Annotated in this window: 45 protein-coding genes, 1 tRNA gene and 1 riboswitch; of the genes, 27 read left to right on the top strand and 19 right to left on the bottom strand. The window is 69.2% G+C overall.

Translation table 11 applies throughout. From position 1 onward, the window contains the following. Nucleotides 1-49: 49 nt before the first annotated feature. From purB to ACWFRB_RS18100, 8 genes are all read right to left on the bottom strand, one after another. On the bottom strand, nt 50-1,471 hold the full coding sequence (purB, locus tag ACWFRB_RS18135) for an adenylosuccinate lyase (RefSeq protein WP_077043904.1): 1,422 nt from the start codon (nt 1,469-1,471) through the stop codon (nt 50-52). Nucleotides 1,472-1,532: 61 nt separating this feature from the next. After that, nucleotides 1,533-2,153, bottom strand: a complete 621-nt coding sequence (locus tag ACWFRB_RS18130; protein WP_452642497.1) for a TetR/AcrR family transcriptional regulator — start codon at nt 2,151-2,153, stop codon at nt 1,533-1,535. Nucleotides 2,154-2,229: 76 nt separating this feature from the next. Further along, a complete protein-coding gene (locus tag ACWFRB_RS18125) occupies nt 2,230-3,399 on the bottom strand; it encodes a pyridoxal phosphate-dependent aminotransferase (RefSeq protein WP_452642496.1) in 1,170 nt (389 codons plus the stop codon). A 128-nt stretch (nt 3,400-3,527) separates the two neighbouring features. Continuing rightward, nucleotides 3,528-5,111 carry a GMC oxidoreductase gene (locus ACWFRB_RS18120; protein WP_452642495.1) on the bottom strand — a complete coding sequence of 528 codons (1,584 nt, stop codon included), beginning with the start codon at nt 5,109-5,111 and terminating at the stop codon, nt 3,528-3,530. A 319-nt stretch (nt 5,112-5,430) separates the two neighbouring features. Then, nucleotides 5,431-7,020, bottom strand: a complete 1,590-nt coding sequence (locus ACWFRB_RS18115) for a GMC oxidoreductase (RefSeq protein ID WP_397514621.1) — start codon at nt 7,018-7,020, stop codon at nt 5,431-5,433. Between the two features lie 247 nt (nt 7,021-7,267). Continuing rightward, nucleotides 7,268-8,521, bottom strand: coding sequence for a phosphoribosylamine--glycine ligase (gene purD, locus ACWFRB_RS18110; RefSeq protein WP_452642494.1), 1,254 nt, complete (start codon nt 8,519-8,521; stop codon nt 7,268-7,270). A gap of 10 nt (nt 8,522-8,531) precedes the next feature. After that, nucleotides 8,532-10,586, bottom strand: a complete 2,055-nt coding sequence (locus ACWFRB_RS18105) for a glycosyltransferase family 39 protein (RefSeq protein ID WP_452642493.1) — start codon at nt 10,584-10,586, stop codon at nt 8,532-8,534. Beyond that, complete coding sequence (locus ACWFRB_RS18100) at nt 10,583-11,818, bottom strand: glycosyltransferase (protein WP_452642492.1); 1,236 nt, start codon at nt 11,816-11,818, stop codon at nt 10,583-10,585. Before ACWFRB_RS18100 ends, ACWFRB_RS18105 begins: the two co-directional genes overlap by 4 nt. Nucleotides 11,819-12,017: 199 nt before the next feature. On the opposite strand from ACWFRB_RS18100, the gene ACWFRB_RS18095 reads away from it, so the two are divergent. The 3 genes from ACWFRB_RS18095 to ACWFRB_RS18085 are packed head-to-tail and all read left to right on the top strand — an operon-like array spanning nt 12,018 to nt 13,954. Then, on the top strand, nt 12,018-12,854 hold the full coding sequence (locus ACWFRB_RS18095) for an alpha/beta fold hydrolase (RefSeq protein ID WP_452642491.1): 837 nt from the start codon (nt 12,018-12,020) through the stop codon (nt 12,852-12,854). A 43-nt stretch (nt 12,855-12,897) separates the two neighbouring features. Next, nucleotides 12,898-13,521: a dihydrofolate reductase family protein gene (locus ACWFRB_RS18090; RefSeq protein WP_452642489.1), complete on the top strand. Its 624-nt coding sequence runs from the start codon at nt 12,898-12,900 to the stop codon at nt 13,519-13,521. Nucleotides 13,522-13,528: 7 nt separating this feature from the next. After that, complete coding sequence (locus tag ACWFRB_RS18085; protein WP_397514615.1) at nt 13,529-13,954, top strand: HIT family protein; 426 nt, start codon at nt 13,529-13,531, stop codon at nt 13,952-13,954. A 104-nt stretch (nt 13,955-14,058) separates the two neighbouring features. Here the strand turns inward: ACWFRB_RS18085 and ACWFRB_RS18080 are convergent, their stop codons facing one another. Together ACWFRB_RS18080 and ACWFRB_RS18075 are read right to left on the bottom strand one after the other, a co-directional pair. Beyond that, a complete protein-coding gene (locus ACWFRB_RS18080; RefSeq protein WP_452642487.1) occupies nt 14,059-15,468 on the bottom strand; it encodes a sensor histidine kinase in 1,410 nt (469 codons plus the stop codon). An 8-nt stretch (nt 15,469-15,476) separates the two neighbouring features. Then, nucleotides 15,477-16,181 carry a response regulator transcription factor gene (locus ACWFRB_RS18075; protein WP_452642486.1) on the bottom strand — a complete coding sequence of 235 codons (705 nt, stop codon included), beginning with the start codon at nt 16,179-16,181 and terminating at the stop codon, nt 15,477-15,479. Nucleotides 16,182-16,587: 406 nt separating this feature from the next. Between ACWFRB_RS18075 and ACWFRB_RS18070 the strand changes: the two genes are divergently transcribed. From ACWFRB_RS18070 to ACWFRB_RS18025, 10 genes are all read left to right on the top strand, one after another. Beyond that, complete coding sequence (locus ACWFRB_RS18070; RefSeq protein ID WP_452642485.1) at nt 16,588-18,165, top strand: cytochrome P450; 1,578 nt, start codon at nt 16,588-16,590, stop codon at nt 18,163-18,165. A gap of 19 nt (nt 18,166-18,184) precedes the next feature. Next, the gene (locus tag ACWFRB_RS18065) at nt 18,185-19,177 is read left to right on the top strand and encodes a GAF domain-containing protein (protein WP_452642484.1); all 993 of its coding nucleotides are present in this window, start codon (nt 18,185-18,187) and stop codon (nt 19,175-19,177) included. Between the two features lie 66 nt (nt 19,178-19,243). After that, nucleotides 19,244-19,306, top strand: a riboswitch (guanidine-III (ykkC-III) riboswitch). Nucleotides 19,307-19,320: 14 nt separating this feature from the next. Next, nucleotides 19,321-19,635, top strand: a complete 315-nt coding sequence (locus tag ACWFRB_RS18060; protein ID WP_077043908.1) for a DMT family transporter — start codon at nt 19,321-19,323, stop codon at nt 19,633-19,635. 58 nt (nt 19,636-19,693) lie between these two features. Then, nucleotides 19,694-20,506: an ABC transporter gene (locus ACWFRB_RS18055; protein WP_392978424.1), complete on the top strand. Its 813-nt coding sequence runs from the start codon at nt 19,694-19,696 to the stop codon at nt 20,504-20,506. A gap of 59 nt (nt 20,507-20,565) precedes the next feature. Continuing rightward, nucleotides 20,566-21,798, top strand: a complete 1,233-nt coding sequence (locus ACWFRB_RS18050) for an APC family permease (protein WP_452642483.1) — start codon at nt 20,566-20,568, stop codon at nt 21,796-21,798. A 112-nt stretch (nt 21,799-21,910) separates the two neighbouring features. Next, complete coding sequence (gene lon / locus ACWFRB_RS18045; RefSeq protein WP_452642482.1) at nt 21,911-24,238, top strand: endopeptidase La; 2,328 nt, start codon at nt 21,911-21,913, stop codon at nt 24,236-24,238. 88 nt (nt 24,239-24,326) lie between these two features. Beyond that, nucleotides 24,327-24,698 carry an ArsR/SmtB family transcription factor gene (locus ACWFRB_RS18040; RefSeq protein WP_452642481.1) on the top strand — a complete coding sequence of 124 codons (372 nt, stop codon included), beginning with the start codon at nt 24,327-24,329 and terminating at the stop codon, nt 24,696-24,698. Continuing rightward, on the top strand, nt 24,695-25,777 hold the full coding sequence (arsB, locus tag ACWFRB_RS18035) for an ACR3 family arsenite efflux transporter (RefSeq protein ID WP_452642480.1): 1,083 nt from the start codon (nt 24,695-24,697) through the stop codon (nt 25,775-25,777). The genes ACWFRB_RS18040 and arsB overlap by 4 nt, the downstream gene beginning before the upstream one ends. Before the next feature lie 13 nt (nt 25,778-25,790). Further along, complete coding sequence (locus tag ACWFRB_RS18030; protein WP_452642479.1) at nt 25,791-26,198, top strand: arsenate reductase ArsC; 408 nt, start codon at nt 25,791-25,793, stop codon at nt 26,196-26,198. Nucleotides 26,199-26,283: 85 nt separating this feature from the next. Beyond that, nucleotides 26,284-26,646, top strand: coding sequence for a hypothetical protein (locus ACWFRB_RS18025; RefSeq protein ID WP_452642478.1), 363 nt, complete (start codon nt 26,284-26,286; stop codon nt 26,644-26,646). A gap of 207 nt (nt 26,647-26,853) precedes the next feature. Here the strand turns inward: ACWFRB_RS18025 and ACWFRB_RS18020 are convergent, their stop codons facing one another. Continuing rightward, nucleotides 26,854-27,288, bottom strand: a complete 435-nt coding sequence (locus ACWFRB_RS18020) for a DUF6632 domain-containing protein (protein WP_452642477.1) — start codon at nt 27,286-27,288, stop codon at nt 26,854-26,856. A gap of 303 nt (nt 27,289-27,591) precedes the next feature. Here ACWFRB_RS18020 and ACWFRB_RS18015 point away from each other — a divergent pair, with 303 nt between their 5' ends. Next, on the top strand, nt 27,592-29,019 hold the full coding sequence (locus ACWFRB_RS18015) for an amidase (RefSeq protein ID WP_452642476.1): 1,428 nt from the start codon (nt 27,592-27,594) through the stop codon (nt 29,017-29,019). Next, nucleotides 28,995-30,005 carry a pentapeptide repeat-containing protein gene (locus ACWFRB_RS18010; RefSeq protein ID WP_452642475.1) on the top strand — a complete coding sequence of 337 codons (1,011 nt, stop codon included), beginning with the start codon at nt 28,995-28,997 and terminating at the stop codon, nt 30,003-30,005. The genes ACWFRB_RS18015 and ACWFRB_RS18010 overlap by 25 nt, the downstream gene beginning before the upstream one ends. Here ACWFRB_RS18010 and ACWFRB_RS18005 read toward each other — a convergent pair. Then, nucleotides 29,914-31,161: a cation:proton antiporter gene (locus tag ACWFRB_RS18005; protein WP_452642474.1), complete on the bottom strand. Its 1,248-nt coding sequence runs from the start codon at nt 31,159-31,161 to the stop codon at nt 29,914-29,916. The genes ACWFRB_RS18010 and ACWFRB_RS18005 overlap by 92 nt on opposite strands. Nucleotides 31,162-31,554: 393 nt before the next feature. Between ACWFRB_RS18005 and ACWFRB_RS18000 the strand changes: the two genes are divergently transcribed. Then, on the top strand, nt 31,555-31,743 hold the full coding sequence (locus tag ACWFRB_RS18000; RefSeq protein WP_452642473.1) for a hypothetical protein: 189 nt from the start codon (nt 31,555-31,557) through the stop codon (nt 31,741-31,743). A 160-nt stretch (nt 31,744-31,903) separates the two neighbouring features. Here the strand turns inward: ACWFRB_RS18000 and ACWFRB_RS17995 are convergent. Together ACWFRB_RS17995 and ACWFRB_RS17990 are read right to left on the bottom strand one after the other, a co-directional pair. Further along, a tRNA-Thr gene (locus tag ACWFRB_RS17995) sits at nt 31,904-31,975 on the bottom strand. An 83-nt stretch (nt 31,976-32,058) separates the two neighbouring features. After that, entirely contained in the window at nt 32,059-33,255 is a 1,197-nt protein-coding gene (locus tag ACWFRB_RS17990) for a serine hydrolase domain-containing protein (protein WP_452642471.1), read from the bottom strand. A gap of 249 nt (nt 33,256-33,504) precedes the next feature. Between ACWFRB_RS17990 and ACWFRB_RS17985 the strand changes: the two genes are divergently transcribed. The 8 genes from ACWFRB_RS17985 to ACWFRB_RS17950 all read left to right on the top strand — a co-directional run bounded on the left by ACWFRB_RS17985 (nt 33,505) and on the right by ACWFRB_RS17950 (nt 41,753). Continuing rightward, on the top strand, nt 33,505-34,698 hold the full coding sequence (locus ACWFRB_RS17985; protein WP_452642470.1) for a sensor histidine kinase: 1,194 nt from the start codon (nt 33,505-33,507) through the stop codon (nt 34,696-34,698). Then, entirely contained in the window at nt 34,695-35,360 is a 666-nt protein-coding gene (locus ACWFRB_RS17980) for a response regulator (protein WP_452642469.1), read from the top strand. Before ACWFRB_RS17985 ends, ACWFRB_RS17980 begins: the two co-directional genes overlap by 4 nt. A 159-nt stretch (nt 35,361-35,519) precedes the next feature. Next, the gene (locus ACWFRB_RS17975) at nt 35,520-36,344 is read left to right on the top strand and encodes an FAD binding domain-containing protein (protein WP_452642468.1); all 825 of its coding nucleotides are present in this window, start codon (nt 35,520-35,522) and stop codon (nt 36,342-36,344) included. Further along, a complete protein-coding gene (locus tag ACWFRB_RS17970; protein ID WP_452642498.1) occupies nt 36,344-39,070 on the top strand; it encodes a molybdopterin-dependent oxidoreductase in 2,727 nt (908 codons plus the stop codon). The genes ACWFRB_RS17975 and ACWFRB_RS17970 overlap by 1 nt, the downstream gene beginning before the upstream one ends. Nucleotides 39,071-39,080: 10 nt before the next feature. After that, the gene (locus tag ACWFRB_RS17965) at nt 39,081-40,052 is read left to right on the top strand and encodes an antibiotic biosynthesis monooxygenase (RefSeq protein WP_452642467.1); all 972 of its coding nucleotides are present in this window, start codon (nt 39,081-39,083) and stop codon (nt 40,050-40,052) included. Nucleotides 40,053-40,095: 43 nt separating this feature from the next. Continuing rightward, nucleotides 40,096-40,689: a PepSY domain-containing protein gene (locus ACWFRB_RS17960; RefSeq protein WP_452642465.1), complete on the top strand. Its 594-nt coding sequence runs from the start codon at nt 40,096-40,098 to the stop codon at nt 40,687-40,689. Between the two features lie 17 nt (nt 40,690-40,706). Beyond that, nucleotides 40,707-41,267, top strand: a complete 561-nt coding sequence (locus ACWFRB_RS17955) for a dihydrofolate reductase family protein (protein WP_452642463.1) — start codon at nt 40,707-40,709, stop codon at nt 41,265-41,267. A gap of 81 nt (nt 41,268-41,348) precedes the next feature. After that, nucleotides 41,349-41,753, top strand: a complete 405-nt coding sequence (locus ACWFRB_RS17950; RefSeq protein ID WP_452642462.1) for a nuclear transport factor 2 family protein — start codon at nt 41,349-41,351, stop codon at nt 41,751-41,753. Nucleotides 41,754-41,771: 18 nt separating this feature from the next. On the opposite strand, the gene ACWFRB_RS17945 is transcribed toward ACWFRB_RS17950, so the two are convergent. The 4 genes from ACWFRB_RS17945 to ACWFRB_RS17930 all read right to left on the bottom strand — a co-directional run bounded on the left by ACWFRB_RS17945 (nt 41,772) and on the right by ACWFRB_RS17930 (nt 44,228). Further along, nucleotides 41,772-42,113, bottom strand: coding sequence for an SdpI family protein (locus tag ACWFRB_RS17945; protein ID WP_452642461.1), 342 nt, complete (start codon nt 42,111-42,113; stop codon nt 41,772-41,774). Nucleotides 42,114-42,178: 65 nt separating this feature from the next. Next, nucleotides 42,179-43,171, bottom strand: a complete 993-nt coding sequence (locus ACWFRB_RS17940) for an alpha/beta fold hydrolase (protein ID WP_452642459.1) — start codon at nt 43,169-43,171, stop codon at nt 42,179-42,181. A 12-nt stretch (nt 43,172-43,183) separates the two neighbouring features. Next, nucleotides 43,184-43,813 carry a YdeI/OmpD-associated family protein gene (locus ACWFRB_RS17935; RefSeq protein WP_452642458.1) on the bottom strand — a complete coding sequence of 210 codons (630 nt, stop codon included), beginning with the start codon at nt 43,811-43,813 and terminating at the stop codon, nt 43,184-43,186. 1 nt (nt 43,814) lies between these two features. Next, a complete protein-coding gene (locus ACWFRB_RS17930; RefSeq protein WP_452642457.1) occupies nt 43,815-44,228 on the bottom strand; it encodes a VOC family protein in 414 nt (137 codons plus the stop codon). Between the two features lie 94 nt (nt 44,229-44,322). Here ACWFRB_RS17930 and ACWFRB_RS17925 point away from each other — a divergent pair, with 94 nt between their 5' ends. Together ACWFRB_RS17925 and ACWFRB_RS17920 are read left to right on the top strand one after the other, a co-directional pair. Continuing rightward, entirely contained in the window at nt 44,323-45,273 is a 951-nt protein-coding gene (locus ACWFRB_RS17925; RefSeq protein ID WP_452642456.1) for a helix-turn-helix transcriptional regulator, read from the top strand. Between the two features lie 124 nt (nt 45,274-45,397). Further along, nucleotides 45,398-46,711: an alpha/beta fold hydrolase gene (locus tag ACWFRB_RS17920; protein WP_452642455.1), complete on the top strand. Its 1,314-nt coding sequence runs from the start codon at nt 45,398-45,400 to the stop codon at nt 46,709-46,711. A 28-nt stretch (nt 46,712-46,739) separates the two neighbouring features. Here the strand turns inward: ACWFRB_RS17920 and ACWFRB_RS17915 are convergent, their stop codons facing one another. Beyond that, nucleotides 46,740-47,174 (bottom strand): YjdF family protein, encoded by a 435-nt coding sequence (locus ACWFRB_RS17915; RefSeq protein WP_452642454.1) that lies wholly within the window; start codon nt 47,172-47,174, stop codon nt 46,740-46,742. 248 nt (nt 47,175-47,422) lie between these two features. Here ACWFRB_RS17915 and ACWFRB_RS17910 point away from each other — a divergent pair, with 248 nt between their 5' ends. Then, nucleotides 47,423-47,878, top strand: a complete 456-nt coding sequence (locus ACWFRB_RS17910) for an AraC family transcriptional regulator (protein WP_452642453.1) — start codon at nt 47,423-47,425, stop codon at nt 47,876-47,878. The last annotated feature ends 193 nt before the right edge of the window (nt 47,879-48,071 follow it).

Genomic DNA, 48,071 nt, shown 5'->3' with positions numbered 1-48,071 from the left:
GGTTGACGAGTGTCTGGACTCGTCAACCGCGCACAGGCGGCGGAGCCGCCTAGAGGATGGGCGACGGCGAGTACTTCGCCGCCTCGGGGTTCTGCTCCACCAGCAGGCCGACCCTGCGGACCACGGTGGCAACCTGGGACTCGGCCGCGCCGATGAAGGCGGACTTGTCGGCCAGCGCGGCGTCCAGCTGCGCGCGGTCGAGCGGGAAGCGGTCGTCGGCGGCGAGGCGGTCGAGCAGGTCGGGCTCGCGGCCGTCCTCGCGCATCGCCAGCGCGACGGCGACCGCGTGCTCCTTGATGACCTCGTGCGCGGTCTCGCGGCCGGTGCCCGCGCGCACGGCGGCCATCAGCATCCGGGTGGTGGCCAGGAACGGCAGGTACCGGGTGAGCTCCTTCTCGATCACCGCCGGATACGCGCCGAACTCGTCGAGCACGGTCAGGAAGGTCTCGATCTGTCCGTCGATCGCGAAGAACGCGTCCGGCAGCGCCACCCGGCGGACCACCGAGCAGAACACGTCGCCCTCGTTCCACTGCGCGCCCGCCAGCTCCGCGGCCATCGACGCGTAGCCGCGCAGCACGACCTGCAGGCCGTTGACGCGCTCGCAGGAACGGGTGTTCATCTTGTGCGGCATCGCGGACGAGCCGACCTGGCCGGGCTGGAAGCCCTCGGTGACCAGCTCGTGGCCCGCCATCAGGCGGATGGTGTGCGCGAACGACGACGGGCCTGCGCCCACCTGGACCAGCGCGGACAGCACGTCGTGGTCCAGCGAGCGCGGGTACACCTGGCCGACGCTGGTCAGCACGTGCGCGAAGCCGAGGTGCTCGGCGACCTTCGCCTCGAGGAAGTCCAGCTTCTCGGTGTCACCGCCGAGCAGGTCGAGCATGTCCTGGGCGGTACCCATCGGGCCCTTGATGCCGCGCAGCGGGTACCGGTCGATCAGCTCGCGCAGGCGGGTCAGCGCGACCAGCACCTCGTCCGCTGCGGAGGCGAAACGCTTGCCGAGGGTGGTGGCCTGCGCGGCGACGTTGTGGCTGCGGCCCGCCATCACCAACGACGAGTACTCGGCGGCCTTCTCCGCGAGCCGCGCGGCGACCGCGACGCCGTGCGCGTACACGTGCTCGAGCGAACGGAAGATCTGCAGCTGCTCGACGTTCTCGGTGAGGTCGCGGCTGGTCAGACCCTTGTGCACGTGCTCGTGCCCGGCGAGGGCGTTGAACTCCTCGATCCGCGCCTTGACGTCGTGCCTGGTCACCCGCTCCCGGTCCGCGATGGAGTCGAGGTCCACCTGCTCCAGCACCCGCTCGTAGTCGGCGAGCGCGTCCTCGGGCACGTCGATGCCGAGCGAGGCCTGTGCCCGCAGCACCGCCAGCCACAGCTGACGCTCCAGCACGATCTTGTGCTCGGGCGACCACAGCTCCCGAAGGTCGGGGCTGGCGTATCGGTTGGCAAGGACGTTGGGGATGCGGCTCACGAGCGCCCAGTTTACGGCCGCCGCCCGCGGGACCGGCAGCCGCGCCACCCGGGGGGTGCGGCTACGGCTCCGGCTCCTCCGGCGGGAGCGGCGGCGCCGCGACGTCGATGACCTCCGACAGCATCTCCCTGGCCAACTGCTCGGGGTCGGGATCGGACTCGCTCAACGCCCCGACGACGGCCCCGTCCACCACGCAGATCAGCCTGCGCAGTCCCTCCTGCCGGACCTGCCGCCCGGATCGGCGCAGCACCTCACCGAGGGCGTCGTCGAACTGGATCCGCAACCGCCGCTGCACCTCTTGCAGCTGGGGGTGTCGCGCGGAGGCGATGAAGCACTCGTACCTGGCGATGAGGTGTTCCCGCGCGGCGCCCTCGATCGGGCCGACCAGCAGCTCGATGATCAGTTCGACGACGGCCGCGGCGTCGCGGTCGGCCTGCGTGATCTCGTCGATCCGGGCGCGCATGGCGTCCATCTCCCGGCTGCCGCTCAGCTCCACCGCGTGTGCGATCAGATCGTCGAGCGACTCGAAGTAGTAGGTCGTCGACGCGAGCGGCAGGCCCGCGCGCTGGGCCACCGCCCGATGCCGGACCGCCTCGAACCCGCCCTCGAGCATCAGATCGGCCGCGGCCTCCACGAGCGCCATCCGGCGTCGTTCGCCCTTGGGAGTCGCCGCGGAAGACACCCGGCCCATCGTGCCAGCGGAAGCGCTGCGCCGAGTCGGTTTCGTCGGAGCGGGTGCGGGCGAGGCCGCCGTCCCGTCAGTGTCCGAGTGCAGCACTGCGTCCCAATCTCTCCAGAGCCTCTTCCACGTCGGCCGTCGCGCCCGCGAACGAGATCCGCACGGTCCGGTCGCCGCGGACCGTGTCGAAGTCGACGCCCGGCGCCAACGCCACCCCGGTCTCCCGCAGCAGTTCCGCGCACCAGGACGTCGAATCGTCTGTGAGGTGGCCGATGTCGGCGTAGGCGTAGAACGCGCCGTCGGCAGGGGCAAGGTCCGTGATGCCCAGTTTCGGCAGCGCGGCCAGCACCAGGTCGCGGTTCGCCGCGTACCGCCGCACGTGCCCGTCCAGTTCGGTCATGGACTCGTCGGTGAAGGCAGCGACCGCCGCGTACTGGGAGATCGCGGGTGGGCACACCGTCATGTTCGATGCGAGCCGCTGCAGTGCCCGCCGCAGCCCGGCAGGCACCAGCATCCAGCCCAGCCGCCAGCCGGTCATCGAGAAGTACTTGGAGACCGAGCCGATCACGACGGCCTCGCGCGAGGTCTCCCATGCCGACGCGGTCGCCGAGGTGCCGGAACCGAACTCGATCCCGTGGTAGATCTCGTCGGAGATCAGCAGGGTGCCGTGCTCCTCGCACCAGCGAGCGAGGGCGGCGAGTTCGGTGGGGTCGATGACGGTGCCGGTCGGGTTCGCCGGGCTGGCGACGACCAGACCGGCAGGCGGCTCGTCCAGCGCCTCGAGCATCGCGACGGTCGGCTGGAAGCGGGTGTCCGGTCCGCAGTCGAGTTCGATCACGCGACAGCCGAGCGCGGTGAGCGTGTTTCGGTATGCGGGGTAGCCGGGCCGCGCCACGACGACCGTGTCACCCGCGTCGAACGCCGCGAGGAAGATCAGGGTGAAGGCGCCGGAGGAACCGGTGGTCACCACGACGTCGTCCGGATCGACCGCGATCGAGGACTTCGCGCTGTGGTAGCCGGCGATCGCCTCCCGCAGCGGCAGGATTCCGAACGTCTCGGTGTAGCCGAGTAATTGGGTGTCGAGGGCCTCGCGCGCCGCACGCAGCACTGGGCCGGGCGCCTGGGTGGACGGCTGCCCCGCGGCCAGGGTCAGGACATCGCCGTGGGTTCGGGCCCGCTCGGTGGCGGCCTTCCAGACGTCCATCACATGGAAAGTGGGGACCTGGGATCGATCGGACTCTGCTCGCACCGGGTCGAGGCTAGCGCGCCCGGGCGAATTGCCCGACCGATACCGCGACGACAGCGGCCCCGAGGACCGGATCCTCGGGGCCGCTGCCGGCAGGGGGTACTGCTATTCGGTACCGATTGTGCGCATTGTCAGTGCATGTCGCTCGCGACGATCGTGGCGATGTTCCGCTCCGCGAGAGCGGTGATGGTGACGAACGGGTTGACGCCCAGGTTGCCGGGAACAAGCGAGCCGTCCATCACGTACAGGCCCGGGTGTCCGTGCAGCCGGCCGTAGTTGTCCGTGGCCTTGTTCAGGATGGCGCCGCCGAGGGGGTGGTAGGTCAGCCCGTCACCCCAGACCTTGTACCCACCGAACATGTCGGTGCGGTAGATCGTGCCCTCCTTCGAGTTGATCTTGTCGAAGATCCGCTTCGCCATGGTGATGCCGGGCTGGTTCTGCGAGGCCTGCCAGGACAGTCCGACCTTGCCGGTCGACGAGTTGTACTGGAACTGACCACGTTCCGGGTTCTTGGTGATCGCCAGGTACAGGCTGATGAACAGGTCGGCTCCGGCCGGGAACGGCGCGATCTCCGCGAACGCCGGTCCCCCGGCGTCGTCCCAGTTGTCGATGCCCATCGTCGGGATCGACGACTGCTTGCCACCCGTCGCGTCCCACAGGTGGTTGGCCCGGGCGACCATGACGTTGCCGTTGTTGCCCCAGCCCTGGCCGACCTCGCCGGACAGGTTCGGCAGGTGACCCTGCGCCTTCATCGCCACCAGCAGCTTGCTGGTGCCGACGCTGCCCGCCGCGAAGAACACCTTGTCCGCGGTGACCGTCTTGGTCGCGACGACACCGCCCTGCTCGTTGATCTGCTCCATCTCGACGGAGTAGCCGGCCCCGCTCGGCACGACCTTGGTGACGCGGTGCAGCGTGGTGATGGTGACCTTGCCGGTCGACGCCGCCTGCGCGAGGTAGGTCTTGGGCAACGACTTCTTGCCATAGTGGTTACCGAAGATGACCTCGCCGGCGAGGGCGGACTTGGGGGCCGAGCCCGCCGCCTCCTGCTTCATGTAATTCATGTCGTACACATTGGGGACGAAAACCGTCTTGAAGCCGGATCGTTCGGCGGTCTTGCGTCCGGTCCGCGCGAACTTGTACCACTCGGTCGACTCGAACCAGGCCGGGTCGATGTTGTTGACGCCCAGACCGGCGTTCGCCCTCGGGAAGAAGGTCCCGTACATCTCGTTGGAGTCGACCGAGGGCAGCAGTTCCTCGAAGTAGCCGCGCCGGGGCGTCACGGCCATGCCGCCGTTGACCAGCGAGCCGCCGCCGACGCCGCGACCCTGGTAGACGTTGATCCCGCCCATGTTCTCGCAGTCGAGGATTCCGACGTACTTCTCGATGGGCTTGTCGATCGAGACGCCCATGAAGTGCGAGACCGGTTGCGCCGTGCGATCCCTCAGCCAGAACCCACGCTTGTCCGGCGAGGTGGTGGAGGTGAAGACCCCCGAGGTGGCCGTGCCCCAGTCCCTGCCCATCTCGACGATATGAGTGTCGATGCCCGCCTGCGCCAGCCGCAGCGCGGTCACCGCGCCGCCGTAGCCGCTGCCGATGATCAGGGCGGGCACCCGGTCACCGGTGTTGAGTGCGCGACGCGGCGATGCCGCGGCGGTTGTCGCGCTCAGGGTCGGCGCGAGGGCGACGGCGCCCGCCGCCAGGCCCGTCGCCGCCATGAACCTTCTTCGGGAGAACTGCGATTTCGTGGTCGCCGTAAAGCTTCGCGACGCTTGATGTTCGGTCAACGGAACCTCTCTGATCACGAGCCAATAAAGTAGAACTCGTTATACAGCCGTAACAGCCTCGAGATCCGCAATACCGACCGGTAATAAATCGAAAACCCGCAGCTCATACCCGAATACCCGAAATGCCTGTGCTGCAGCAATATCACCAGTACTGTTCAACGTTCTCATACGCAGGAGGCGCCCCGCGCGGGCCGAGACCCACCGCGAGGCGCCCCCGAATTTGGAGAACACGTTCACCTACGGGTCGAACCTAATGCAGATCGTTGGCCACGATCGTGGCCATGTTCCGTTCCGCGAGGGCGGTGATGGTGACGAACGGATTGACGCCGACATTGCCCGGCACCAGCGACCCGTCCATCACGTACAGGCCCGGGTATTCCGGGAGCCGCCCGAAGTTGTCGGTCGCCTGGTTCAGGATGCAGCCACCGAGGGGGTGGTAGGTCAATCCGTCGCCCCACGTCTTGTACACGCCGAACAGGTCGGTGCGGTAGATCGTGCCCTCCTTGGAGTTGATCTTGTCGAACACCCGCTTGGCCATGTTGATGCCGGGCTGGTTCTGCGAGGCCTGCCACGACAGCCCCACCTTGCCGGTCGACGAATTGTACTGGAACTGGGCACGTTCCGGGTTCTTGGTGATCGCCAGGTAGAGGCTGACCCACAGCTCCGTGCCCGCCGGGAACGGCGCGATCTCCGCAAAGACCGGACCGGCCGGGTCGGCCCAGTTGTCGATGCCCATCGTCGGGATCGACGACTGCTTGGCGCCGGTCGGGTCCCAGCCCTGGTTGGCGCGGCCGACCATGACGTTGCCGTTGTTGCCCCAGCCCTGACCGACCGCGCCGGGAAGGTTCGGCAGGTGCCCCTGCGCCTTCATCGCGACCAGGAGCTTGCTGGTGCCGACGCTGCCCGCGGCGAAGAACACCTTGTCCGCGGTGACCGTCTTGGTCGCGACGGTGTTGCCCTGCTCGTCGATCTGCTTCATCTCGACCGAGTACCCGCCGCCGCTGGCCGCGGGCGCCACCTTGGTCACCTCGTGCAGCGTGGTGATGGTGAGCTTGCCGGTGGCCGATGCCTGCGCCAGGTAGGTCTTGTCCAGCGACTTCTTGCCTGCGTTGTTGCCGTAGATGACCTCGCCTGCCAGCGCGGACTTGGCGACCTGACCGGCGTCCTCCTTCTTCATGTAGTCGAAGTCGTAGACGTTGGGCACGAAGGTCGTCTGGAATCCGGAGCGCTGCGCGGTCTTCCTGCCGACCCGCGCGAACTGGTAGTAGTCGGTGGACTCGAACCAGGCCTGGTCGATGTTGTTCACGCCGAGACCGGCATTCGCCCTCGGGAAGAACGTCCCGTACATCTCGTTGGAATCGACCGAGGGCAGGATCTCCTCGAAGTAGCCGCGCTTGGGCGTCACGGCCATGCCGCCGTTGGCCAGCGAACCGCCGCCGACACCGCGACCCTGGTAGACGTTGATCCCGCCCATGTTCTCGCAGTCGAGCACGCCGACGTACTTCTCGATGTCCTTGTCCACCGAGCCACCCGAGAAGTGCGAAACCGGCTGCGCCGTACGGGTCCTCAACCAGTAGGCCCGCTTGTCCGGGGTGAGCATCGGGGAGAAGATCTTGCCGTCGGAGCCGGGCGTCGTCCAGGCCCTGCCCATCTCGATGATGTGGGTGTCGATACCCGCCTGCGTCAGCCGCAGCGCCGCCACCGCGCCGCCGTACCCGCTGCCGATGATCAGGGCGGGCACCCGGTCACCGGTGTTGAGGGCGCGGCGCGGCGATGCCGCCGCCGAGGTCCACGAGGAGGAGAGCGCCGCGGCCCCCACCGCGAAACCCGTTGCCGCCATGAACTTCCTGCGGGAGAGCTGGGGATTGAAAGTGGTCGCTGCCTTGCCTCGCGACGCCTGGTACTCGCTCAACGGAACCTCTCTGTCAGGGCCAACAAAACTGGAACCTGTTATACGAGAGAAGTCGCACGTTACCGTTCGGTAATCCTGCCGCCGCTCACAGTCCGGAATGGATCGCGGAAACGACGGTGCGAGAACACAATCGCCGGTACTGTTTTACGCATCGATGACCTGGACCAGCGACCAACTAGATGGAGATGCGGCCCTCGACGGCGGCGAGCCCGATGTCGCGGCGGAAGTGCCCACCGGCCAGCCGGACGTCGGCGAGCTTGGCGTAGGCGTCCTCGCGCGCGCTCGTGAGGTCGGTACCGACCCCGACAACGCTGAGCACCCGGCCACCGGAGGACACCACGGCGCCGTCCTCGCTCAGGCCGGTGCCCGCATGCAGCACACCGTCCGCATCGGAACCACTGATCACGTCTCCCGTGCGGGGGCGTCCTGGGTAGTTCTCGGCGGCCAGCACCACGGTCACCGCGGCGCCGTCGCGCCAGCGCAGCGGGGCCACCTCGGCGAGGGTGCCGGTCGCGGTGGCGTTCAGCAGCTCACCGAGCGGGGACTCCAGCAGCGCCAGGACCGCCTGGGTTTCCGGGTCGCCGAAGCGGCAGTTGAACTCGACCACGGCGGGGCCGTCCTTGCCGATCGCGAGTCCGGCGTACAGCAGCCCCGAGAAGCCGCTGCCGCGCTTGACCAGCTCCGCGGCCACCGGGACGACGACCTCGTCGACGATCTGGGTCACCGTCGCCTCGGGCAGCCACGGCAACGGGGTGTAGGCACCCATGCCGCCGGTGTTCGGTCCGGTGTCGCCGTCGCCGACGCGCTTGTGGTCCTGCGCGGGCAGCAGCGGGACCACGGTCTCACCGTCGACCAGGCAGAACAGCGACACCTCCGGTCCGTCGAGGTAGGACTCCAGCAGGACCGGATGCCCGGTCTCGAGCAGCTCGGCGGCGTGGTCGCGGGCGGCGCCGCGGTCGGTCGTGACGACGACGCCCTTGCCCGCGGCCAACCCGTCGTCCTTGACCACCCAGTGCGGGCCGAAGCGGTCAAGGGCCTCGTCCAGGTTGGCGGGGCTGTCGACGATCTCGCTGTGCGCGGTCCGCACGCCCGCCGCCGCCATCACGTCCTTCGCGAACGCCTTGGAACCCTCGATCCGCGCGGCGTCGGCGGACGGCCCGAAGCACGCGATCCCGGCCGCGCGGACGGCGTCGGCGACGCCGACAACCAGCGGCACCTCGGGGCCGATCACGACAAGGTCCGCGGCAACCTTCTGAGCCAGTGCCACCACGGCCTCCCCGGACGCGACGTCCACGGGGTGCTGATCGGCGATCTTGGCGATCCCGGCGTTGCCGGGTGCGGCGAACAGAGCCGTCACACCCGGGTCGCGCCCGAGGGCGAGAAGAAGGGCATGTTCACGGGCTCCGGAGCCGATAACGAGTACGCGCACGGACCTCAGACTACGGCCCGGCCTGTACCCGCGGCGCGGTCAGGTCGTACATAGTTGCGCCATCGACCGTGGTGGCGGCGAAGTTCTGTGCGACCCATTCGGATATCTGCGCACCGCCGCCGGAGCCGCCGGGGCCCATGCCGGCACCACCGATGAAGTAGTGGATCTTCCCCTCGGCCACGTACTGCTGGAACTGCGCCAGGCTCGGCGAGGGGTCGCTGCCGTTGAAGCCGCCGATCGGCATCACCGGATCGCCGGTGGCCAGCTGGTACCCGGAGGCGCTGTTGGACCCGACGGCGGCCGCGACCCAGGTGTAGCGGTCGGCGTCGGCCTCGAGCATCGCGATCGTCTCGGCGCTCGGCTCGCTGCCGCGCAGCAGCCCGCCTGGCGAGCCCGGTCCCCCTGCTCCTGCGCGGCCGGGCGGGCCTGCCATCCCGTCTGGCACGGCGACCCCACCGGGCAGCACGATGCCGGTCTGCGGCAACCCGCCGCGTCCGCCGGCGAACCCGCCGGGCCCGCGCCCCTCCTCCCGGATCGGGAATCCGCCAGGGCCACCCATTCCGCCCGTGTTCGGGCCTGCGGAGACGATCGATCCCACGTGAGGGGAGCCGACCGTGTCGAACGCGTACGCGGCAGGCCCGGCGAGCACCGCGAGCAGGGCGGCACCCGCCGACACCGCGGCCACCCTCCCGGTCGGTCGGGGCGCGAGCAGGGCGGCCGCAGACGCGACCCCGGCGACGAGCACCACCCAGCGCAGCCACGGCACGAACCCCTGGCTGCGCCCGAGCAGCTCCCACGACCAGACCGCGGTCACCGCGACCGTCAGCGCGAGGACGATCCGGACCCACAGCACGTCGCGTCGACGCCAGCCGAGCACCGCGCCCCCCGCGACCAGAGCCGCGATCTGCGGCGCCAGCGCGACCGTGTAGTAGGCGTGGAAGATGCCCGCCATGAAGCTGAACACCAGCCCGGTGACGAGCAGCCAGGTCCCGAAGAGGACCAGCGCGGCCCGCTGGGTGTCGAGCCGGGACGCCCTGCCGCGCAGCACGATCCCGAGCACTCCGAGGATCAGCGCCGCCGGGATCAGCCAGGCGATCTGACCGCCCTGGGCCGCGTCGAACATCCGGGTGATTCCCGTGCTCCCCCACATCCCGCCGCCCCCGCCGGGAGGGCCGCCCACCATCGCACCGGCCTCACCCCTGGCACCAGGGACGACACTGCCCCGCTCGTTGCCGCTGAGCCGGCCGAGCCCGTTGTACCCGAGGGTGAGTTCGAGGATCGAGTTGTCCTGCGAGCCGCCGATCCACGGCCGGGAGTCGGCGGGCCACAGCTCCACGGTCACCAGCCACCAGCCGGCGGCGGCGACCATCGCGGCCAGCGCCGCGACCAGTTGCAGCAGCCGCCTGCCTAGCTTCGGTGGGCCGAACAACAGGTAGGTCAGCGCCAGTGGCGGCACGACGAGCATCACCTGCAGCTGCTTGGTCAGGAAGCCGAGCCCGACGAAGGCGCCCGCCAGCACCAGCCACCGGGTCCGACCGTCCGACACGCCGCGCAGGAGCGACCACACGGAGGCCACCATGAGCAGCACCAGCAACGCGTCAGGGTTGTTGAACCGGAACATCAGCACCGCAACCGGCGTGAGCGCCAGCACGAGCCCGGCGAGCAACCCGGCCGCGGCGCCGAAGTACCGCCGCACCGTCGCCCACAGCAGAGCGACGGTGGCGACCCCCATCAGTGCCTGCGGCACCAGGATGCTCCACGAGCTGAGGCCGAACGCGCGCACCGACAGCGCCATCACCCACAACGAGGCAGGCGGCTTGTCGACGGTGATCGAGTTCGCGGCGTCCGACGAGCCGAAGAAGAAGGCCTTCCAGGACACCGAACCCGCCTGCACTGCCGCGGAGTAGAACGAGTTGGCCCAGCCGGAGGCGCCGAGTCCCCAGAGGTAGGCGACGGCGGTCCCGATCAGCAGCGCCGCCAGCAGCCACGGCTCCGGCAGGCGGCGCGGCGGCGCGGGATCGGGCGGCGCCATCACGTTGGTCGGCGCGTCGGTGGTGGTGGTCACGGCGTGACTCCTTCGTGGTGATTGCGGAACACCCAGCGCAGCGCGACGAACCGGGTGACGGTGGCGACGAGGTTCGCGGCGACGAGTACCGCGAGTTCGAGGTGTTTGGAGGCGTCGGGCAGCCAGCGGTGCAGGGCGAACAGGGATCCGCTGGTGAGCAGCAACCCGAGCGCGAACACCGCCAGGCCCTGGGCCTGGTGTTTGGCTGCGTCCGACCGGCCGCGCACCCCGAAGGTGAACGCCCGGTTGGCGGCGGTGTTGAGCACCGCGGTGACGAGCAGCGCGACGAGATTCGCCGCCTGGGCGCCGATCACGGGATGCAGAGCCAGGTAGAGCAGCGCGTAGGCGATGGTCGAGGCGACCCCGACGACCGCGAACCGGGCCAATTGCCCGACCATCCCGCGCGGCACCCCCGGTACCAACGGCTCGCGACCGAGCCCCTCCCTCAGCGCGGCGACCGGCAGGGCGCCGGTGGCCAGCGCCCTGCCCACCCGCACCACCCCCCTGAGGTCGGCGAGCGCGGTGGCGACGAGGTCGACGGAACTGTCGGGGTCGTCGACCCAGTCCACCGGCACCTCGTGGATCCGCAGACCCACCCGCTCGGCCAGCACCAGCAGTTCGGTGTCGAAGAACCAGCCGGTGTCCTGCACCAGCGGCAGCAGCCTGCGCGCCACGTCCGTCCTGATCGCCTTGAAACCGCATTGGGCGTCGGTGAACTTCGCCCGCAGGGCGCCGCGCAGGATGAGGTTGTAGCAGCGGGAGATCACCTCACGTTTGGGTCCGCGCACCACCCGTGACGAGCGGGAGAGCCTCGATCCGATCGCGAGGTCCGAGTGCCCGGACAGCAGCGGTGCGACCAGCGGCAGCAGCGCGTTGAGGTCGGTGGACAGGTCCACGTCCATGTACGCGACCACCTGCGCGTCCGATCCGCCCCACACCGCGCTCAGTGCCCGGCCGCGGCCCTTCTCGTCGAGGTGCACCACGCGGACCCCGTCGAACTCGGCGGCGAGCCGGGCCGCGACGGCGAGGGTCGAATCGGTGCTCGCGTTGTCCGCGACGGTGATTCGGCTCGGATACGGAACCGACGCGTCGAGGTGCGCGCGCAGCCGCCGCACGCAGCGCGCGAGGTCGCGTTCCTCGTTGTACACCGGGATCACCACGTCGAGCGCCACGGTCTGGGTGTCCGGTGGCGGTTCCTGTGCCGTCTCGCCCCGGACCAGTGAGTTCGTCATGCGGCCCACGATCGCGGCCGAACCTGTGGTGTCCCTGGACCGCGGCTGGCAACTTCCTGCGGACGCGGGAACCTCCATCCACGCCCAATGGTGTGACCTACATCATAATGCCGCGGCGATGAGTACCGCCGCCGACCGCCGTCTCTATTGCTGAACCCACCGCACGGTCACAACAGAGTTCGACGAAAGGACTCGGATCATGGAATCCATCACCACGCCCGCCGGAATCACGCTCGCCTTCGACCGCTACGTCGGTGGCGATGCCGGAACAGTCATTCTCGTCGGTGGCGCATTCAGCTACCGCACCTTCCCGAAAATGGTGGAGCTGGCCCAGAAGCTGGCCGATGAGTACCGGCTCACCGTCATCAATTACGACCGTCGAGGCCGGGGCGACAGCAGCGATTCGCCTGGCGTGTACGACGTCGAGAACGAGATCGACGACATCGCCGCACTGATCGAGGCGACCGGTGGGTCCGCCGCACTGTTCGGCTGGTCCTCGGGCGCGGGACTCGCGCTGCTGGCGGCCGCCTCGGGCCGGGTGGCAGGCATCACCAAGGTGATCGCCTTCGAGCCGCCGTTCATCGTGAACCACGAGAACTTCGTTCCCGCCGCGAATCTCGACGTGACGCTGCACAAGCTGATTGCCGAGGACCGCCGCGCCGAGGTCGTGAAGTTCTACATGACCCACGCGATGGGCATGCCCCGCCCCTTCGTCGCCGTCATGCGGTTCACGCCGTTCTGGAAGAGCCTGAAGGCGACGGCCCCTGCGACCGCCCATGACTGGGCCGTCATGAGCGGCTACATGCGCGGCGAACCGCTGCGCGCGGCGGACTGGTCCGACATCACCGTCCCGACCCTGGTCATCTCCGGCGGAAAGAGCGGGGACCTGCTGCGCACCGCCGCTCGCGCGATCACCGCGGTCCTGCCCAACGCCCGGCACGTGGAACTGGCCAAGCTGAGCCACAACCCGAACATTGCGCTCCTCACCCCGCCTGCCGGTGAATTCCTCACCGGCACAGCAAAATACGCCGTCTGATCCGCCCGCACCCGCACCCGACACCACCGCCAGGAGTACTCCCATGCGCAGAATCACCGCAGGCCTGTTCATTTCGCTCGACGGCGTCGTCGGCGAACCCCAGGACTGGCATTTCCCCTACTTCAACGACGAAATGGGCGCGGCGGTCGGCGCCCAGCTCGCATCGGCCGACACCCTGCTGCTCGGCCGCGAGACCTACGACAGTTTCGCCGGCGCCTGGCCGGGGCGGGAAGCCGCGGGCGGCGAGGACGCCGGCATGGCCACTGCCCTCGGCGATGCCCGCAAGATCGTCGTCTCCCGTCAGGATCTCGAATTCACCTGGCGCAATTCCGAACAGCTGAGGGGTGACCTGGTCGAAGCCGTCGCCGAGCTCAAGCAGCAGCCGGGTGCCACGGATATCGCCATGAGCGGTTCCCCGTCGATCGTCCAGCAGTTGTTGGCGGCAGGGCTGGTCGACGAACTGCATCTGCTCGTGCACCCGGTCGCACTGCGCAGCGGCAAGCGGCTGTTCGAGGAGGGCGTGCCGATCCCACTGCGACTCATCTCCGCCAAGACGTTCACCACCGGGGTGCTGCACCTGATCTACACCTCCGCCGAGGCCGCGGGCTCCGCAGGCTACGACGACGCCAAAGTGCATCTCGCCGCCGAAACGGCTCACCCGGCATAATCGCGGCATGGCATCCGTCTTCAGCATGATCATCGCCGGCGACCTCCCCGGCCGGTTCGTCTGGGAGGACGACGAGGTCGTCGCGTTCCTCACCATCAACCCGATCACCCAGGGCCACACGCTGGTGGTCCCGCGCGCCGAGATCGACCAGTGGCAGGACCTCGACGGCGAGGTGCTCGCCAAGTGCACGAAGGTCGCGCAGATCATCGGGCAGGCGGTGCGCAAGGGCTTCGACGCCCCGCGCGCCGGACTGCTGATCGCCGGGCTGGAGGTGCCGCATCTGCACCTGCACGTGTTCCCGGCGTTCAGCCTCGGCGACTTCAACATCTCGGGCGCCGACCCGAACCCCTCGCCGGAGTCCCTCGACGAGGCACAGGCCACCATCAAGGCGACGCTGCGCGAGCTCGGCCACGGGGCGAACGTCCCGGACTGACACCGTCGCGGGTTTCGCCGAGTGTGCACTTGCCGGGGCAAACGTCGAGTGAGTGCGCATACAGGTGCACACTCGGCGCACCCCGCAGCCGTCGGCAGGTGGGGCTAGTCGGGCCTCTCGATCCGGGGCAGCAGCACCCGGAACACCGCGCCGCCGCCCTCCGGCGACTCCACCGCGACCGTGCCGCCGTGCGCGGCGACCAGTGCCGACACGATGGACAGGCCCAGCCCGCTGCCGCCGGACTCCCGGGTACGCGAGCTGTCGGCGCGGTAGAACCGCTCGAAGACCCGCTCCCGTGCCTCCTCGTCGAGGCCGGGCCCGGTGTCGGCGACCTCCAGCACGGCATCCGGCCCATCGGTCCCGACCCGGACGGTGACCGAGGCGTCGGCCGGGGTGTGGCTGAGCGCGTTGCCCACCAGGTTTCCGAGCACCTGGCGAAGCCGTGCCTCGTCACCGAGCACCTCGGCCTGCCCGGGGCCGCCGAGCACCTCGAGCCCGATCTCGCGTTGCGGGGCAACTGCTCTGGCATCGTGGACCGCGTCCGACGCGACGGTGAGGAGGTCCACCGGCGCGCGTTCGAGCGGGCGCTGCGCGTCGAGCCGGGCCAGCATCAACAAATCCTCGACCAGCAGACCCATCCGCGCGGCCTCGCCCTCGATCCTCGACATCAGCAGCCCGGTGTCGGTCATCGCGCCCTGGCGGTACAGCTCGGCGAACCCGCGGATGGTGGTCAGCGGGGTGCGCAGCTCGTGGCTGGCGTCGGCGACGAAGCGTCGCATCTTCTGCTCGGACCGGCGGGCCGATTCCTCGGAGGCCTCGGTGGCCGCGAACGCGGTCTGGATCTGGGCGAGCATCCCGTTGAGCGCCGCCGACAACCTGCCGACCTCGGTCCTGCCGCCGTATTCGGGAACCCGGCTGTGCAGGTCCCCCGCCGCGATGGCCGCGGCCGTGTGCTCCACCTCGACCAGCGGACGCAGGCTGCGCCGCACCACGACGTAGGCCGCGGCTCCGAGGGCGATCAGCACCGCGGCGCCGATGCCGAGCTGCAGGATGACGAGCCGGTCGACGATCGCGTCGACGTCGGAGAGGCTGACGGCAACGGTGACGGTGCCGCCGGGGCCGGTAGTGGTCAGCGCGCGCCAGTGCTCGTCGGGGTCGCCGATCGAGCCGACGGTGATCGGGCCCGGCCCCGGGTCCGCGGGCAGATCCGGTGCGCCGGGACCGTCGTTGATCACCACCCGGGGCTCCCCTCCCGGTAGCTGTGCCCGGACATAGAACTGCGTCGGCGGGCGGGACGGACCCGGCTCGGCCGGGGGCGGGGGCAGCGGACGGTCCGCCCGCGGCCTGGCCCAGCCGTGCGCCGCGTCGTGCAGCATCGCATCGGTGCGGTCCATCAGCGTGTTCTCCAGCGCGTTGGTCACCGCGACGCCCGACGCCAGCAATCCGAGCGCGGACAGCACGAGCACCGCCGCCACCAGGGTGAACCGCAGCGGCATCCGGCGGATCCTGGGCATCGGCACGGCTACCTGGGCTCGCGCATGACGTAGCCGACCCCGCGCAGGGTGTGGATCAGCCGGGTCTCGCCCGTGTCCACCTTGCGCCGCAGGTACGACACGTACGACTCGACCACCCCGACCTCGCCGCCGAAGTCGTAGTGCCACACGTGGTCGAGGATCCGCGGCTTGCTCAGCACCACACCCGCGTTGACCATGAAGTACCGCAGGAGGGTGAACTCGGTCGGCGACAGCGACACCGGCTCGCCCGCCTTCCACACCTCGTGGGTGTCGTCGTCGAGCTCGAGATCCGCGAACCGGATTCGTGCGGACTCCGCGGACGGCCCGCCGCCGGCCGCCCGCCGCAGGATCACCCGCAGCCGGGCCACCACCTCCTCCAGGCTGAACGGCTTGGTGACGTAGTCGTCGGCGCCGAGGGTGAGCCCGGCGACCTTGTCCTCCACCGCGTCCCGCGCGGTGAGGAACAACACCGGCGCGTCGACGCCGTCGGCCCGCAGCCTGCGCAACAGCCCGAAGCCGTCCATGCCCGGCATCATCACGTCCAGGATCACCGCGTCCGGCCGGAAGCCGCGTGCCCGGTCGAGGGCCTCCGGCCCGGTGGCGGCGGTCTCGACCTCGAAGCCCTGGAACCGCAGACTCACCGACAGCAGCTCGACGATCGTCGGCTCGTCGTCGACGACCAACACCCTTGCCTCGGTTCTGGTGGCGCTCACTCCCCCATCATGTTCGCGATCGCTGCCAGGTGCCTGTCCATCGGCTGTGAACTTCCTGTGAGTCGGCTCGGATCCCGTGCGCTAGAGTTCTCCTGCGCTCCCCCGGGAGTTCCCCGGTTCCTGTCGACGTCGGAACCGGATGCAGCACTCACGGTGTGGCTCGCCTGATCATCAGGAGCCGCGCCGACCTCGACGGTCACAGCACCGGACGCGCGTCGTCCGGCGTCCCCTTCGTGCCGTCCTCCGACTCGATCCGGAAATCGGGTGCTCACGCATTCTCGAGGGGTCCGGATCGCGAGGCGCCCGCCGGGCGGTCCCACCTGGGATTCGCCCGGCGGACGACCCACCGATGAGCACCTGCCGACACCGCGGATCCGCGCACCCGGCTATGCGGCAGACTCTGGGTGTGACCGCCGACAAGTGCCCGCACACCCTCGCCGGGCCGCCCCCCGCGACCGATCCGAGGCCGGCCGCGCCGGTGGGACAGGCGGCCGTCATCCCGAGGCCCCGCCACCGGCTACCGGTGCTGGGCGATCTGCTGAGCGTCGATCCGGCCAAGCCGGTGCAGAAGGAAATGCGGATGGCCGCCGAACTGGGCCCGATCTTCGAGCGCAAGATCGTCGGCCAACGCCTCGTCGTCGTCTCGGGGGTCGACCTGGTGTCGGAGGTCAACGACGAATCGACCTGGGCGAAGTCCCTCGGCCAGCCGATCCGCAAACTCCGCAGCATCGCGGAGGACGGGCTGTTCACGGCGTTCAACAACGAGCCGAACTGGGCCAAGGCACACAACATCCTGTCCCCCGGCTTCAGCCAGGCCGCGCTGCGTGGCTATCACGGTTCGATGCTCCGCGCCCTCGACGGCCTCCGCTCGGCCTGGGACGGTGCCGCGGCCACGGGCGACCCCGTCGACGTCTCCCGGGACATGAACCGGCTCACCCTCGATGTGATCGGACTGGCCGGGTTCGGCTACGACTTCGGCTCGTTCACGAAATCGGCAGGAGCGGAGCCCGCGGAGCGACCAGAAGACACAGGAGCGGAGCCCGCGGCGCGACCAGAAGACACAGGAGCGGAGCCCGCGGCGCGACCAGAAGACACAGGAGCGGAGCCCGCGGCGCGACCAGTGTCACAGGACCCGTTCGTGACGGCCATGTCGCGGGCGCTCGCTCACATCAACCGCACCTCGAACGACCTGCCGTTCATCCGAAAGCTGTTCGGCCGGAAGGCCGCCGCGCAGCACAAGACCGACATCGCACTGATGCGCTCGGTCGTCGACGACGTGATCGCCGAGCGGAGCCGACGCCCCGGTGGTCATGACGACCTCCTCGACCTGATGCTGGGCACCGTCGACCCGGCCAGCGGGGAATCCCTCGACCCGGTGAACATTCGCAACCAGGTACTCACGTTTCTGGTCGCGGGCAATGAGACCACCGCGGGGACACTCGGATTCGCCCTTTACTACCTGGCGAAACACCCGGATATCGCGGCCGCCGCCCGCGCGGAGATCGACGCCGTGGCGCCGGGCGACGCCCCGCTGTCCTTCGATCAGATCGGGAAGCTGCGGTACCTGCGCAGGGTGGTGGACGAGACCCTTCGTCTGTGGCCCGCCGCGCCGGGCTACTTCCGTAAGGTCCGGACGGACACGATGCTCGGCAGCCGCTACCCGATGCCGCTGGGATCATGGGTGTTCGTGCTGCTGCCGCAGCTGCATCGAGACCCTGTCTGGGGCAACGACACCGAGAGCTTCGACCCGGACCGTTTCCTGCCGGACCAGGTCCGCAAGCGACCCCGCGACGCGTACCGGCCGTTCGGAACCGGCCCCCGGTCCTGCATCGGGCGACAGTTCGCCCTCCACGAAGCCGTGCTGACGCTGGCGGAACTGCTGCGCCGGTACGAGTTCACCGGCGATCCGACGTACACACTCGACATCCAGGAAGCGGTCACCCTCAAGCCACGCGGCTTCACACTCCGAGTCCGACCGCGATGACCGGGAGCGTCGACACACCGTGAACGAATGGCACCTGATCGAAACGTTGGCCGAGGACTCGCCGACCGTGGTCAGCACCGGCGGAACGGTGCGCGCGTGGACCTCGACCGGCCGGCTGTCGCCCCGCCCCGACGTCCGGGTCGAACCGCTGGTCGAGGCCGTGCGGTCCGGCCGCCGCCGCGAGGTCCTGGAGGCGCAGAGCCTGAGGGGCGAACGCAAGCGGTACCGCCTCGAGGCCTTCCCCGTCCTCGGTCCATCCGGCGACACCCACGGGGTCCAGCTGTGGATCGGGGACGCCGACGTCGAGCCGTCGACGCCACGGATCGCCTCCGGGATCTCCTGGTTGCTCGAGCGCCTCATGATCGCGCAGACGCTCGAGGCATCGATGATGTCCGGGGTCCGCCCAGAGAACCACGTCACCGAACGGACGCCCGCCGAGTATTACGCCAAGGCGGTCAAGTTCGACGAATCGGAATCGCTGTTCGCACTGGCCTTCAATCCGCAGCCGGGCGCCCGATGGGACGCCGACATGAGCGTGCTGCACGTAGACGGCCGGATCATGCGGTGGCACTGCTGGGCGCGGGCCAGAACCGAGCCGGGGCAGGCGGGCCTGCGCCTGCTCTGGCACGACGTCACCGACACGGTCGAGCCGCGCAGGCCTACGCTCGCTGAGCTCGGCATGCAGGAGGTGATGCGGGGGTCCGGGATCTACCCCGCGCTGTTCGAGACCGAACTGGGGGTGCTGACCATGTGGCTGGCGGAGCCCGCCCCGTGGGTGCACTGGCGCGGCATCGAGGGCGGCGACAGGATCATCCACCCGGACGATCAGGGCGTGCTGGAACTGGCCCGCGGCCGGTTCGAGACCGGGTCCGTCGAGCCCGTCGAGGCGGTGGTCCGGCTTCGGGCAGGCGAGGACGAGTGGGCGCAGTCGCACCTGCGCATCTCGCCGTATCCGGGCGGCCTCGGCAATCGCCTTGCGATCGTTCAGATCTCGCGGGCGCCGCAGCACTAGCGCCCGCATCTCCCGCCGATGGTGACCGAACACACCCGAAGCCGGGGCACTTCTTTTGCTACGGTAAAGACGTCAACATGACATCCGGACGAGCAGCACCGTACCCGGCCAGCGACAAGACGGTGCCTTGGGAGAATCACACCATGGCATGGATTGTGCTCGTCATTTCCGGAATCTTCGAGGCCATTTGGGCCACCGCTCTCGGCAAGTCCGAGGGCTTCTCAAAGCTCAACCCCTCGATCATCTTCGGCGTCGCCCTGGTGATCAGTATGGGCGGCCTCGCCTACGCGATGCGCTCCCTCCCCATCGGTACCTCGTATGCGGTGTGGGTCGGGATCGGCGCCTCCCTCACGGTCGCCTACGCGATGATCACCGGCTCCGAATCGTCGTCGATCGTGAAGATCCTGCTGATCCTCGGCATCGTCGGCTGCGTGATCGGACTCAAGGTCCTGCACTGACAACCCGCCGCGCCCGGACCGGGCGTGTTGCCCGTCACCTCAGGGTTACAGTTACCTCATGAACCTGGTGGCGATGGTCACACTCCCGGTGCGGGCCAGCCTCGCGATCACCGACTCGGCGCTGGGAGTGGCCGAAACCGCGCTCGGTGCCGCCCGCGTCATGCTCGCCGCCTCGACCTCCCCCGGAGCGGCGGCGAGCCTCGGCGGGTTCGCCGCGGCCAATCCCTCCGGACCGCTGAAACTGCTGCAGCAGGTCGCCGAACTCGCTTCGGACCAACGCCCGCTCGGCCAGGCGATGCGCCCCGGCGGACCGCTGGACCGACTCCTCGAACCGGGCGGCGTGGTCGACCGGCTCACCGCACCAGGCGGCACCCTGGAACGGATCATCGAACCGGGCGGGCCGCTCGAGCGGGTGCTCGCCACCGGCGGCCCGGTCGACCGACTGCTTGACGTGGACGGACCGGTGGAGCGACTGCTCGCCCCCGGCGGGCTGCTCGACCGGCTCACCGCCGAGGAAGGACCGCTCGAACGTCTCACCGCCACCGCCGGTCCGCTCGAAACCCTCACCCGCGAGGGCGGACTCATCGAGCGCGCGATCGAGGAAGGCGGCATCCTCGAGACGCTGCTGGCCAAGGACGGCGCGCTCGAACGGATCATCGCGGACGGCGGTCCGCTCGACCAGATCGTCAGCCTCTCCGAGACGCTGGCGTCCCTGGCGCCCAACCTCGAGAAGATGGGCGACAGCATCGAACTGCTCCGCGAAACGGTCGGGGTCCTCAGCGCGGCCGTGGGCCCGCTCGGTGATCTCGCAGGCCGACTGCCCGGCCGCTGGCTCAAGGGCGGCAGGGGCAACGGCACCGAGTACAGCTAGCCACTGCGCGGAAACCGGTTGCGGTGGCACCGCGCCGAATCCGCCCCTACCGTGTGACGGTGCCCGAACTCGCCCGCACGCTCGGGGTCCGCGACAGCGTGCTGATCGGCCTCGGCTCGATGATCGGGGCCGGGATCTTCGCCGCCCTCGCCCCCGCCGCACAGGCCGCCGGGGCGGCGCTGCCCCTCGCGCTGGCCGTCGCCGGGATCGTCGCCTACTGCAACGCCACCTCGTCCGCCCGGCTCGCCGCCCGGTACCCGAGTTCGGGCGGGACCTATGTGTACGGCCGCGAGCGGCTCGGCGAGTTCTGGGGATACCTGGCCGGCTGGGGCTTCGTGATCGGCAAGACCGCGTCCTGCGCCGCGATCGCCCTGACCGTCGGGGCCTACGCGTGGCCCGCGCACGCGCATGCCGTCGCGGTGGCCTCCGTGCTCGCGCTGACCGCGGTCGACTATGTGGGAGTGCAGAAGTCGGCACTCCTGACCCGGGTCCTGGTCGCGGCGGTGCTCGCCGTGCTGACGGTGGTGGTCGTCGTTGGCCTGGGCTCCGCGGCGCCGAACCGATGGGCGGACGGCAACTCGGGCGGCGCCGTGGGTGTGTTGCAGGCCGCCGGGCTGCTGTTCTTCGCGTTCGCCGGCTACGCCCGGATCGCCACCCTCGGCGAGGAGGTCCGCGACCCGCGCCGCACCATCGGCCTGGCAATCCCCATCGCGCTGGGCATCACGCTGGTGGTGTACGCCCTGGTCGCGGCGGCTGCCCTGAAAACCCTCGGTCCGCAGGGGCTGGCGGCGGCGACCGATCCACTGGCGCAGGTGGTGCGGGCCGCGGGCGCGCCCGGCCTGGAGCCGGTGGTCCGGGCCGGTGCGGTGCTCGCCGCACTCGGCTCCCTGCTCGCGCTGATCCTCGGGGTCTCGCGCACCACCCTGGCGATGGCGCGCGACGGCCACCTGCCGCGCGCGCTGGCCGCCGTGCACCCGCGCTTCGGCGTGCCACACCGCGCGGAGTTGCTGGTGGGCGCGGTCGTCGCGGCGCTCGCCGCGGTCGCGGACCTGCGGCACGCGATCGGGTTCTCCTCGTTCGCCGTGCTGGCCTACTACCTGATCGCGAACTGCGCGGCGCTGACGCTGACCCGCGAGGAGGGCAGGGCGTGGCCGGGGATCCCGATCCTCGGTGCGCTCGGCTGCGTGGCGCTGGGGTTCGCGCTGCCCCTCGCCTCCGTGCTCAGCGGGCTGGCGGTGCTCGGTGTGGGCGCGCTGGTGTACGTGGCCAGGCGGCACACGATCTCCTCGTGACCTGCGAAGGGTCGCCAGGGTATCCGCCCACAGCGAAACGCCCCACCGGCGGGAACAGGCCCCCGGCCGACGAGGTTGAGCATCACACGCTCAACTCCAGAAGGGCAGGGTCATGACAACAACCGAACGTCTTCCCGTGCTGTTCGTGGCGGAGCCGGTGGTGCTGCCAGGAATGGTCGTACCCATCGAGCTCGACGAACCGGCACAGGCCGCCATCGATGCGGCCCGCAGCAGCAGCGACGGCCGCGTGCTGCTCGCCCCACGCCTCGAGGACCGATACGCGGCGTTCGGCGTGGTCGCCTCCATCGAGCAGATCGGCAGGCTCAGCGGCGGGGCACCGGCCGCCGTTCTCAAGGCCGGCAGGCGCGCCCGTATCGGCACCGGCGTCACCGGACCGGGCGCCGCGCTGTGGGTCGAGGCCGAGCTCGTCGAGGACCACGCCCCCGACGGCCGGACCACCGAACTCGCCCACGAGTACAAGAACCTGGTGGTCGCGGTCCTGCAGCGTCGCGAGGCCTGGCAGGTCATCGACTCGGTCAACCGGCTCACCGACCCCTCGGCGATCGCCGACACCGCCGGGTACGCCCCGTACCTGACCGACCTGCAGAAGCGGCAGCTTCTCGAAACCCCCTCGGCGACAGAACGTCTGACCGCACTGATCGACTGGACGAAGGAACATCTCGCCGAGGTCGAGGTGGCCGACAAGATCGGCGACGACGTCCGCGAGGGCATGGAGAAGAGCCAGCGGGAGTTCCTGCTGCGGCAGCAGCTCGGGGCGATCCGCAAGGAGCTCGGCGAGGGCGAGGCGGACGGGGCCGACGACTACCGCTCCCGGGTCGAGGGTGCCGACCTGCCGGATTCGGTGCGCGAGGCCGCATTGCGCGAGGTCGGCCGGCTGGAACGGGCGGGCGACCAGAGCCCCGAGTCCGGCTGGATCCGTACCTGGCTCGACACGGTGCTCGAACTCCCGTGGACGGTCCGCACCACGGACAGCACCGACGTCGTGGCCGCCCGCGCGGTGCTCGACGCGGACCACCACGGCCTGGAGGAGGTCAAGGACCGGATCGTGGAGTACCTGGCGGTCCGCGCACGCCGCGCGGAGCGGGGCCTCGAGGTCGTCGGCGGTCGCGGCTCCGGCGCGGTCATGGTGCTCGCGGGCCCGCCCGGCGTCGGCAAGACCTCTCTGGGTGAGAGCGTCGCACGGGCGTTGGGGCGCAAGTTCGTTCGCGTCGCACTCGGTGGCGTCCGAGACGAGGCGGAGATCCGCGGGCACCGGCGCACCTACGTCGGCGCGCTGCCGGGACGGATCGTCCGTGCGATCAACGAGGCCGGCTCGATGAACCCGGTTGTACTGCTCGACGAGATCGACAAGGTCGGCTCGGACTACCGCGGCGACCCCGCGGCGGCCCTGCTCGAGGTGCTGGACCCGGCGCAGAACCACACGTTCCGCGACCACTACCTCGATCTCGACCTCGACCTGTCCGACGTGGTGTTCATCGGGACGGCCAACGTGGTGGAGTCGATCCCGGCCGCTCTGCTGGACCGCATGGAGCTCGTCACCGTCGACGGCTACACCGCCGACGACAAGGTGGCGATCGCGCGCGACTTCCTGGTACCGCGCCAGCTCGAACGCGCGGCGCTCACCGCGGACGAGGTCGAGGTCACCGAGGACGCGCTGCGTGAGATCGCGGCCGACTACACGAGGGAGGCCGGGGTCCGTCAACTCGAACGGCTGCTGGCGAAGGCACTCCGCAAGGCCGCGACCCGGCTCGCGGGCGTCGCCGCACCGGAGCGGGTGGTGATCGGGGTGGACGAGCTCAAGGACCTCCTCGGCCGGCCACGCTTCACCCCCGAGGCACACGAGCGGACCTCGGTTCCCGGGGTCGCGACCGGGCTCGCCGTCACCGGGCTCGGCGGCGACGTGCTGTTCATCGAGGCGAACGCCACCGACGGCAAGGCGGGGCTGACCCTGACCGGGCAGCTCGGCGACGTGATGAAGGAGTCGGCGCAGATCGCGCTGTCCTACGTCCGCTCGCACGCGACGGAACTGGGCGTCGACCCCGCCGCCCTTGACCGGAGCATCCACATCCACGTCCCCGCGGGGGCGGTGCCCAAGGACGGGCCGTCCGCAGGGGTGACGATGGTGACGGCGCTGGTGTCGCTGGCCCTCGGCCGCCCGGTGCGGTCGGACGTCGGCATGACCGGCGAGGTCACGCTCAACGGGCGGGTGCTCCCGATCGGCGGCGCCAAGCAGAAACTGCTGGCCGCGCAGCGAGCGGGACTGAGCACGGTATTCCTGCCCGCCAGGAACGAGCCGGACCTGGACGACGTCCCAGCCGACGTCCTCGAGTCCGTCGAGGTGCGGTTGGTGTCCGACGTCGCGGACCTGCTGAGGTCGGCCATCGCGGCCGCCGAGGAGCAGTCGGCGCAGGCGGCATAGCCGCACTGTGCGCGGTCCTACCCCGATCGGGGTAGGGCCGCGCACGGGCGCGGTTGCCCAAGATATAGACGAATGTCAATATAGACACATGTCGAATCAAGACCTAACGCTGGCCGACGTCACCGAGCGGTGCTCACCACTGGTCCGCGAACCGTTGGGCGAGGGCCGCGCACACGAGATCGCCCGTACGTTCAAGGCCCTCGGCGACCCGGTCCGACTGCGCCTGCTGAGCCTGATCGCGAGCCACGACGGCGGCGAGGCCTGCGTCTGCGACATCTCCCCCGCGTTCGACCTGTCCCAGCCGACCATCTCCCATCACCTCAAGGTGCTGCGCGAGGCGGGCCTGCTGGATTCCGAACGCCGCGGCACCTGGGTCTACTACCGGGTGATCCCCGTCGCGCTGCACCAACTCTCGTCGGTACTCGCGGATGCCGATCCCACCGCCGCGGTGACCGCGTGAGCACGCCAACGGCCACCGCGGGCCATCCCGCCGTCGTCGGCAAGCTCTCCACCCTCGACCGCTACCTGCCCGTGTGGATCGGGGTCGCGATGGTCGCCGGGCTGCTGCTGGGGCGGTCGATCCCGGGACTCGGCGACGTGCTCAGCACCGTGGAGATCGACGGCATCTCGCTGCCGATCGCCCTCGGCCTGCTGATCATGATGTACCCGGTGCTGGCGAAGGTCCGCTACGACCGGCTCGACACCGTCACCGGCGACCGCAAGCTCCTGATCAGCTCACTGGTGCTGAACTGGGTGCTCGGCCCCGCGCTGATGTTCGCCCTCGCCTGGATCTTCCTTCCCGACCTGCCCGAGTATCGCACCGGCCTGATCATCGTCGGCCTCGCCCGCTGCATCGCGATGGTCATCATCTGGAACGACCTGGCCTGCGGTGACCGCGAGGCCGCCGCCGTCCTGGTCGCGATCAACTCGGTGTTCCAGGTCATCATGTTCGCCGCCCTTGGCTGGTTCTACCTCTCCGTGCTGCCCGGCTGGCTCGGTCTCGAGCAGACCACCATCGACACCTCGCCATGGCAGATCGCGAAGTCGGTGCTGATCTTCCTCGGCATCCCGCTGCTCGCCGGCTACCTCACCCGCCGCTACGGCGAAAAGGCCAAGGGCCGTGAGTGGTACGAGAGCAAGTTCCTCCCCCTCATCGGGCCGTGGGCCCTCTACGGCCTGCTGTTCACCATCGTGGTGCTCTTCGCCCTGCAGGGCGATCAGATCACCTCACAGCCCCTCGACGTCGTCCGCATCGCCATCCCGCTGCTGGTGTACTTCGCGGTGATGTGGGGCGGCGGCTACGCCCTCGGCGCCGCAATGGGATTGGGCTATCAGCGCACCACCACCCTCGCGTTCACCGCCGCGGGCAACAACTTCGAGCTCGCCATCGCCGTCGCCATCGCCACCTACGGCGCCGCCTCCGGGCAGGCGCTGGCCGGGGTGGTCGGACCGCTGATCGAGGTCCCGGTCCTCGTCGGGCTCGTCTACGTCTCCCTCGCGCTGCGCGGGCGCTTCCGCTCCGCAGACCTTCCCGCCTGACGAAAGGCCGATCATGGCAACCACACCCAGTGTCCTGTTCGTCTGCGTCCACAACGCCGGCCGATCCCAGATGGCCGCGGGCTTCCTCACCCACCTCGCGGGCGACACGATCGAGGTCCGGTCCGCAGGCTCCGCGCCAGCCGACGCCGTCAACCCGGCCGCGGTCGCCGCGATGGCCGAACTCGGCATCGACATCTCCGCGCAGTCTCCGAAGATCCTCACCCCCGACGCGGTCGAGTCCTCGACCGTGGTCATCACCATGGGGTGCGGGGACAGCTGCCCGGTGTTCCCCGGCGTGAGCTACCGCGACTGGCAGCTGGCGGATCCGGCGGGCCAGGGCGTCGAGCAGGTGCGCCCGATCCGCGACGAGATCCGGTCGCGCGTCGAAGCTCTGATCGCCGAGCTCGCTCCGCCCGGCTAGCTCTTGTGGGACAACGGATCCGGGATCGGTCGGAACGGGGAGTGCGCTGTCGGGGCCGGCCCGATCGTCTGGTACTGATACGGGCATGAAACGAACCCTGATCGCCGCCGTCGCGGCCGCCGCCGTGCCCTTCCTCCTCGTCGGATGCAGCTCTGACACCGAGGAGAAGACGAGCGACTCCGCCTCCGCCAGCACGGTCGAGGAGCTGGCGATCGGCGAGTCGCCGCAGCTGACCGGCGACATCTACCACGACACCTGCGTCGGGATCCGCGAGTACATCAAGACCCTCAAGGAGGCCGGGATCACCGGCGAGGGCAGCACGCCGGAGTCCATCGGCGCCGAGTTCGCGAACCTCGCGAAGGCCGCGCCGGACTGGGCCACCAAGTCCGAGCAGGACCAGAAGGATTTCCAGCGCGGCGTGGACGCCGGCATCAAGGGCGAGTGCTGACCGCTCCGACCTCAGCGGAGGCTCCCGCTACAACGCTCGGCTGGGACATCCCAGCCGAGCGTTTTGGCAACGTCATCACAGTCAACAACCGGCAACCGCTACCGCTGCCGAAATCAGTTGTGCCCCAGATTCTCCAGCGGCCTCCGCCATCGGAAACAAAAGTGTCGGATCGGCGCGCCATACGGCTGTCAGATCGACACCGGCATCTCAGATCTGATCACCGACCGCGTGGTGTGCGACTCGTTCCGGAGGACGTTGCTTGATCCCGGATGACAGTACGAGGACCGACAGCACGATGGCCGCGAGAAGCAGCGCCGGGACGTCTCCCCACAGATGTCCCATATGGTGGCCGCTGCCAAAGGACTGCACCGCCATCACTGCGGCGTGGACGACGCTCGAGCACACGGCGAACCAGATCAGGCTGAGATTGTCCTCGGGCCGTCGCGCCGCGTTCCAGAGGAAGACGCCCAGCGTCGCGTACAGGCCGACGATCATCATGAAGTAATCGGACTGGTAGGCAGCACCGGAATGCCATGCCCACCCCGACGGCCACACCACTGCCAGCGGATAGAGGAGAACCATCACCGCGCCGAAGACCACGAGCGCGATCTGAAGGAGTCTGTAGGTGACTGAGTAGGCCATTGCGCGCTCCACGGGATCGCTCCAAGGGATGTCGACTCCGAGCAAGTTCCGTTTCGAGAATCTCGAAGGCGAACGTAGAAATCACGGTATCGCTCGCACGTTACGACTGCCACCAGGCCCTTTCCGTGTAGGAGATCAATGCGTCCTTCGCGTGTCCGTTGCCACCACCAACTCTGAGTGCCCCCGGTCCCCGCCGCCCATGGCCGTGCAAGACGAGCACCGCCTCGATGCACATTGACATGTCGTGTCAAACTGTCACGCGCGAGCCGGCCGGGCTCGTGAAAGTGCACGACAGGGGGGTACGTGGAGATCACCGAGGAGTCGGCCGTCGCGCTGGCGGGCTCGATCCGGGCGGGGTCGCTCAGTTCGCGCGAGGTGGTCGAAGCGCACATCGCCGTGCTCGAGCGGGTCAACCCGTCGCTGAACGCGGTGGTGGTCGAACGGTACGACGCCGCCCGACGCGAGGCGGACGAGGTCGATGCGCGACTGGCCGCCGACGGACCGGACGCACTCCCTCCGCTCGCGGGCGTTCCCGTGACCGTCAAGGAGTCGCTCGCCGTCGCGGGCATGCCCAACACCGCGGGAGTCGTTGCGCGCAAACACATCCGCCCCGCGGCACACGCACCGGTGGTGCAGCGGGTCCTCGACGCGGGCGCGATCGTGCTCGGGCTGACGAACACGTCCGAGGGCTGCATGTGGATCGAGAGCAACAATCGGGTCTACGGGCGCACCAGCAACGCCTACGACCGCCGGCGAAGCGCGGGCGGCTCCTCCGGCGGCGAGGGTGCCGTGATCGGCAGCGGCGGGTCCCCGATCGGGATCGCCACCGACGCTCTGGGGTCGATTCGCATTCCTGCGTTCTGCAACGGGGTCTTCGGGCATCGACCCTCGACCGGACTGCTGCCCGTCACCGGATCTTGGCCACCGCCCTACGGGGTCGCGCGGATGTGCGCGAACGGTCCGCTGGCGCGCCGCGCCCAGGACCTGATGCCCCTGCTGGAGATCATGGCGGGACCCGACGGCGTCGACCCCCTTGTGCGGGAGGTGCCGCTGCACGACCCCGCGTCGACCTCGCTCGACGGGGTCCGGGTGACCCTCATCGAGGACGCGTTCCTGCCGGGCACCGGTCGCGAGATGCTGCGCGCGCGGGACCGGGCCGCCGCCGCGCTGGAGACCGCGGGCGCGAAGGTCGAGCACGTCACGATGACGTCGCTGCGCCAGATCGGATTGTTCACCACCATCGTCCTGGCCGAGGAGACGGGCATCAGCTTCGCGGAGATCATGCGCGAGCAGGGCGCCCATCCTCTGTCCGCATCTCAGCTGGTCGCGTTGCGCGGCAAGCACACCGCGCCGATGCGCTCGCTGGTGATCGGCGAGGTGCTCGAGTCCCTACTGCCCAAGCCGCTGGTGCGGAGGCTGGCCGCCGCCGCCCACACGGTGGCGGACGAGGTGACGGCGATCGTCGGTGACGGCCTGCTGCTGCATCCGACGATGCCGACCGTCGCGCCGCGGCACGGCGCGTCCACCGGCCAGCCCTGGCGGACCAACGCGGTCGCCCCGTTCAGCCTCGCCGGGCTGCCCGTCACGCAGGCACCGCTCGGGCTGGGTTCGGCCGGGCTGCCGCTGGGCGTCCAGATCGTCGGCGGGATGGGCAACGACCACCTCACGATCGCCGCCGCGCTCGAGCTGGAACGCGCGTTCGGCGGATGGACGCCCCCGCCCGGAAACTAGACTTCCTGGGCAATCACCCGACCGAGAGATCGCCTGCCGTGCCTGCCGACCAGCTCCCCACTCCGACCGCCCCGAGCCTGAACGCCGACTGCGGCAATTGCTTCGCGCTGTGCTGCGTGGCGCTGCCCTTCGCCAAGTCCGCGGACTTCGCGGTCGACAAGTCCGCCGGCCGGCCGTGCAGGAACCTCCTGGACGACTTCCGGTGCGGTATCCACACAGACCTCAGGCACCGGGGGTTCACGGGCTGCACGGTCTACGACTGCTTCGGCGCAGGCCAGAAGGTGTCACAGCAGACCTTCGAAGGGCGCGACTGGCGGCGGGAGCCGGCCGGGGCCGACGCGATGTTCGAGGTCTTCCCGATCATGCGCCAGCTCCACGAGCTGCTCTGGTACCTGAACGAATCGCTGGCGACCGCGGCCGCCGAACCGGTCAACGCCGAACTCCGTGACGCCTGGGACCGGACGGTGGAGCTGGCCGACGGCGACGCCGCGTCGGTGGCCCGGATCGACGTCGATCGCCACCGCCAGGAGGTGAACGTGCTGCTGCTCCGGGTCAGCGAGCTGGTTCGCGGGGCGGCGCCGGGCCGCAAGCGTGAGCACAGGGGCGCCGACCTCATCGGCGCCAAGCTGCGCGGCGCGAACCTGCGAGGGGCGAACCTGCGGGGGGCGTACCTGATCGGCGCCGACCTGCGAAAGGCCGACCTGCGGTCGTCCGATCTCATCGGCGCCGACTTCCGGGGCGCGGATCTTCGGGGCGCGGACCTGACCGAGAGCATCTTCCTGACCCAGTTCCAGGTCAACGCCGCGAAGGGCGATGGGACAACCCGCTTGCCCGCCGCGCTGGCCGTGCCACCGCACTGGGGCGATTCGCCGGGTCCCGCCGGGTCGGGCGTTCTCACGGCGGCCCCGGCCGCACCAGGTCGTCCTCTCCGCGCGGGTGGCGGCGGAACCAGGCGGCGTAGCGGTCGGCCAGCGGCGCCGCGCTGAGCCCGTGGGCCAGCACCGAGGCCCCGATCGTGATCACCGCCGTCGTCAGGAGCAGGTCCTCGTGGGGCAGCCGCCCCGGTTCCTCGAGGATGAGGATGACGAAGACGATCGTGGCGAGTCCGCGGGGGCCGAACCAGCCGAGGAACGCGACTGTCGGCGCGCGTGGGTGCGTGCCGACCAGCGACAGCGCGACGGGGACCATCCGGACGACGGTCAGGCTCAGTGCCGCGTAGCCGAGCACGGCCAAGGACAGGTGCCCGAGGGCGGGGCCGAGGAGCACGGCACCGAAGACGATGAAGGTGACGGCACTGAACAGGTCACCTGCCTCGTCGAGCAGGCGTGCCCCCTCCTCGACGCCGCCACCGCGGCGACGGATCGCACCGTAGGTCAGTCCGCCGACGAACGCGGCGATGAATCCCGAGCCGCCCAGTGGCACGGCCACGGTGTAGGCGAGCACGGCCGCCGCCACGGGGACGATCTGCGCCCACAACGGGTCGATCGTGCCGCGACGGCGTGCGGCGGCCAGGATCGCGGCGGCGATCGCGCCCGCGCCGACGCCCGCCGCGATGCCGAACCCGATCTGCTCGGTGACCAGACGGACCGCGGCGCCGCCGCCGATCGCACCCGCTTCCGCCTGCGCGATGGCCAGCACGACGAGGAAGAGCGGCACGCAGATGCCGTCGTTGAGCCCGCTCTCGACGTTCAGGCCCTGCCGCACCCGCAGCGGCAGGGTCCGGAGGGTCACCACGGCCTGCCCGAGCGCGGCGTCGGTGGGGGCGAGGATCACCGCGAGCAGCAGCGCCTCGGGCCAGGCGAGGTCGCCGAGCACGAGCACCGCGGCACCGAAACCCGCCGCGATGGTCAGCGGCAGGCCGATGCCGAGCAGCCGGGCAGGCAGGGAGATCTCGGTGCGGAGCGCGGACAGGTCCACCCGGGCGGCGTCGGAGAACAACACCAGAGCGAGCGTCACCTCGGCGAGCAGCTTCACCGTCTCGGCGGTGGCGTGCACGTCGATCAGTCCCACAGCCTCTCCCCCGAACAGGAGGCCGGCGGCGGTGAAGACGATCGGAGCCGTGATCGGGGTGCCCTCGAGACGCCGCGACAGCGCGGCAAAGACGAGCAGGACCCCGGCGATCGCGGGTAGCGCCCATGTCATGCCGCCACCGCCCTACTCGAGTCACCGGGCCGCCAGGTCTCGTCCAGTATGGCCATACAAGGCTATTGCCGTTCTGGATCAGCGAGGCGCATGTCCTACCTGAGTATGAGGCGTCCGTATCGGACATCGTTCCGGAAGCTGACGACAACCAACTTTCACTTGTGGTGCCCTGGCTAGATGGCATCCACTCGCATACTCACCACCACGGCGACAGTTTTGACCGTATGCGCTACGGCAGCGACGCTGAGCTCATGCACCCTTTCCGAATCGTTGAAGGATGTATGGGCGGTCCGGTACGTCTTGGAAACCAACACACCTGGCGCCGGCGACTCTGATATCTCATACCAAACAGCGCCCAAGCGAGGAGTCGACGCAGAAACCAAGCATGAATCTGTGACCACCTACCCGTGGATGGCCGATGTGATCATCACTGACAAGGATTCGGCTCGGATCACCGCGACGCCCCCCGCCGATCAAGTTCTGAAGTGCACAATTCTCCTCGACAAAGAGAAGGTTCTCGATCAGAACACCGGCGCGCCAGGTGAACCCGTGACCTGCACCGCGACGCCCCCAGGACAGTAGAGGTCCTGACCAACGCACTTGAGCGTGTCTCCTGGACGCCCCCATGACCCTCGTCAACAACTCGAGGAGCGTGTGGTCAGGATGCGGGCAAAGCGCGGTGAGGGCCATTTCCGAAACTCGGAAATGGCCCTCACCTGCAGCGGAGTCCATCCACTCACTGAGCCCCCTGTCAGGATTGAACTGACGACCTTTCGCTTACAAGGCGAGTGCTCTACCACTGAGCTAAGGAGGCGGACAAAGCGCGCCCATCATATCTGGCCACCTCCGAGGCCCCGAAACCGACGGCTCGGATGCGCGCCTGACCGGCTGCCGGACCTATCCGCTCAACGTGTAGACGTGATCGGGACTGATCACCTCGGTGATCGCGGTGGCGAGGACGCCACTGGACCCGGTGTCCAGCGTGTCGATGTCCGAGTTGATCAGAATGACCATGGTCAGATCCTTCTCCGGCAGGTACACGACGACGCTCTTGTAGCCGGGCAGGCTCCCGTTGTGCCCGATCCATCCCTGCACATCGAAGACCCCGAGGCCGTACCCGACGCCATCAATCCCCTGAGCCGGCATCATCTGCATTCGCTGCCGCTGGGTATCCGCGTCGAGCAGGTCGCCCTTGAACAGCGCGTGCGCCCAGGTCCGCAGATTATCGAGCGTCGAGATCATCGAACCGGCCGCCCACCCCCACGACGGATTCCAATCGGTCGCGACCCCGAGCGTCTCGTCCTTCGTCTGCGTCGTGTAGCCCTGGGCGTGCGGCTCCGGAAAGGCGTTCGACGTGGGAAAGGTGGTGTCCTTCATCCCCAGCGGCTCAAGGATTTTCGCCTTGATGATGTTCGTCATCGAGTCCCCCGATACCTTCTCGACGACCATCCCCAGCAGGATGAAGTTGGTGTTGGAGTATTCGAGCTGTTCGCCCGGCTCGAAGTGCAATGGGTCACCCTTGATGTATTCCACCAGCTGCCGCGGGCTGAAATCACCCTTCGGGTCGGCAAGGAAATCGGTGCCAAACTGTTCGGCGTAGGTGTAGTCGGCCAACCCGCTTCGCATGCCCGCCAGGTGGCGCAGGGTGATTCTGTCGCCCTCGGTCACACCGTCGACGTACGTCGAGATCGGATCATCGAGAGCGACCTTGCCCTCATCGACCAGCTGTAGCAGCGCCGTCGCCGTGAAAGTCTTTGTCACGCTACCTATCCGGCTGTAGAAGTCCGCCTTCATGGGAGCACCGGTCGCGGTGTTCGCCGTCCCCTTTGCGCTGACATAGCTGCCGTTCGGTCCCCACACGCCCACGATCGCGCCCGGTACCCCGGTCTTCCGGACCGCCTCCGCTATTGCCGCGTCCAGCTTCGCGGACGTCGCCTGATCCATCTGCACGCCGGAGGCCGCGGAGGACTCCGAGCCAATCGACGCGGAGCCCTCACTCGTGCCAACGCATCCGGTGGCCCCGACCGCCACCACGAGCACCCCCACGACGGCGCACAAGGCCCTCCTCGAACGCACTTCACAATTGATCGACATCGACCTTGCCCTCCCGCTCCAGTGCATCCACCCTGGACGCCGACCCAGTAGAGCAGTCGAATTGACTAAAACCGATACAGGACTACGCATTTCAGAAGGATCGCGACCTGCGGCGTACATGAGCATAGGCCTTGGGGCATACCCGGTCGGTCCCGATTGTGTCCGCTCGGACGATGCGAAGACGGGCATAGTGGTTCTAGCGTCGATCGAGTTGGAGTCGCGAGGCGATAGAAGGAGGCACACGCGACCATGACCACCATGCGTTGCCTCCGCCCGGCGGAACATCTCGATGACCGCTCACCGGCCCGCTGGGCCTTCGATGCGATCGTCGCGGTCCTGGCGGTGGCGGTGGGGATGCCCGACCTCTTCCACGACGGCGAGGGCCCGCCCTGGATCGCGATCGCGGTCTTGGTCGCCGTGCTTGCCCCGCTGGCGGTCCGGCGCATCTTTCCGATCCCGGTATTCGCCTGGGTCCTGATCAGCGCGGTCGCCGCCGGACTCTGGAACGACAACGTCGCCGCCGACCTGGGCCTGCTCATCGCGCTCTACACCGTCGCCGCGGCGCAATCGCGACTGGAGGCGCTGGTGGCGGCGGCCTTCCTCGAACTCGCCATGATCGTCGCCACCGTCCGCACCACTGGTGGCAGTTGGTGGCACGCCTCGATCCTCGTCTCGGGCCTGGTCGGTGCCGCGCTCGGGCTCGGGCTGTACGCATCGACCCGGCGCGCGTACCTTGCCGAACTCCGCGATCGCGCGGTGCGTTTGGAACACGAGCGCGACCAGCAGGGTGAGTTGGCCGCAGGCGCTGAACGCGCGCGGATCAGCCGCGAGATGCACGACATCGTCGCGCACCACCTGACCGTCATGGTTGCCCTCAGCGAGGGTGCGGTCGCCGCGAGCACAACCTCGCCCGAACGTGGGATCGAGGTGATGCGCACTGTGTCCGCCACCGGCCGACAGGCGCTGGCCGACACCAGGAGGCTGCTCGGAACTCTGCGCGAGAACGAGATCGGGGACCCCGGCGATGACGCGCTCGCGCCCGTCCCGGACCTGGCCGAACTCGACGTGCTCATCGCCCGGGTGCGCGACGCAGGACTGCCGACCTCACTCGAGGTGCACGGGAGCGCCATCGACCTACCCGCCACCATCCAGCTCACGGTCTATCGGCTGGTGCAAGAGGCGCTCACCAACACACTCAAACACGGCGGCCAGGGCACCCGCGCCTCGGTGTGCCTGCGTTACCTGCCCGGCGAGATCCGGGTGGACGTCGAGGACGACGGTGACGGAGCGGCCGCGGCGACTCCGTCCGGCGGGGGCGGCGGCCTGATCGGCATGCGGGAGCGAGTCCACACATATGGCGGCGTCATGCGGTCCGGCCCGAGGGGACCTCGCGGTTGGCGGGTCTCCGCGCGGCTTCGCCTGGACGAAGGAGAGACCACGTGATTCGTGTGCTGTTGGTCGACGATCAATCCCTGTTGCGGATGGGATTCCGGCTGATTCTGGAGGCCGAATCCGATATCGACGTGGTCGGCGAAGCCGGGGACGGCTCGACCGGGGTCCGGATGGCGGCGGCACTCGAACCGGACGTCGTGATGATGGACGTCCGGATGCCGACCATGGACGGCATCGCGGCCACCGCCGCGATACTCGACGCCCAGCCCACCTGCAAGATCCTGATCCTCACCACCTTCGATGTCGACCAGTACCTCTATGCCGGCCTGAAGGCCGGTGCCAGCGGGTTTCTGCTCAAGGACGCGCCCCCGACGTCTCTGCTCGCCGCGATTCGCACGGTGGCCGACGGGGAGGCCGTGCTCGCTCCGACCGCGACCCGACGCCTGATCGACCAGTTCATGCCGCTGCTGCCCGAACCGGACCGGCAGGCCCGGCGCGACACGGTGCTCAACGCCCTCACCGACCGGGAGCGAACGGTGTTCGCCGGGCTCGCGGCCGGCCGGTCGAATCGCGAGATCGCAGGCGACCTGCACGTATCCGAGGGCACCGTGAAAATCCACGTGGGACGAATTCTGTCGAAGCTGGGCCTGCGAGACCGGGTGCAGGCCGTAGTGCTCGCGTACGAATCGGGCCTGATCACCCCGGGAAACTGAGCACCGCCACGCCAGACACGACATACGGGGTCCCGCCCGGTCGGACCGGCCATAGGAGGCCGCGCTCGCCGGACGGGTTCCCGGTGCCTCAAACGCCGACCCGCGCCGACCCGGTCGGCGTATGTTTGGCACGACACATTCCCTGACGGGAGCGGTCCCATGGATCTCAACACCATCAGCGATGTCGTGCGGCGACCACCCGACCGCCCCGGCGCGGAGTGGCGCGACGGCGATGCCTGGCTGGCCGGGGGCACGTGGCTGTTCTCCGTTCCCCAGCCCGAACTGCGCCGGCTGATGGATCTCACCGCACTCGGCTGGGATGCCCTGGTGCCGAGCGAGTCCGGCCTCGAGATCGGCGCGACGTGCACGGTTCGCGATCTCTATGATCTTGCACCGCAGAGCGATTGGCGCGCAGCACCGCTGTTGAGGACGAGTTGCGAGGCGTTCCTGGCCTCGTTCAAGGTGTGGAACTCGGCGACGGTGGGCGGCAACATCTGCATGTCGCTGCCCGCGGGCCCGATGATCACGCTGACAGTGGCGCTCGAGGCGACCTACACGCTGTGGGCGCCGGACGGATCGCAGCGCACCGTCGCCGCGGCCGACTTCGTCACCGGCGACCACCGCAACGTGCTGGCGCCAGGCGAGCTCCTGCGCCGCATCGACATCCCGGCCGACGCACTGCGCAAACACCACACCCACCGCCGCTTCAGCCTCACCCGACTGGGACGCTCCACCCTGTTCATGATCGCCACCCAGACCCCCGGCACCGCCGACCTCACCCTCACCATCACGGCGGGCACCACGCGTCCGGTCCGCCTGGAGTTCGAGACCGTGCCGGACCCCGAGACGATGCGGCGCAGCATCGACTCCCTCCCCGACGACCTGTGGTTCGACGACCCGAACGGCACCCCCGAACACCGCCACCACCTCGCGCGGCACTTCGCCGAGGAGATCCGCGTCGAGCTGGAGTCGGGAGACCGATGATGGCCTACACCGTCAACGGCAAGACCTTCGACGAGGAGCCGCGGCCCGGCCAGTGCCTGCGGACGCATCTGCGGGAACTCGGCCACCACGGCGTCAAAAAGGGCTGCGACGCAGGCGATTGCGGCGCCTGCACGGTATGGCTCGACGGCGATCCGGTGCACAGCTGCATCACCCCCGCGTTCCGGGCGGAGGGCCGCGAGGTGACCACGATCGAGGGCCTCGGATCCCCCGACGACCTGCACCCGCTCCAGAAGCAGTTCCGCGACGCCCCCGGCTTCCAGTGCGGCTTCTGCACCGCGGGCATGATCATGACGGCAGCGACCTTCACCGACGCCCAGAAACAGGACCTGCCCCGCGCCCTCAAGGGCAACCTCTGCCGCTGCACCGGCTACCGGTCGATCGAGGACGCCGTGCACGGGGTCGTCGGGATCGAGGACGCGCGCCCCGGTCGCGCCGTCGGCACCAGCGTGGGCGCCCCGGCCGCCACCGACGTGGTGACCGGCCGCGCCGAGTTCACCATGGACACCGAGATCGAGGGCATGCTGCACCTGAAGGTGCTGCACTCGCCGCACGCGCACGCCCGCATCGTCTCGATCGACAAGACCGCGGCGCTGGCGGTCCCCGGGGTATGCCGCGTCTACACCTGGGAGGACGTGCCCCGAAAACCCTTCACCACGGCCATCCACACCGATCACCTCGTCGACCCGGACGACACCTACATCCTCGACGACACCGTGCGCTTCGTCGGGCAGCGTGTCGTCGCGGTGCTGGCCGACACCGTCGCGGCCGCGGAGGAGGGCTGCCGCCGGGTGGTCGTCGAGTACGAGCCGCTGCCTGCGGTGTTCGACCCGGAGGAGGCGATGGCCGACGGCGCCCCGCAGCTACACGGCTCGGACGATCCGTTCGTCCGGGACCCGGTGCACAACATCCTGCTCGAGCTGCACGGGCACGTCGGCGACGTCGAGGCCGGGTTCGCCCAGGCCGACGTGATCCACGAGGGCACCTACTTCTCGCCGCGGGTGCAGCACGCCCACCTGGAGACACACGGCTCCATCGCCTGGATGGCGGACGGCCGCCTGCACGTGCGCACCAGCTCGCAATCGCCGTCCATCGCGAAGGTCAAGCTCTCCCACCTGTTCGACCTGCGCCCGGACCAGCTGCGGGTGTTCTGCATGCGCGTGGGCGGCGCGTTCGGTGGCAAGCAGGAGGTGATCTCGGAGGACCTCGCCGCCCTCGCCGCCCTCGACACCGGGCGGCCGGTCTGCTTCGAGTACACCCGCGAGGAGGAGTTCACCACGGCCTCACCCCGACACCCCATGAAGCTCACGGTCCGGCTCGGCGCCCGGTCCGACGGCACCCTCACCGCGATACAGGTCCGCAACGTCTCGAATACCGGCGCCTACGGAAATCACGGAGGTGAAACACTTTTCGCCGGCGGCGCGGCGGTCATGCTCTATCGCTGCCCGAACAAGAAATTCGACGGCTACTCGGTGTACACCAACACCGTGCCGAGCGGGGCGCTGCGCGGCTACGGCATGACCCAGCCCGCCTTCGCAGTCGAATCCGCCATCGGCGAGTTGGCGATCGCGCTCGACATGGATCCGCTCGAGCTGCGCCGCCGCAACATCGTGCGGCCCGGCGACTCTCTCGTCGCGTTCGAGGACGGCCCCGATGACGTGGTGTTCGCCGAGGACGGCGTCGGGCGGTGCATCGACCTCGTCGACCAGGCACTGCGCCGCGGCGGCTCCGAGGCGCCTACCGGCGAGGACTGGCTCGTCGGGACCGGGACCGCGAGCTCGTTGCACGAGACCGCGCCGCCGACCGATCACGTCTCGGAGGCGTGGGTAACCCTCGACGACGACGGCATCTACGAGCTCGCCGTCGGCACAGTGGAATTCGGAGAGGGCACCCCGACCGCGCACGTGCAGATCGCCGCGAACCAACTCGGCACCACGCCGTCGCGGATCCGGCTCGTGCAATCCGACACCGACCGAACGGGATTCGACACGGGTGCGTTCGCCAGCGCGGGCCTGTCCGTCGCGGGCAACGCCGTGCTGCGGGCATCGACCGCACTACGGGACCGGATCCTCGCGTTCGCCGCGGCACACACGGGGGTCGACGTCGCCGCCTGCGCCATGGACGACGACGGCGTCGACTGCGACGGCACCCGCGTGCCGCTGACCGTGCTGCAGGCCGCCGCGGGCACCCGCGGCATCCGGTTCACCGCGGCCCGCAAGGCGTACGGGTCGCCGCGCAGCGTGGTGTCCAACACGCACGGCTTCCGGATCGCCGTGCACGGGGTCACCGGCGAGATCCGCATCCTGCAGAGCGTGCAGGCGACCGATGCCGGGGTGATCATCAACCCCGCGCAGGTGCGCGGGCAGATCGAGGGCGGCGTCGCACAGGGCATCGGCTTCGCGCTGACCGAGAACTTCCACGTCGACGGCGACGGCGTGATGGTCAACCCGAACCTGCGCAACTACCGCATCCCCACCTACGCCGACGTGCCCCGCACCGATGTGCTGCTGGTCGACTCGTCGGACTCGGTCGGACCGATGCACGCAAAGGGCATGGCGGAGTGCTGCATCAACCCGGTCGCGCCCGCGCTGGCCAACGCCCTCGAGAACGCGACTGGGGTGCGGTTCCGGATGCTGCCGCTCACCCCCGAACGCATCTACGGCCGGATCGTCGAGTCGCGTACCGGCGCCACATCGGTGCGCGTGTAAGGAGGCGACGGTGGAGGCCGAGGAGCACGTCCGCGACACCGCGACCGTCATCATCGGCCAACGGGTGCGCGCCGGGTCCGAGGCGGAGTTCAAGGCCTGGCAGGAGGATATCAACGTCGCCGCCTCGCACTACGCCGGCTTCCTCGGCGCCCAGATCTCCGCACCCACCGCGGTACAGCCCGATTGGGTGGTGGTCTACCGATTCGACTCCGTCGCCAACGTGCAGGCATGGGTCAACAGCGCCACCCGCCAGGCGTGGCTCGACAGGGGGCAGGAGTATCTCGACGGCCCGGCGACCCAGCAGGTGATCTCCGGCGGATCGCGCCCCACAGACCAGCTCGTGACGGTCGTCGTGACCCACCGTGTGAAACCCGACAACGCCGACGCCTTCATCGAGTGGCAGGACCGGATGCGGTTGGCGGAGCGCAAGTTCGAGGGCTTTCGCGGCTCCGAACTCTTCCGCCCGATCGAAGGCCTGCAGGACGAGTGGACCGCCCTGTACCGCTACGACAACGCCGCGAACCTCTTCACATGGCTCACCTCGACCAAGCGACAACAGCTCCTCGCGGAGGGCGACAAGTTCCACGAGTTCTCCTCCCGCACCGTCGACAACTCCTTCGGGAGCTGGTTCGCCTTCGACGAGAAGGGAAACGAGGCGCCGCCACCCTCGGACGTCAAGACCTCGATCGCCGTCTGGGTCGGCCTCTACCCCACCGTCGTGCTGCTCACCCTCGCGCTCTCCCCGCTGAAGATGCCGCTGTGGCTGGGCCTGCTCGTCGGGAACCTGTTCTCCAGCTTCGCCATGACCTTCGTGACCATGCCGCGCTACGTGAACCGGCTGCTGGGGCGCTGGTTGCGGCCGCCCCCGGACGCGCCTGAAACCAGGACCAATCTCCGAGGGATCGCCGCCGTCGCCGGGGTGATGACGTTCTGGGTCGTCGTCTTCTATCTCGTGACTCGGCAGTTCTGGACGCTGCCGTGAAAAAGAAAAGTGTTCACCCTTCTATGGAATCGAGGACCAACCGATGACCACGAAGACTGCACGATGCGCGAGCCTGATCCCCTTTGCCGTCGCCTCGGCGCTGCTGGTGGTGGGATGCGGCTCGAACGACGATGACACCACCCCGACGACGAGCGCCGCCGCGACCTCCGAGTCCATGACGATGTCCATGCCCACGGGTACCACGGCGATGGCGCAGGTCAGCAAGGAAAAGGCCGAACAGTCCGCCGTCGCGACCGTGCCCGGCGGGGTGGTCGTCTCCTCCGAGCTCGTCACACACGACGGCACGCAGGTGTGGCACGTCCACATCCGCAACACCAACGGCTGGGACTACGACGTGGACGTCGACGCAGCTACCGGCGCCGTGGTGGATCGCGACCAGGAGGATCACGATGACGACCGCACGTCGATGACCGGCGCACCGAACGCGGCGGCGACGGTCACCAAGGAACAGGCGGAGCAGACCGCCCTCGCGACCGTCCCCGGCGGCACGGTCGTCTCCTCCGAAACCAATCAGCGCGACGGCAAGACGGTGTGGCACGTCCACATCCGCAACACCCAAGGGTGGGACTACGACGTGAACGTCGACGCCGCCAGCGGCGCCGTCGTGCCCAACTGATCCGCGCGGGCACCGAGATGCGCAGGCTGGCAGTCACGCAGAACATCACCGTCGACGGCTCGATCGAGATGTTGGGCGATTGGTTCGATCCTCGAGGTCAGGGCGGGGTGGACAACTCCGACCTGCTCGAGGAGTCGCGCCGTCAGGACCGTGCAGCCGACGGGTTTCTGGTTGGCCGGCGCACTTTCGAAGACCTACGCGGATACTGGCCCAAGCGGTCCGACGATGCCACGGGGATCACCGACTACCTCAACCGAGTACAGAAGTACGTCGTCTCCTCGACGATGACCGACCCACAGTGGCAGAACTCGACGGTCCTCTCCGGCGAACCCGCCGAGGAGGTCCGCGCGTTGAAGATGCGGCCGGGCAAGGACATCGTGGTCACCGGCAGCATCATGCTGTGCCACACCCTGATCGAGGCAGGACTCGTCGACGAGTATCGGCTGTTCGTCTACCCGGTCGTGCAGGGCCGGGGCCGCCGGTTGTTCCCAGACGGGTTCGAGTTGCCGGAGTTGGCACTGCTCGACGCGAAGGCCTTCCGCTGTGGCATCACCTACTCGCGGTACGGCAAGGCCTGACCGGGTTCCCAATCGTCCAAGTCTGCAGCGCCTCGCCGTTCATAAGGTGTGTGCAGGTGACGCCGGAGGACGGAGGATTCCATGGACGACGACCTGATCGCGGACGCCGGGGCGGAACTCGTCACGCTCTGCGACGACTGGTACGGGGCGATCGTTTCCAACGACGCCGAACGGATCGGCGCCTTCATGGCGGACGACTGGGTGATCGTGTCCGAGTCGGGGATCGCGCCGAAGGCGCAGTTCCTCGGCTTCGTCAGATCGGGCGAGCTGACCCATTCCGCCATGGACCGGGCCGGTGGGGCGAGGGTCCGGATCCACGGTGACACCGCCGTGTTCACGGCGCGGGTGACGAACACCGCGCACTACGCGGGCCAACAGTTCGACGCCGATGAATGGACGTCGGACGTGTTCGTCCGACGCGACGACCGGTGGCTGTGCGTGCTGACCCACATCACGGCGGCCCGCGTGCGGGACGATGACGACTGACGAGAGGATGCCAGCGGCTCAGGCGACGTCGGCAGCCCTCGCAGCACGGACGAACACCCAGATCACGCCGCCCACCATCGCGATGATCGTGCCCCAGTATGCGACTGGCGCGCCGAGTCCGATCCCGCTGCAGATGCCCGCGATCACGAACGCGGTCACCCCGGGCATCACCGCGGCCGCATGCCCGACCCGCCACGCAGCCTCACTGCGCTTCAATGCGGGGATGCGGATACCGACGAACGAGTTGACCGGAATCGCTCCGCGCCCGGCGGCAACACAGACCACCACCAGCAGAAGCAACAATCCGGTAAACACCCAGGCCACGTCGATCAGAGCGCCCGGAACATCGTTCGTTGTCATGACGCTCACTCTGACACGTCTGAGATTCCGTTCGACGTGCACCGAGAGAGGCCTTGACCCATGTCCTAGCCGCGCGCCGCCGCGACGACGTCGCGAATCGCGTCGACCACCAGTTGCGGCGACTCGTTGTGGATGTTGTGGCCGCTGTTCGTCTGCGTGATGTGCTGCGCGCCAGGAAACAGCAGGGCGAGACCGTCCTGCGACGCCAGCTGCGCCTGCCAGAACACCTCCGGGTAGTCGGCGGGTGCGTCGGCGGGCAGGCGGGCGCGGAAGGCGTCCGGGTCGAAGGTGTCCCCGCTGAGCACCACGACCGGCACGTCGGGAACCGCCGGGGCTGCGTGCAGCTGAGCGAAGGTCGCGGCAGGGTCGAGCTGCTCGACGTCCGCCCACTGGGCGGTGCGGCGCTCGTTGTCCAGCTGGTTCATCTGCAGGAACACCGAGAACTCGGCGGGGGTCATCTCGCTCTCGAGGAACTCCGACATGCCGTCCACGAGGACCAGACCGGCCGTCTCGTCGGGATGGGTGCCCGCGTACACCCTCGCGATCGGTCCCCCGTACGACCACCCGACGAGCACGTAGGGGCCGGGCACCTCCGCCGCGGTCAACAACGCGTGCAGATCGGCCGTGTCCCGCTCCGGGTTGGTCGGCTGCGCCACCGGCGTGGACGGGGTGAACTCGTCGCCCGCGCGTGCGGTCCCCGGTCGGTCGTAGGAGCAGACCCGCGTGAACGCGCCGACCTCCGGATACACGGCGGACCCGCTCGGCACCATCTCACCGGACTGATCGGCGACCTCGCTCCAGGTGTCCGCGGCGGCGACGGCGCCGGGCACCAGCACCACCGTCGGGGATCCGCTGCCGCGGCACTCCAGGTACATCTGCCGCCCATCACCGATGTCGAATGTCCTGGCGATGTCGGCCTGGGGCGTGTCCGCCGTGGGCACCGTGTTGCCCGCGGGGTTCTCCTCCCGGCTGCCACACGCGATCAGCGACGCCGTGACGCCGAGGACGGCCGCCGCGAACCGCAGGGCGGCGAATCGCCCGCCCGGAGTGGCGCGCATCACATCAGCGTGTCACACCGCGGCGCTTTGCGGGAGGGCGCCGTCGCCGATCCGCACCCCTGGGTGATTCGCCCGGATGTTCACCGCCGCGAGCGCGACCGTCCGATCGATCCGGCGCTGCCGCGTCTCCGGCCGCTTCGCCGTCGCGATCCACTCCAGGATCAGCCTCTTGGAGGATGGCGGAAAGCCCTCGAAGTTGGCGCGCGCGGCCTCGTTGCGGTGCAGCGGTTCCCGCAGATCGTCGGGCAGCGGGGCGCCGTCGTCGGGCACCACCCGCCAGGTCCCGGCGGCCTTGGCGACATCGATCACGGCCTGGCCGGGTGGGGTCATCTGGCCCAGCTCGATCATGTTCGCCGCGCGTTCCCGGTTCACCCGGCTCCAGGTGCTGCACGGGCTTCGAGGGGTGAACCGCAGCCGGGAACTGTCCGCGTCGTGCTTGCGGTGCAGTCCGTCGATCCAGCCGAAGCAGAGGGCCTGCTCGATCGCCTCGTGGTAGCGCGGGCTCGGCGTGCCGCTGTCCTTGTGATGGATGATCAGCCAGATCTCCTTCTCGGACCGGCCGTTTCGTGCCAGCCAGTCACGCCAGTCTGCGGTCGTGCGCGGGGCGAAGGTGTTGACGTCGGGGGCGCTCACCGTGGTCATCTCACGCCTCCTTCGAGCCGAGGACGTCGAGGTAGTGCTGGTTGTACATGACGCCGAGGATGTTCCCGAACGGGTCGACGACGGAGGCGGTGACGAATCCGGGTCCACGCTCGGTCGGCTTGTCGTGCACGGTGGCGCCCAGCGCCAGGAGCCGATCGAAGCCGGCCTCGACGTCGTCCACGTGCCAGTAGGTGACCTGGCCGCCGGCATTGTCCGTGCGGGCGTGCGGCGCGAACCGGCTGTCGACGATGCCGAGCTCGTGTTGGAAGTCGCCGATGCGGAACTCGACGTAGGCGATCTGCCCGTCGACCTCGCGGGCGAAGTACGGCTCGATCCCGAGCACCCCGGTGTACCAGTCCCTGGCGGCCGCGACATCGTCGGCGAAGAAGCTGACGGTGGTGAGTCCTCGCAACATCGGTGGTTCCTTCCCTCGTTCGGTTGGTGACGAGAACCATCCTTCCGGCCAAAGTGCTCACCAACTGAGCACTTTTACGGGGAAACTGAAGAACATGCGCGCAGACCGACTCGTCGCCACCCTCCTGCTCATGCAGTCCCGCGGCCGGGTGACGGCCGCCGAGCTGGCCGACGAGCTCGAGGTCTCGGTGGCCACCGCCCGCCGCGACCTCGAGGCACTGTCCGCGGCGGGCATCCCGGTGTACCCGCAGCCCGGTCGCGGCGGCGGCTGGGCGCTCCTCGGCGGCGCCCGGACGGACCTGTCCGGCCTGTCGTCCAACGAGGCGCAGGCCCTGTTCCTGCTCGTCGGCCCCGCCGCGGCGGTGTCGGGCGAGGCCAAGGCAGCACTCCGCAAGCTCGTACGTGCTCTGCCCCAGACGTTTCGGGCCGAGGCCGAGGCCGCCGCGGGCGCCACCATGATCGACCCGACCCGCTGGGGCGAGCGGGATCGCCGCCGACCCGAGATGGTGGACCTGTTGCAGTCCGCCGTGGTCCGCAGGCGAAGGGTCCGGCTAACCTATGTGAACGGCGCCCGCGAGCGGAGCGAACGCCTTGTCGACCCGTGGGGTCTGGTCGACAAGGACGACACCTGGTACCTGATCGCCGGGACCGAGCGCGGCAGGCGAACCTTCCGGGTGGACCGGATCGCCGAGGCCGAGCCGACCGATCAGCCCGCCGACCGGCCGGACGACTTCGAGCTCGCCGCCGCGTGGGAGCAGGTGGTCGGCAAGATGGAAGAGCGACGCTCGACCACCTGGGCGACCGTGCTCATCGAGACCAGGTTTGTGCGGATCCTGCGCGACCACTTCGGCAGGCACTGCCACACCGACGGCGAGGCCGACGACGGCCGCACCCGGGTCCGCCTCGCCGCACCCACCCCACTCGACATCGCCCGCAACCTCGCCGGCTGGGGCGCGGACGTCGAGGTGCTGGAACCGCAGTCGGTCCGGGACGAGTTGGCGCGCATCGGAATCGAGCTCACCGGTCGGTATTCCGGCGAGCACTGAACTTCCCGTCCCGTGCGGACGATCCCAGACCGGAGATGGGGGACATCCCTGATGGTCTCGCCGGCCTCTGCGACCTAGTCTCGGCTACGTCGTCAGTTGCCCCCTCCCCGGAAAGGACCGCGGGATGTCATCCAGATCGCCGGAGTCGTTGGCGCGCCGAATCGCTGCCTTGATCGCCGTGACGGTAGTCCTGGCGATGACCGTGCTCGTCGGGGCGACGGTGTTCTTCGCATCGGCGGCGCTGTTCGATTCCGTTCCGTTGTTGACGCTGTGGGCGATCGTCACGGTGATCGTCTGCTCGTACGGTGCCGGGCGCCTGTGGGCGCGCATCGCGCGCAGGCGGGTACCCGCATTTCGTCTGTTGGCGGGCGCGGCGATCGTCGGCCTGGTGTGTGCGGCGGCCGGCTACACGCTGATCGGACGGGCGGCGCACCGGGACGATCACGCCGCGGTTTCCGCAAGCAACTACTGGGACCTGCCCACCGGATCGACCATCGCGTACCGGCACCTGCCCGCGGCAACCGCCACGTCCCGTTCGCTTCCTGTGATCTTTCTGCACGGTGGGCCCGGCACCGCGGGAGACGGCCTGCCGCCCGCGAGCGCCGAGCTCGCCGCGGCCGGATACGACGTCTATGCGTACGACCAGGTCGGGTCGGGCCGCTCGAGTCGATTGTCCGACGTCCTCGACTACACAGTTGACCGGCAGGTGCGCGATCTCGAGGCGATCCGGCAGGCCATCGCCGCCGACCGGATCGTGGTGATCGGCCAGTCGTGGGGTGGCATCCTCGCGGCGCGGTACGCCGCCGCGTACCCCGATCGCGTCGCCGGAGTGGTGGTCAGCTCACCCGGCGCATTGTGGTCGCCGGAGTACCCGGACGGGTCGGACGGGAACATCAGGGCTCGCGAAACCCCGGCGATGACCGCCCGGCTCGACGAGACCGGCAGCTCCCCTCGTGTCCTCGCGGTCTCCGTTCTGCAGGCGATCAACCCCGTTGCCGCGCACAACTTCTGGACCGACGACGAGGCCGACGACCTGTTCCGGCGGCAGTTGGAGGTACTGGCGCCGCTGGCACAGGCGCCCGGCCGTCGAGCGGATCTCGTTCCGGCGTCGCCACCCGGCTACTGGGTGAACCAGATGACCGGCGTCGATCTCGCGTCGGTTGACGACCCGCGTCCGGCATTGCGGAGCGTGCACGTCCCCGTGCTCGTGATGCGCGGCCAATACGACTACAAGTCCTGGCCCGTGACGCGCGAATACCGCGACACGTTTCCGAATTCGACGATGGCGCTGATCCCCGACGCCGGCCACGCCATCGCCGCCGACAGGCCCGAGTTGTACACCGCGACCGTCCTCGCGTTCCTGACGGACGGCCGACCCGCACTCCCCCGGTACGAGGGAGCCGAGCCGCCGCCGGGATTCGCCAACGCCGCACGGTGACCGCCAGGGCTTCCGGCGGGCCGGTGGTTCATGCCTTTCCCCGGTGTCGCGCCTTCGCCTTCGCTCGGGCAATCTGTCGGCGCGTGTGCTCGGCGGTGTCGCGAAGCTCTTTCCTCCTGGACTTCCGGGCGCTGGCGTTCTCGGAAATGGTCTGCTTGACGGCCTCCTGGGCGACCGTGCTGACGGCCGGCTGGGCTCGTTCCTTCGCGACCTGCCGCGCCAGCCGCTTGGGATTGACCGGCCGCTGTGCTGCCCGCCGCTGGTCGACCGGCACCGTGGGTGAGCGGTGCGCGAGGGCGGACAACGCCCCATAGTCGCGTAGCGCGAACTCGTAGAGTTCGGGGCCGCTCGGTTCGGACCCGAACACGTGGCGGGCCACGCGCAATTCGCCGTTGTCGATGACCTCGAGCAGGCCGACCCAAAACTGTCCGTCGTAGAAGACGGTGAACGTCGTCGAACTCACTTCAACCTCCAGGTATGCGTAGGCAACCTGGCAGCATCAGGAGTCTTCGACGGCGAAGTGACGAGCACGCCCGAGCCTGGGGCCCAAGGACCCATCGGGACGCGCCATCCGGACTTCCTCCGGACTGTGCAATTCGTGCGACCAGCAATCAAGATCAGCCTATCGCATGTATAAAAAACGCAGGTCAAGCCCTATTTAAACCGTGATACCTTCGCTTCCGCCGAACCACAGTGGGAGAAATAGTGCGCATGACGCTTCAACACATTCCGAATCGTCGGCTCGCCTTTGTGCGCGCCACCGGACCGTTCGGGCAGGGCAACGCCCAGGCGATGGCCGAGATCAAGCAGTGGGCGTCTCGCCGGGGACTACTCGATGACGGAGCGATCCTGTGTGGAATTCCGAGGGACGATCCCTCGGTGACGCCGCCGGACGAGTGCCGCTATGACGCGGCACTCGTCGTGGCCGAGGATCTCGAACTCGATGGCGCGGTCGGCGTCGACACCCTCCGCGGCGGGCAGTACGCGGCATTCGATGTGCCGCACACCGCGGAGGGCGTGGGTGCGGCGTGGTCGAGCATTTTCGAGGAAATCGCGACCCGCGGGCTGGCGGTGGACGGCGAACCGATCTTCGAGATGTACACATCGGAATTGATCGCGCGCCACCTGTGCCAGCTCTGGGTACCGTTGCGACTGGAACTCACCTGATTCCCGGGCTGCTGCGCCGCAAACTCTGTGGAGCCGTACATCGCCGCCAGCGTCTTGTGCGACGCTCGCGGCGATATCGGTCCGATAGTTCAATGCTTCCTTCGCGCAGCCGAATTGCGACTCGGGAATGACATAGGCCGGGGCCACCCCATCACTGAACACAGTTGATGGGGTGGCGCCGCTGTGCGGCGCC

The organism is Rhodococcus sp. NPDC055112, from assembly GCF_053607505.1.
The sequence above is the reverse complement of the archived record's forward strand: the minus strand, read 5'-3'. Positions and strand labels throughout refer to the sequence as shown.

Coding starts and splice junctions, on each gene's coding strand:
- ACWFRB_RS18025 (WP_452642478.1), top strand. CDS start 26,284: ATGAAACGAACCCTGATCGCCGCCGTCGCGGCCGCCGCCGTGCCCTTC.
- ACWFRB_RS17975 (WP_452642468.1), top strand. CDS start 35,520: ATGGATCTCAACACCATCAGCGATGTCGTGCGGCGACCACCCGACCGC.
- ACWFRB_RS18095 (WP_452642491.1), top strand. CDS start 12,018: ATGGAATCCATCACCACGCCCGCCGGAATCACGCTCGCCTTCGACCGC.
- ACWFRB_RS18060 (WP_077043908.1), top strand. CDS start 19,321: ATGGCATGGATTGTGCTCGTCATTTCCGGAATCTTCGAGGCCATTTGG.
- ACWFRB_RS18085 (WP_397514615.1), top strand. CDS start 13,529: ATGGCATCCGTCTTCAGCATGATCATCGCCGGCGACCTCCCCGGCCGG.
- ACWFRB_RS18115 (WP_397514621.1), bottom strand. CDS start 7,020: ATGGCGGCAACGGGTTTCGCGGTGGGGGCCGCGGCGCTCTCCTCCTCG.
- ACWFRB_RS18090 (WP_452642489.1), top strand. CDS start 12,898: ATGCGCAGAATCACCGCAGGCCTGTTCATTTCGCTCGACGGCGTCGTC.
- ACWFRB_RS18100 (WP_452642492.1), bottom strand. CDS start 11,818: ATGACGAACTCACTGGTCCGGGGCGAGACGGCACAGGAACCGCCACCG.
- ACWFRB_RS18055 (WP_392978424.1), top strand. CDS start 19,694: ATGAACCTGGTGGCGATGGTCACACTCCCGGTGCGGGCCAGCCTCGCG.
- ACWFRB_RS18040 (WP_452642481.1), top strand. CDS start 24,327: ATGTCGAATCAAGACCTAACGCTGGCCGACGTCACCGAGCGGTGCTCA.
- ACWFRB_RS18030 (WP_452642479.1), top strand. CDS start 25,791: ATGGCAACCACACCCAGTGTCCTGTTCGTCTGCGTCCACAACGCCGGC.
- ACWFRB_RS17925 (WP_452642456.1), top strand. CDS start 44,323: ATGCGCGCAGACCGACTCGTCGCCACCCTCCTGCTCATGCAGTCCCGC.
- ACWFRB_RS17920 (WP_452642455.1), top strand. CDS start 45,398: ATGTCATCCAGATCGCCGGAGTCGTTGGCGCGCCGAATCGCTGCCTTG.
- ACWFRB_RS18020 (WP_452642477.1), bottom strand. CDS start 27,288: ATGGCCTACTCAGTCACCTACAGACTCCTTCAGATCGCGCTCGTGGTC.
- ACWFRB_RS18080 (WP_452642487.1), bottom strand. CDS start 15,468: ATGCCCAGGATCCGCCGGATGCCGCTGCGGTTCACCCTGGTGGCGGCG.
- ACWFRB_RS18005 (WP_452642474.1), bottom strand. CDS start 31,161: ATGACATGGGCGCTACCCGCGATCGCCGGGGTCCTGCTCGTCTTTGCC.
- ACWFRB_RS17960 (WP_452642465.1), top strand. CDS start 40,096: ATGACCACGAAGACTGCACGATGCGCGAGCCTGATCCCCTTTGCCGTC.
- lon (WP_452642482.1), top strand. CDS start 21,911: ATGACAACAACCGAACGTCTTCCCGTGCTGTTCGTGGCGGAGCCGGTG.
- ACWFRB_RS17930 (WP_452642457.1), bottom strand. CDS start 44,228: ATGTTGCGAGGACTCACCACCGTCAGCTTCTTCGCCGACGATGTCGCG.
- ACWFRB_RS17940 (WP_452642459.1), bottom strand. CDS start 43,171: ATGCGCGCCACTCCGGGCGGGCGATTCGCCGCCCTGCGGTTCGCGGCG.
- ACWFRB_RS17990 (WP_452642471.1), bottom strand. CDS start 33,255: ATGTCGATCAATTGTGAAGTGCGTTCGAGGAGGGCCTTGTGCGCCGTC.
- ACWFRB_RS17985 (WP_452642470.1), top strand. CDS start 33,505: ATGACCACCATGCGTTGCCTCCGCCCGGCGGAACATCTCGATGACCGC.
- ACWFRB_RS17910 (WP_452642453.1), top strand. CDS start 47,423: ATGACGCTTCAACACATTCCGAATCGTCGGCTCGCCTTTGTGCGCGCC.
- ACWFRB_RS17970 (WP_452642498.1), top strand. CDS start 36,344: ATGGCCTACACCGTCAACGGCAAGACCTTCGACGAGGAGCCGCGGCCC.
- ACWFRB_RS17955 (WP_452642463.1), top strand. CDS start 40,707: ATGCGCAGGCTGGCAGTCACGCAGAACATCACCGTCGACGGCTCGATC.
- ACWFRB_RS18120 (WP_452642495.1), bottom strand. CDS start 5,111: ATGGCGGCGACGGGCCTGGCGGCGGGCGCCGTCGCCCTCGCGCCGACC.
- ACWFRB_RS17945 (WP_452642461.1), bottom strand. CDS start 42,113: ATGACAACGAACGATGTTCCGGGCGCTCTGATCGACGTGGCCTGGGTG.
- ACWFRB_RS17950 (WP_452642462.1), top strand. CDS start 41,349: ATGGACGACGACCTGATCGCGGACGCCGGGGCGGAACTCGTCACGCTC.
- ACWFRB_RS17935 (WP_452642458.1), bottom strand. CDS start 43,813: ATGACCACGGTGAGCGCCCCCGACGTCAACACCTTCGCCCCGCGCACG.
- ACWFRB_RS18010 (WP_452642475.1), top strand. CDS start 28,995: ATGGACGCCCCCGCCCGGAAACTAGACTTCCTGGGCAATCACCCGACC.